Source organism: Flavobacteriales bacterium TMED191, assembly GCA_002171975.2.
Lineage (GTDB): Bacteria > Bacteroidota > Bacteroidia > Flavobacteriales > TMED113.
The window spans coordinates 1-45569 of the sequence record NHIO02000052.1 but is presented as its reverse complement, the minus strand read 5'-3'; the positions used below and the strand labels follow the sequence as shown (position 1 = coordinate 45569).

Here is a 45569-nt window from a genome sequence, read left to right as displayed (position 1 = left end):
TGATTTATATAAAAACTATTTTTAATTTTTTTTTGTAAATTTTTTGCAACTGAGTAATATGATTTTATATCTTCGGGCTTTACATTTGTTGGCGTTATAATAACCTCTACTCCTATAGCACGTAAAATATCGATTTTTTCTGAGGACATTTTGTCCGGCATAGTTACAATCATTTTATATCCCTTTCTAATTGCAGATAGTGCAAGACCCATTCCAGTATTACCAGATGTTGATTCTATTATTGTACCTCCAGGTTTTAATAGATTATTTTTTTCAGCATCCTCAATCATTTTTCCTCCAATTCTATCTTTTATTGAATGGCCAGGATTAAAAGATTCTAATTTTGCTAAAAATATGCCTTTAGTATTTTTTACAATTTTATTCAATTTAACTAGTGGTGTGTTACCTATTAATTCTGTAATATGTTCTACGTAATCCATTTAATTAATTTTTAAAATATTTGAAGGTGTGATTTTTTGAATTATAACATATGGAACAATGATACTCACTTGAATAATTATAAAAGTAATAATATTAATTAATATAATATGTGAAATATTTATATCAATTGGTACGTAATCAATAAAGTATGAAACCGGATCTAATTGAATTATTCTTGTATATTTTTGTATAAAACATAAGCTTAAACCAATTACGTTTCCGTATATAATACCCTTTATTGATATCTCAAAACTATTAAATAAAAATATTTTTAGGATTGATATGTTGCCACACCCGAATGACTTAAGTGTTCCAATCATTTTTATTCTTTCTAGCATTAGAATTAACAATGAATTTGTCATATTTATTATGCATATCATACACATTATTATTATTAAAATAAATATATTTTTATCAAATAAATTAATCCATGTAAAAAGATTTGAGAATCTATTTTCTAAGGAATTAGCTACCAAATTATATTTTAAATTTTTATTGATTTTTTTGGTTATTTTTTCAATTGGAGCGTCTTTTTTTAAGGATATTTCATATTTACTAAATTCCTTGCTTGACCATTTGTTTATTTTCTGTAATGTTTCATTGTTGGTAAAGCAGTAGTTGTCATTAAATACTTCATTTTGCATATCAAATATTCCAGTGATTATGAATAATCTTTTTTGAATATTATTATTCTTAGAAAGAAAATATAGTAAGCAGTTGTCGCCAATTTTTAGCTTTAAATTTTGTGCTTGATTTTGAGAGACTAATAATTCATTTTTAGCATTTTTATTTAAATATGACCCTTCTATAATATAATTTTTAATTATTTCATTTTTATATCTTGGAAAAATTCCTTTTACAATCACTCCTTTTAGATTGTCATCTTTATTAATTATTGCAGATTTGTTGATTATGGGGTTAATCTCTTCGATGCCATTAATATTTTGAATAACTGATAACTCTTCATCACTTATATTAATGTATTGTGTTTCATTTTTGTTATTAATATTTGCAATTACTATATCGGAGTCAGTATTTTTGATATTGTTAATAATAGTTAATTGTAGTCCTTTGCCAGTTGAAATGCTAATAATCATAATGATCACACTAATAGATATAGCGATTTGACAAATATTAATTATAGGTCCTGAGTAGTAGTATCTGTTAAGTTTAGACTTTGAAAGTCTTTTTGCAATAAATAATTCGAAATTCAATTTTTGAGATATAAAATTATTAAATTCAAATATATGAAATTAAAGAAATTCATTTTTTTTATCTACTCACTATGTTGCGTTTTTAATTTACTTTTAGCTCAAAAGCCTGGAATTTATGATATTGACAATTATATAAATAAATTAAAAAATAAAAATATAGGTCTTGTTGTTAATCATTCATCAGTTTTAAATAAAACACATTTAGTTGATACCTTGTTAAGTTTATCTATTGATATTAACTATATTTTTTCTCCCGAACATGGTTTTGGTGGTAATTTTAATGCAGGTGAGTATGTTGAAAATTCTGAATATAATGGTATTCCAACTATTTCTTTATATGGTAAGAATAAGGAAATTCAAGATATTTATTTACAAGATATTGATGTTATTTTATTTGATCTTCAAGACGTTGGAGTTCGTTTTTATACATATATATCTACATTACATTATGTGATGGAAGCTTGTGCTAAAAATGATGTTAACCTAATTGTTTTAGACCGACCTAATCCTCATGCCAATTATGTAGATGGTCCGCTTTTAGATAAAAACTTCGCTTCTTTTGTGGGTATGCATGAGGTTCCGGTTGTATATGGAATGACTATAGGTGAGTATTCTCTTATGATTAATGGAGAAGGATGGTTGCAGGGTAGTTTAGTTTGTTCTATGGAGGTTGTGGAAAACATTGATTATAATCGTTCTAGTAAAATAAAATATGAGATTCCACCGTCACCTAATTTAAGAAGTTTGTCTGCAATTTTACTATACCCATCATTATGTTTTTTTGAAGGCACAGTTGTTAGTGTTGGCAGAGGGACTAATCAGCCTTTTCAAATTTATGGAGCCCCTTTTTTTGACACAAACTATCAATTTATACCAAGATCTAATTTTGGTGCTAATAACCCAAAATATAATAATGAAAAATGTTTTGGATTCGATTTGCGAAATTATTATTTAGATAATGATGTGATATTAGATCAAATAAATTTAGATTTTTTAATTAATTCTTATAGACTAGCTCCTAAGAATATAAAATCAGAATTTTTCAATTCTTTTTTTAATACTCTAGCAGGAAATGATAAGTTGCAAATGCAATTGATTAATAATGTATCTATAATTGATATTCGTGAAAGTTGGGCTGAAGATATTAAAGAATTCAAGTTGATTAGGTCAAAATACTTATTATATAATTAGTCACTATATTCTTGTAGACCTTTTTTAATGATATTAGCAGCAATTCTGAGTTTTGCACTTTCCAAAACATATGCAATTCGCACTTGATTATAAATCAAATTCTTTTTATTATAAAAACCGTTTGCAGGAGCTAACATAACTGTCGTATTTTCAATATGAAAGCTTTCAAGAAGCCATTGACAAAATGTTTCTGCATTTTTTACAGGTAGCTCTACAATACAATAAAATGCACCCTTTGGTAATGGGCATGTGACACCAGGAATTTGTCTGATATCATTTACTAGTATGTTTCTACGTATGCTATACTCTTTAATTACTTTTTCAAAATAATCACTATCTGTATTTAAGGCTTCCATAGCAGCTAATTGTCCTAGTGTTGGTGGACTCAGTCGGGCCTGTGAAAACTTTAATGCAGTATTAATGATTTGATTATTTTTTGAGATTATAGCTCCTATTCTTGCTCCACACATACTGTATCTTTTAGAAACAGAGTCAATAATAATTGTGTTGTCTTTTATACTGTTTAGTTTTAATACAGAATAATGAGAGTGATTGTCATAGATAAATTCTCTGTAAACTTCATCAGCAATGAGAAAAATATCATATTTTTTGACAATCATTGCTAATGACTTTAATTCCTTTTTTGAATATAGTACTCCAGTGGGATTACCAGGATTACATATTAGTATTGCTTTAGTTTTTTTTGATATTTTTTCTTCAAATTGCTTAGTGTTGGGTAATTTAAAATTGTTATTAATATCACATAAGATTGGTACAATATTAACATTGCATGAGTTTGTGAATCCATTGTAATTTGCATAATAGGGGTCTGGAATTATAATTTCATCTTCAGGGTCACATATGCAGTTTATAATTGTATTAAGAGCTTCGGAGCCACCAGTTGTAATTAAAATATCATTATACGAAATTTTTGGTTCGATTTTCTGGTAATATCTTGCTAACTTTTTACGATAATCTTCTATTCCTGCTGAGTGGCTATATGTTAATGATTTAATATCAAAGTTATTGATTTTTTGCATCACATTTATTGGCGGTAATACATCTGGCTGTCCAATATTTAGGTGTAAGACTTCTTTACCTGATTTTTTTGCTTTTTCAGCAAACGGAACAAGTTTACGTATTGGAGATTCAGGCATTTGTTTGCCTTTTTGTGAAATCTTTGGCATAATATTACAAGTTATTTTGCTATTGGAGCTAAATTAGATTGTTTTTTTATAGGTTGGGTATTTTTCTTTTCTGTTGCTAAGATTTTTCCTTTGACTTTGATAATTTGCGGTGAGTTTTTTGCATTTGAAGTAATAGTAATACTTTTATTAAATGAACCAATTCTTTTTTCATCATAGTTTACTTGAATTACACCTGATTCTCCAGACATAATAGGTTCTTTTGGCCAGTTTGGAACTGTGCATCCACAAGACCCCTTAGCTTTTGATATAATCAAGGGCTCTTTACCAGTGTTTGTAAATACGAATTCACATTTTGAGCTTGGGTCATCATATTGCATGAATGTACCTAGGTCAATTAATTCAGTTTCAAATGAGATTATTGGTGCATTATAATTAATTGTTAGTTCTTCCTGAGCTGTAATTAGATTATAGGTAAATACAATTAGTAAAATAAAATATATTTTTTTCATGATTAAAATGTAAAGTTAAGGATTTAACAAAGCTATATTTTTATCTTAAATTTTACAAATTAAAAATCAACGAATTCAATACTAATCATATCTAGTAAAAAATATGTAAATTGTGTTTTTTTATTTAAAAATTTATGGAGTCTAAATATAATCCGAAAGACATAGAGTTAAAATGGTATAACTATTGGATGGAGAATAATCTTTTTCACTCAGAACCCAATAATAAAAAACCTTATACTATTTTGATTCCTCCACCAAATGTAACAGGTGTTTTACATATGGGACATATGCTAAATAATACTATCCAAGATGTTTTAATTAGAAGAGCTAGATTATTAGGTTTTAATGCTTGCTGGGTTCCAGGAACTGATCATGCATCAATTGCAACTGAAGCAAAGGTTTTAAATAAATTAAAAGATGATGGGGTTGATAAAAGTAATTTATCAAGAGAGTAATTCTTAAAACATGCTTGGCAATGGACAAATAAACATGGTGGGATTATTTTACAGCAGTTAAAACGGTTAGGTGTTTCTTGTGATTGGAGTAGACTGAAATTCACTATGGATGATGATATGTCAGAGTCTGTGATTAAAACATTTGTTAGACTATATAATAAGGGCTTAATTTATAGAGGAGACAAAATGATTAATTGGGATCCTAAGGCTAAAACAGCGATTTCAGATGAAGAGGTGATTTATAAAGAACAAAACTCTAATCTGTACTATGTGGATTATAAAATTCTTGATTCTAACTCTGTAATTACGGTAGCTACTACAAGGCCAGAAACCATTTTGGGAGACACTGCTATTTGTGTAAATCCTAGTGATAAAAGATATAAAAAAATTATAGGCAAAAAAGTTTTTGTTCCACTTATTAATAGGGAGATACCCATTATAACTGATGATTATATAGATTCGGAATTTGGGACCGGTGCTTTAAAGGTTACACCTGCTCATGATATTAATGATTATTTAATTGGTAAAAAAAATAATTTAGAAATTATTTCAGTTATTGACGAAGATGGGTTAATTCATAAAAATGGTCAATTATATATTGGAGAAGATAGATTTGTTGTAAGAAAAAAAATTATACAAGCAATTGATAAAGTTGGACAGTTAAATAAAGTTGAATCTATTAAGAATAAAGTTGGTTTTTCTGAAAGAACAGATGTTGTTATAGAGCCAAGAATTTCTACTCAATGGTTTATGAAGATGGGAAATTTAGCTAAACCTGCATTACAAAGTGTTTTGAATCAGTCTGTTAATTTTTATCCTAAAAAAACAATAAGTACTTACAAGTATTGGATGGAAAATATTAGAGATTGGTGTTTGTCAAGACAGCTTTGGTGGGGCCATCAAATACCGGTGTATTATTATAATGATTCTGATTATGTAGTTGCTGAAAATAAATCAATGGCACTATCAATTGCGCAAGAGAAATCAAATAATTATAATTTAAAATTATCTGATCTAAGACAGGATGAAGATGTATTAGATACTTGGTTTTCTTCTTGGCTTTGGCCTTTGAGTGTATTCGATGGCATTAGGAATCCAGATAATCCAGATTTTAAGTATTATTATGCTACTGATGATTTGGTAACAGGACCTGATATTTTGTTTTTTTGGGTTGCAAGAATGATTATGGCTGGATATGAATTCGAGAATATTGCACCTTTTAAAAATGTGTATTTTACGGGCATTGTGAGAGACAAAAAAAGAAGAAAAATGTCAAAATCTTTAGGAAATTCTCCTGATCCCATTCAACTAATTGACTTATATGGAGCGGACGGTGTTAGAACAGCTATGTTATTTGCGTCTCCTGCTGGAAATGATTTACTTTTTGACGAAAGTTTATGTGAGCAAGGCAGAAATTTCTCTAATAAGATTTGGAATGCATTTCGGCTAGTTGATTCATGGAGTGTTAGTGACTCTGATTGTAATGTAATTGAAAAATCAGCAATTAGATGGTTTAGTCACAAACTTAGATTAGAATTGAAAAAACTAGATAGGTTGTTTTTAGAATTCAGAATTTCAGACTGTCTTATGACATTATATAAGTTAATCTGGGACGATTTTTGCAGTAGTTATTTAGAACTTATTAAACCTTTTGATAAAAATATTTCTTCTTCTACAAAAGAACAAACAATTGAGTTTTTTAGTACTTTATTAACTTGTCTGCATCCCTTTATGCCTTTTGTGACTGAGGAAATTTGGCAAAGTTTACAACAAAGAAAAAAAGGTCAATCTATTTCTTTTGCTAGATGGCCTGAATTAAATTCAGATTCTATTGATGAAAACATGTTATTAGAATTTGATCATTTATTTAAAGTGGTAGCTGAAATTAGAAAAATCAGAAAAGAAAAAAACATTCCTTTTAAACAATCATTGGACCTTATTTATGAAGCATCAAATTCTGTTCCTTTGTCCGAAGTTTTAAAAAAGATGTGTAATTTAAATCAAGTAAAATTATTATCTAATAATTCGGACAATTTATTTCCTTTTTTAGTAGATGTTAATAAGTATTACATTCCTATTGTATTCAAAATTGATTCTAAAAATGAAATAATAAAGATTAATGAAAAAATCACTTATTTAAACGGATTTTTAAATTCTATTGATAAAAAACTTTCAAATGAAAATTTTGTTAAGAATGCTCCGAAAAAAGTTATTGAAATAGAGTTGAAAAAAAAGAATGACACTGTTAATAAGTTAAAATCACTACAAGAACAATTAAACTCATTTAATGAACCTACCTAAAAAATATACGCCAAAAAATAAAATAAGAATTATTACTGCAGCTTCTCTTTTTGATGGTCACGATGCTTCTATTAATATTATGCGAAGAATTTTACAATCAACTGGTTGTGAAGTGATTCATTTAGGGCATGATAGAAGTGTTGAAGAAGTTGTTAATTGTGCAATACAAGAGGATGCAAACTCTATTGCAATTACTTCTTATCAAGGCGGACATATGGAGTATTTTAAGTATATGTTTGATTTACTTAGTCTGAAAAAATCGAGTCATATTAAAATTTTTGGAGGCGGAGGGGGTACAATATTGCCTGAAGAAATTCAAGAACTGCATGATTATGGTATTGCGAGAATTTATCATCCTGATGATGGTAGAAAAATGGGCTTACAAGGTATGATTAATGATCTGGTTAAAAAGTCAGATTTCCCAATTAATAAAAATAATTTTCTGCCTAATAAAATTGATATTAGAAATCGCGATTCAAAATCTGTTGCTCGATCTATTTCATTATTTGAAAACTCTTTTAAATTAAAAAGTGATATTACTTCATTTTTTAAAAACGAATCCAACTCATCAAGTTCTTTTGTAGTTGGTGTTACAGGTACTGGAGGAGCAGGTAAGTCATCGTTTGTTGACGAAATAATTAGGAGAATGCTAAATGATTTTAATGATATTTCTATTGGGATAGTATGTGTAGATCCATCTAAGAAAAAAACAGGTGGAGCATTACTTGGTGATAGAATAAGAATGAATTCTGTCTATGATAATAGAGTTTATATGAGATCTATGGCAACAAGAAAGTCTAATTTATCACTATCAAAAAGTATATCTGATACATTGTCAGTGATGAAATCTGCAAATTTTGACTTAATTATTTTAGAAACTTCTGGTATTGGTCAGTCAGATATTGAAATTGTTGATTACTCAGACCTTTCATTATACGTTATGACTCCAGAATTTGGAGCACCTACTCAACTGGAGAAAATAGATATGTTAGATTTTGCAGATTTTGTTGTTCTAAATAAATTTGATAAGTTAGGAGCATTAGATGCATTAAAGGATGTTAAAAAACAATATCAAAGAAATCATCTTCTTTTTGAAAAATCTGTTGATTCAATGCCAGTTTATGGTACGGTTGCATCTGAATTTAATAACAATGGATTAAATCAATTTTATTATGATCTCTTGAAAAAACTTAAGAAAAAAGCTGATTATTTTAATAGTATATCTCCTAGTTTAATTATTTCTAATAATAAGGATCAGTTAATTCCTCCTAAAAGAATCAGGTACTTATCTGAAATATCAGATTCAATTAGAAATTATAATAATGAGGTAGATAATTCGTCAAAAATTGCTGACTTAATTCATTCTCTTTTGAAGAGTATTTCTATTTTGGATAACTCAAATACAAAAAAATACTTACAAGAAAAGATCTCTGAATTATCATCTGATTTTTCAAAAGATGATTTAAAACTTTTGAAAACATTTGATGAAAAAATAAAAAAATATAAAAAATCTGTTTTTAAATTTAGAGTAAGAGATAAAGAAATTGAAGTTCAAAATTATACTAAATCTTTGTCTGGATTGAAAATCCCCTTAGTTTCTGTCCCTAGAATATCTTCATGGAAGGATTTGTTAATCTGGATTAAACAGGAAAATTTTCCTGGAGAGTTTCCTTATACTGCAGGTATTTATCCTTTTAAAAGGGAAGGTGAAGATCCAACTCGAATGTTTGCTGGTGAAGGTTCACCCGAGAGAACTAATCATAGGTTTCATTATTTAAGTCAAGATATGTCAAGTATTCGATTGTCTACTGCATTTGACTCTGTTACTTTGTATGGAAGGGATCCGCATAAGCGACCTGATATTTATGGTAAAATTGGTAATGCTGGAGTTTCTGTTGCATCAATTGATGACGCAAAAAAACTTTACTCCGGTTTTAATTTATGTGCACCATCTACTTCAGTTTCTATGACAATTAATGGACCTGCTCCAATGGTATTAGCATTTTTTCTCAATGCCGCAATTGATCAGCAATGTGAATTATATATTAAAGAAAACAACCTTGAGTTAGATGTAGAAAAAAAAATTAATAAGATATATAAGGATAGAGTTCGCCCAAAATATAATAGTAATTTACCAAGAGGCCATAATGGTTTAGGCCTGTATCTATTAGGTGTTTCAGGTTTAGATGTGCTAGAAAAAAAAATATACGAAAATATCAAAAAGAAAACTCTCTCTCTTGTTAGAGGGACAGTTCAAGCTGATATTTTAAAAGAAGATCAAGCACAAAATACATGTATTTTTTCAACTCATTTTGCATTAAGAATGATGGCAGATATACAAGATTTTTTTATTAAAAATAAAGTTAGAAATTTTTACTCTGTTTCAATTTCAGGATATCACATAGCAGAAGCTGGTGCTAACCCAATTACTCAGCTTGCATTTACACTTGCTAATGGATTTACTTATGTTGAGTATTACTTAAGTCGTGGTATGTCTATTAATGATTTTGCACCTAATTTATCGTTTTTCTTTTCTAATGGTATTGATCCTGAATATGCTGTGATTGGTAGAGTTGCAAGAAGAATATGGTCAAAAGCAATGAAATTAAATTATGGTGCAAATGAAAGAGCTCAAAAATTGAAATATCATATTCAAACATCTGGTCGTTCATTGCATGCACAAGAAATTTCATTTAATGATATAAGGACAACTTTACAAGCATTATATGCAATTTATGACAATTGTAATTCTTTACACACTAACGCTTATGATGAAGCTATTACAACCCCCACTGAAGAATCTGTCAGAAGGGCAGTTGCAATTCAATTAATTATTAATAAGGAGCTTGGCTTAGCAAAAAATCAAAATCCATTACAAGGTTCTTTCATAATTGAAGAATTAACCAATTTGGTTGAAGAAGCAGTTTTAGTAGAGTTTGATAGACTAACTGAAAGAGGTTCTGTGCTTGGAGCAATGGAAAGAATGTATCAAAGAGGTAAGATACAGGAGGAGTCTATTTATTATGAAACAAAAAAACATACTGGTGATTATCCTATAATAGGTGTTAATACATTTTTAGGTTCAGATGGTTCTCCTACAATTAAGCCAAAACAAATTATAAGATCTACTTCTAAAGAAAAAAATAATCAAATTAAAGGAATTAAATTATTTAAAGCAAATCATAAAAAATCATTAAATGATTCAGTACGTCTATTAGAAGAATGTATTGAAAAAGATGGAAATATATTTGAAAGTATTATGGCAATTTCTCACACAAAATCATTAGGTCAAATTACAGAAAGATTATTTAAATTAGGGGGTGAGTATAGAAGGAATATGTAAATGATTAAATTGTTTTATATTTTTTTTCAAACATTTCTATCACTTCATTAGAATTTATCTTGTTTGTCATAAGCTGACTAATTTTTATCATTACTTTTTCAATAATAACGTCCGGGCAAGATGCACCACTTGTTAGTATAATGTTACATGTTTTTTTCGGAAGAAAATTTGTTGTAATAATTTCTTTTTTCGTGTAAATATCAAAATGTTTTATACTGTTATTTGAAAATATTTTTTCGGCAGAATTTATGAAAAATGTTTGAGTCTTTTCAGCAGCTAGTTCAGCCAAATGGGATGTGTTTGAGCTATTATATCCACCAACTATTACTGCAATATCTACATTATGTTTTAGTAATTCTATTGTGCTTTCTTGGTTTTCATTTGTAGCATAACATAATGTGTCTCTAGTATTTGCAATATATTCTTGTACGTCCTCTTTTTGATGAATTTTTTGAAATGTTTTTGTAATTAATTCAATAATGGTTTTTGTTTCTGATGCCAACATTGTTGTTTGATTTACAATTCCTACTTTTTTTAAATCCGTAGTAAAATTAAAATCAGCCGATGTTTTATTTTTAAATAACTTTTTTTTATTACTATCGTTATTTCGAATTACTTCACATAGAGTGTGCACGTCTTCCATTTTTTCAACAATTATGGCAGGTCCATATTTCTTTGCTCTTGAGAATGTGGATCGTGTTTCTTCATGGTTCGCTTTTCCATGTATTATAGTAGTAAAGCCTTGTTGAGCAATTTCTTTGGATCTATTCCAAACTTTTGAAACAAAAGGACATGTTGTATCAAATTTTTCTGTATTAATTTTTTTTTCTTCAAGAATTTGCAATATTTCTAAACTTGTTCCAAATGCAGGTATAATAACAATATCTTTATTAGATATTTTATTCCAATTAATTAATTGTTGTCCTTTGGTATCCATTATAAAAGAAATTCCATTTTCTTGTAAATCCTGATTTACTAATTGATTATGTATCATTTCACTCAATAAGTAAATTTTTTTATTTGGATGATTCTTAATTGCATTATAGCAAATTTCTATAGCATTTTTTACGCCATAACAAAAACCAAAATGTCTTCCAATGTAAAAGTTAATTTTGTCAAATTGAATAATACTAGGTGAAAGATCTTTTTTTCTAGGATCGTACTTTTCTCTTATTTTTCTTATAGCATCTATGATATTGGCAGAGTAGTTTAAAGGAATATCAAATTTTTTCATAAAAAGATTTAACGTTAGTCACTTTCAATAACTACCATAAAAATAATTGAAATAAAGCGAAATATAAAATTAAGTTCTTATATTTGCGAACCTGTTTTTTTAGATTAAAGGAAAGATGAAACAGGAAATTGTTAATAAAATAAATAATACTTTCATTTTTTTCTAAATCTTTCTAAATAAAATGAAATACAAAAAGTCACACGATGAGCCAATCAAATAATACTGATGAAAATCAAATAGAAGCATCAGAAAACACAAATACAAATAGTTCAAATAACATAGATGATTCAACAGTGAATAAAAGTTTGGATAAGTCACTAACTGATAATTCAGCAGCTGAAGAGCCAACAGTCGAAGAGCCAATTAAAGCTGAAGAGCCAATTAAATCTGAAGAGCCAACAGTCGAAGAGCCAACAGTCGAAGAGCCAATTAAATCTGAAGAGCCAACAGTCGAAGAGCCAATTAAATCTGAAGAGTTAAAAGTTGAAGAGTCAAAAAAAGCTGAAGAGTTAAAAGTTGAAGAGTCAACAGTTGAAGAGCCAACAAAATCTGAAGAGATTATTCATGAAGCACAAAGTTTAAGCGAGATTAAGGATGAAAAAACAGTTTCTTTAGAAAATTTTGATTGGTCTGAATATGAAGATGGTGCACAACATTATACTGATTCCGAGTACAAAGAGTTAGAATCTATGTATAATGAAACTTTAAGTATTTTAGATGAGAGTAAAGTTATTGAAGGCAAAATAGTTGCACAAACTGATAGAGATTTTATTATTGATATTGGTGCTAAGTCAGAGGGTGTTATTTCAGTAAATGAATTTAGATATAATTCAGATTATAAACTTGGTGATTTGGTTGAAGTTATTATCGACCAGAAAGAAAATAAAACAGGACAGTTGGTCTTGTCTCATAAAAAAGCAAGAGCTCTCCAGGCATGGGATAGAGTTCAAGTTGCTCATCAGGAACAGTCAGTAGTTCCTGGTTTTATTAAGTGTAGAACTAAGGGGGGGATGATAGTAGATGTTTTTGGTCTAGAATCTTTTTTACCAGGCTCTCAAATAGACGTAAAACCTATTAGAGATTATGACATGTATGTTGGGAAAAACATGGAATTTAAAGTTGTCAAGATTAATCATGAATTTAAAAATATAGTAGTTTCTCATAAAGCTCTTATAGAAGAAGATATTGAACAGCAGAAGAAAGAAATTATTTCTAAATTAGATAAAGGTCAGATATTAGAAGGGGTAGTAAAAAACATTACTTCCTATGGAGTTTTTGTTGATTTAGGTGGAGTAGACGGCTTAATTCATATTACTGATTTATCTTGGAGTCGTATTCAACATCCTAATGAAGTTGTTGAATTAGATCAACAAATTAAAGTTGTAACTCTAGACTTTGATGAGAATAAAACCAGAATCCAACTAGGACTAAAACAGTTAACAGAACATCCTTGGGAGTCTTTGGATGAAAAACTACAAGTAGGAGATAAGGTGACTGCTAATGTGGTTGTTTTAGCTGACTATGGTGCGTTTGTTGAAATTATGCCTGGTGTTGAAGCTTTAATTCATGTCTCAGAAATGTCATGGTCAACCCATTTAAGATCTGCTCAAGATTTTCTTAAGCTTGGTCAGGAGGTTGAAGCTCAGGTTTTAACATTGGATAGGGAAGAGAGAAAAATGTCTTTAGGAATTAAGCAACTTTATCCTGATCCTTGGGTGAAAATTGTTGAAAAGTATCCTATAGAATCTAAACATAAGGGTATTGTTAAGAACTTTACTAATTTTGGTATTTTTATTGAATTAGAAGAGGGTGTTGATGGTTTAATACATATTTCAGATTTATCGTGGACTCAAAAAATTAAACATCCTGCTGATTTTACAAAGATTGGAGAAAAGTTGGATGTTCTAGTATTAGAATTGGATAGTGAAAATAGGCGATTAAGTTTAGGTCATAAACAATTAAAAGAAAACCCCTGGGATATATATGAAACAATTTTTACAGAAGATTCAATTCATGAAGGAGAAGTAGTTAGTGTGTTTGAAAAAGGTGCTACTGTTATATTTAAAAAAGAAGGTTTAGAGGGATATATACCAAAACGATATTGTGTTAAAAAAGATAAGACGAAATTAGATGTTGGTGAAATCTCTGAATTTAAGGTTCTTGAATTTTCTAAAGATAATAGGAGGATTATTGTCTGCCTAAAAGATAATATTGTTGATTTTGAGCACGAAGAAAAACAAAATAGGAAGCATGAAGAAGTCTCAAGAAAAAAAGTAATGAAGGATGTTCAGTCAAAAATCAGTAAATCTACTTTAGGTGATTTAGATGTATTATCTGATTTGAAAAATAAAATAGATGATCAACAATAAATGATTTTTGATATTGTAATAGTATATTTTAATAAATGTCTAAAACAAAAAAAGTAATTTTAAATTCACGTCAGTTAAATTTGACAGTTAAAAGATTATCTTTTGAAATCATTGAAAATCACATCACAAATATTGATAAGTGTGTTATAATTGGACTTCAACCGCGAGGTGTAGAATTGGCATGTGAAATACATAATATTTTAGAGCTAAATACAGGAAAAAAAATTAAAATAGGTCATTTAGATACAACTTTTTTTAGAGATGATTTTAGAAGAAGAGATGGAGTTATCCTTCCAAATGTTACTAGTATTGATTTTTCAATTGAAGACTTAAATATTGTTTTAGTTGATGATGTTTTATTTACTGGAAGGTCTGTTAGATCTGCTTTAGATGCACTAATTACTTTTGGTAGGCCCAATTCAGTTGAATTATTAGTCCTCATTGATAGAAGATTTAGTAGAGAGTTGCCAATACAACCTCAATATATTGGTAGATCAGTTGATGTTATTGACAATGAGCATGTTGTAGTTAATTTAAATGAAGTTAATAGTAATGTAATTTTATTAAATCAAAAATCATGACTTATTTGAGTGTTAATAATTTACTAGGCATTAAAAATTTAAGTCAAACTGATATAGAATTGATTTTTAAGTTTGCAGATAATTTTTGTGAGGTTTTAGAGAGACCAATTAAAAAGATTCCAACATTACGAGATATTACTATCGCTAATTTATTTTTTGAACCATCTACAAGAACAAGAGTTTCTTTTGAACTAGCTGAAAAAAGACTGTCAGCAGATATAGTTAATTTTTCTGCGTCATCATCATCCTTATCCAAAGGCGAAACTTTAATTGATACAACTAAGAATATATTAGCCATGAAGGTTGATATGATTGTATTAAGACATCCTTTTCCAGGTGCAGCAGAATTTCTTTCTCGACACGTTCCGTCTATTATTGTTAACGCTGGAGATGGTTCGCATGAACATCCTACTCAAGCTTTGTTAGATGCATATTCCATTAAGAAAAAATATGGAAAAATAAAAGACGTTAAAGTTTTAATTGTTGGTGACATTAAACACTCCAGAGTTGCTTTGTCCAATATTTTATGTCTTCAAAAATTAGGTGCAAAGGTTCGTGTTTGTGGTCCGTCTACATTGCTTCCTAAGTTTTTACAAACTTTGGGTGTTGAAGTGAGTCACAATATTAATGAATCCCTAGAATGGTGTGATGTAGCCAATATTTTAAGAATTCAACTTGAGAGGCAAAAACTTAAATTTTTTCCATCCAATAGAGAATATGCAATGCTTTTTGGTATAAATCAAAATATGTTAGATAATTTAAATCATAATATCTTATTAATGCATCCTGGCCCAATTAATAGAGGTGTTGAAGTTAGTAGTCAGGTAATTGACTCAAGTCAGTCAATTGTACTAAATCAAGTTCAAAACGGCGTTGCTATTAGGATGGCTGTTTTATATCTTTTAGCTACTAAATTGAAAAATAAATAGTAATGATAATTAGTAAAAAATCTAATTATTATTTATGTGAAGTAAATAATAATAATGACTTTTCAGATCTAATCACTTTTTTAAAATCTTTAGAAGGAGATTTAAGTGTTATTATTAACCTTTTGGGTTTTGATTATAATTCTTTAGATGTTTATAAATCTTTACTTCCTTTTCATTTTATTTGGCAAAAAACAAATAAATCATTTATCTTAGTCTCCAATATGATAGAAAAAGATTCTCAAGAACTTATATTCATCAAAACCTTGGAGGAAGCTATTGATTACTTTTATATGGAAGAACTAACTAGAAATATTTAATTTAAAATTATTATTATGATAAAAAATATACTATTCTTGGCATGTACTTTTGCATGTACTTTTGTTTATGCTCAGTGTGTACCTGACACTGACTTTACTGGTTTATTGGGACTCTCTGATGGTGCTTATGAAGTAGAAACAGAGACAGATACTTCTACTACACTACCACATGCTATTTTAGGTGAATCTTATGAGACCTTTTTTTATATGAGGATTCCAACAGATACTGCAATTACTTATGATTTAGGTTCAGGTCCACAAGATTTTGATCCTGTATTTATTACCTCAATAGGTGTTAATGATATACTAGGATTACCTTCTGACTTTGCTTATGAGTGTGCTTCTCAAGATGCAAGCGGTACAATTACAGAAAATAATTGTGTTTTTGAAGGTGGTGGGTATGGTTGTTTAAAACTTTCTTCTGACGAGGTAACAACTTCAGTAGGCACATATCCTTTAACTGTTGCATTAGATATTGTTGCGACTTATGAAGTTTTTGGTTTACCAATTCCTGTTGAAGTTACTGATGATACATTTTTAAATTATTTAGTTCTTCTTGTAGAGGAGAATAATAATACTTCTACTGCAGAGATTGTTGATGCTAGAACTTTTAGACATTTAGGATTATATCCCAATCCAGCTGAAAATTATTTTACTTTAAAGTTTGGTAATAATCAATCTGGAATTGTTGATTTTAGACTATATGATTTATTAGGAAATTCTATTTATTCAAATAAATTGCAAGCAAATATTGGATACAATGAAATGTCATTTGACTGTTCTAATATAATTCCTGGAATTTACAGTTACACCTTATCTAATGGAGATCAAATTATTACAAAGCAAGTTATTATTAAATAACTATGCTATTTGAGGTTACTATTTTAGGCAGCTCATCTGCTACTCCAACTTCAACAAGATATCCTTCCGCCCAATTAGTTAATCTACTTGGGCGGTTTTTTTTGTTTGATTGTGGTGAAGGAACTCAAATTCAATTAAGAAAACTTAGTTTTAAAATTCAAAAAATTCAGTTTATATGTATATCTCATTTACACGGAGATCATTACTTAGGGCTAATAGGCCTATTGTCAACAATGAGCTTGTTAAATAGAAAAAAAGAAGTTACCATTTTTGCTCCAAAGGGAATAGCTAAAATTTTAGATTTGCATTTTAAACTATCTTATTCGGAGCTTTCTTTTAAATTAAATATTATCCCCTTGCAGGGTTCTTCTATGAAAAGAATATTTGAAGATGAATCTTGTGAGTTATTTAGTTTTGGTTTAAAGCATCGTATTCCTTGTTGGGGATTTAAACTGAAAGAAAAAAAACGTCCTAGAAGATTAATTAAGAGTGCCATAGAAAAATATAATATACCTTTTCATTTATTGAAATCTATAAAATCAGGTTCAGATTATATAACATCAGATAATGAAGTTATTAAAAATCAAATAATTACAAGCGATTCTAGCATTCCACGTTCATATGCTTATTGTTCAGATACAATTTATTTTGATGGTATTATTGAACATGTTTTTGAAGTTGATATGTTATATCATGAAGCTACATTTCATTCAAATATGAGCAAAAGAGCTCGCTCTACTTTTCATAGTACTTCATTAGATGCTGCAATGGTCGCCAAAAATGCAAATGTTAAGTCTCTACTTTTAGGTCATTTTTCTTCACGATACAAAGATTTAAGTATTTTATTAGATGAAGCAAAAACTATTTTCCCTAATGTTAATCTTGCCATTGAGGGGTCAAAATGGAAAATAAATAAAAAATAATATGATAAAGTTAATTGTAGATAATGGAGGAACTAGTTCAGATTGGGCAATAGTGTCAGAAAAAAAAATATTTTCCTCGGATGGTGTCAATATGTTTGATTCTGAAAATGAATTATTTATAAAATTTCAAAATATTTTTTCAAAATTTAATTTACAAGAAAAAAATATATCATTAGACCTCTATACTGCTGGAGCAACTAATGATGTTAAAATAAAAATCCAAAATATTTTTAATACTCGTTTTCCGAATATTGAAGTGTCTATTTTTAGTGATATATTATGCGCTAGTCGTGCACTTTTTTTTGACGAAAAGGGTATTTCCTGTATCCTTGGGACGGGTTCTAATTGTACTTATTATGATGGTTATAAAAATCATTCTATCACTCCATCTTTAGGTTATTTATTTTCAGATGAAGGTAGTGGTTTTGATTTGGGGCGAAGATTATTAATTAATTATTTTAACAATAAATTATTTTATGAAATAAATCAAGCTATTTATGAAATAACAAAAATGAACAAAGATGATTTAATATCATTTATATATTCTTCTAAAGACCCTAAGAGATATATTGCTTCTTTTTCTATTTTAATAAAAAAATTTGAACACAATCTTCTTATTAAAGATATTATTAATCAATCTATTGTATCATTTTTAGATGCTCATCCATTTAATTATCCTAATTATAAAAATCTTAAATTTGGTTTTGTTGGTAGTGTTGCTTTTAATTTTAGAACTTATATAATAAGCTTGTTAGAAAAGAAAAATATTGAATGTGTATTTTTGAAAAAACCTATTGAAAATTTATTATTATACTATAATAAGTAATTTCTAATCAGTTTTTTTATATCTTCTTTTTGATTAATGTTATACTGGTTATATTTTTCTTTTTTAAACCATGTTATTTGCCTTTTTGCATATCTTCTACTATTCTTTTTAATTTCATCAATAGCCTTGTCAAGTGAATATATATTTTCTAAATTTTTAAAGATTTCTTGGTAACCAATAGTTTGTAGAGCTGGAAAATCTTTGTATTTATATAAATTTTCAGCTTCTTTAAATAAACCATCGTTTATCATTTTTTGCGTACGATTATTTATTTTTTCATAAAGTATCTCTCTTTTTTCGTTTAATGCTATATATAATGTTTGAAAGTTTCTTTTCTCTTTTTTTAATTTTTTATAGTAAGAAAAGGGTTTTTCGCCTACCTCGCTTATTTCTAATGCTCTTATAAGTCTTTGTGGATTATTCTTATCAATTGACATATAAGATTCTAAGTCAATTTTTTTAAGTCTTTTTTGAAGTTTTTGAATTCCTTTTTCTTCATATTCTTGTTTAAGTCTATTTCTGATTGCATTACTAACTTTAGGGAATGGACTCAGTCCTTCACATATTGCATCTACATATAGTCCAGATCCACCACATAAGAAAAGTATATCATGTTTATTGAATAAGTTATTTATTAACTGTAAGCTATCTGCTTCATAATTGCCAATTGAGTAATTTTTTTGTACAGATATATGTCCTATAAAGTGATGTTTTATTTGTTTGAGTTGTGCTTCACTAGGTTTTGCTACACCAATATTTAACTCTTTATAAAACTGTCGGCTATCTGCAGAAATTATTTCAGTTTTAAATTCTTTTGCTAATTCAATTGCAAGACTTGTCTTGCCTATTGCAGTAGGACCTGCTAAAACAATTAGTATTTTTTTTTTCAATGTTTTATACTTAAATCTTTTGCAATCTTATACATAAATTTTTCTGCTTCATTATAATTGTTTTTAATTTTTCCATCTAATATTGCTTCTCGAATTTGTGTTTTAATAATGCCTATTATTTTAGACGGTTTTAGTTGTAGTTTTTTCATTATTACATCACCATCGATAGGTGGTTGCCAATTTCTAATTTTGTCTCTGGCTTCCACTTCTTTTAATTGTTGATATACTAATTTTAAATTGTTTTTGTATTTGTGAACTTTATATTCATTTTTTGAAGTTATATCAGCAGTACATAATAACATTAAGTCTTCTATTGTTTCTTGTGCATCAAATAACAGTCTCCTTATACCAGATTCTGTTACGTTTTCTTTAGATAATGCAATTGGTCTTAAATGTAATAATACTAATTTTTGAACATATTGCATTTTTTCATTCATAGGAAGTTTTAATCTTTTAAATATTGTAGGAACCATTTTAGATCCAAGATGTTCATGTCCATGAAATGTCCAGCCATTTTTTTTATCAAATCTTTTTGTTGCTGGTTTTGCTATATCATGTAAAATAGCGGACCATCTTAACCATAGATTATCACTTTTTTTACTGATATTGTCTAATACCTCTAGTGAGTGATAGAAGTTATCTTTATGTTTAATTCCCCCAATATTATCCACGCCGTGTAGTAATTGAAATTCAGGAAAAAAAAGTTGGAGCAAGCCAGTTTCTGATAAAATTTTAAAACCCCTTGAAGGTTTTTTTGACAAAATAATTTTGTTTAATTCTTCTGTAATTCGTTCTTGTTTTACAATTTTTAACCTTGCTTTGTTTTGTTTAATTGCATTTAGAGAAGCATCATCTATATTGAAATGTAAAGTACTAGCAAACCTAATCGCTCTCATCATTCTAAGAGGATCATCGCTATATGTCTGATTTGGCTCTAAGGGTGTTTTGATAATTTTATTTTTAATATCTCCTATCCCATCAAATGGATCTATGAATTCACCAAAATTATCTTTATTTAAACTTACTGCCATTGCATTTATAGTAAAGTCTCTTCTTTTTTGATCATCTTCAATAGAACCTTTAATTACTTTAGGATTTCTACTTGAGGGATTGTAAGATTCCTTTCTTGCACCATTAAATTCTATTTTAATATCCTTATATTGAATTGCAGCAGTACCAAAAGTTTTGTATATACTAATTTTATCTAATTTTAATTTATTGGCAACTTTTTTTGCCAATTTAATTCCATCTTCATCAGATACAATATCAAATTCTGTAATTAAATTTTTTCTTTTTAAAATAGAATCCCTTACCCAGCCGCCAATAACAAATGCTTTCATTCCTAATTGATCACTACATTCTCCAATAATTTTAAATAATGAATGTTTTATTATGTCTTTTCTTATTTTCATATTAATTCCTGATAATTTCTATTCTAGATTTGCCAATTATTTTTATCAGCTTAGATGCTTTGTTATATGCATCATTCTTTACAAATGCCTCTGGAATAATGTAGTCAACTGAATTTTTTATTGTATCATCAATATTATCTAATTTATCTGGAGTCTTATTGCCAGAAATATTTGCAGAAGTTGATGTGATAGGTTTTTTAAAACTATTTAATAATTCATTTAAATTTGATTTTTTTATTATTCTAATAGCAATTGTATCTTGATAAATCAAGGTTTTGGGTAAGTTAATGGGATTATTGTAAATAATAGTTGTAGGTCTAGATGATTTATTTATTATTTGATTAACAATTTTTGGTACAGAATTAATATAATTGTTCAATAAATCTTTGTTATGCATAAGTAGTATTAAAGGTTTTTTTGTAGATCTCTTTTTAATTTCATATACTTTTGCAATTGCTTCAGCATTTGTGGCATCACAACCAATTCCCCACACAGTATCGGTTGGATATAATATAGTTCCTCCGGCGTTTAAAACTGCAATGCTTTTTTTTATAATACTATTTTTAATATCAATATTCATTATGTTAAATTATGATAAAGATCGCTTAATTTTTTGGCTTGACTATGTTCATTAAATTTTTTAACGTAGTTTAAGTTTTTTTCAATTCTAATTCTTCTTTCATCTGATTCGATTGTTATTTTTTTTATTTGTTGAATTAAGGATTCAAGTTGATTTTGTTTGAAGTAATAGGCATGTTCTCCGCCTATCTCTTTAAAAATTTGATTATCGGAAATTACCACTGGGACAGAGCAGTACATCGCTTCAATTATTGGTATACCAAAACCCTCATCAATAGATGGATATATCAAACCTTGACTTCTTTTGTATATTTCGGCTAATATTTTTGTGCAATTTATTGTTAAGAAAGTGACTCTGTGTTCTAAATTATTTTGTTTAATAAAATTTTTTATTTTTTTATTTAGTTTTCCAACACATATTAATTTTATGTCGTCAATTTTTTTCACTGCTTTTAGTAAAAATTGTAGATTTTTTCTTTTTTCAGCACCACCTACAAATAAAATATATGGTTTTGAAATTTGATTTTTTAATTGTGAGTCAATTTGAACTTTTTTATTTAAATTAATATAATCCCTATGGCACGATTGATATATAACATCGATTTTTTTGGGATTTATATTATAATAATTTATAATATCTTCTTTTGTTTGTTTACTAATTGCAATAATTTTAATAGCCTTTTCACAAGCATATTTACTTTTAAAATTATATATATTTCTGTCAATTATATTGTAGAATTGCGGATATTTTAGGAAGAGTAAATCATGAATAGTAACTATACTTTTTATACTAATTCCATATGGTAGTTCATTACTTAAACCATGAAATAAGTCAATATTGAGTTTATTTATATCATTATTAATAGATTTAAACCTCCAGTAGTTTTTATTAGTTCCTTTTGTAGGTTTTATAATATGTGTATTAGGTCGATTAATATTAAATATATTATCATTAGTATTGGTTGTAAAAAGGTGAAACTGATCTTTTTGATTGTGTTCTGTAACAGAATCAATAACAGATCTACTATAATTCCCTAGTCCTGTGGAATTATTAAAAGCTCTTTTTGCATCAAATCCTATTTTCAAAATTCATATTGTTAGGTTGAAATTTCAAAATCTCTAAGAACAGCGTTTAAGCTAGTTTTTTTATTAGTACTTTCTTTTCTTTTTCCTATGATTAATGCACATGGTACAGAGAATTCACCTGCTTTAAAATCTTTCTTGTAAGTACCTGGAATTACTACTGATCTTTCTGGTATTTCAGCATGATAATATACTTTTTTTGATCCTGACACATCAATGATTTTGGTGGAACTTGTTAATATTACACCTGCCCCAATAACAGCTTCTTTGTTTATTTTTACACCCTCAACAATAATACATCTTGAACCAATAAAACAATTGTCTTCAATAATTACTGGACTAGACTGTATGGGCTCTAAAACTCCACCAATTCCAACTCCACCACTGATGTGAACATTTTTTCCAATTTGCGCACATGATCCTATTGTTGCCCATGTGTCAATCATAGTTCCCGAATCAATATATGCACCGATATTAACATAAGAAGGCATGAGCACTACATTTTTGTTTACAAACGATCCATATCTAACAATTGCATGTGGGACAACTCTAATATGTTTGTTTTTAAAGTCTTTTTTTAAAGGTATTTTGTCATGAAATTCAAAAGGTCCTATTTCGATGGTTTGTATTTCTTGTATTTTAAAATATAATAGGATGGCTTTTTTGACCCATTCATTAATAATCCATTTATTATTTTGTTTTTTTGCAACTCTAATTTTTCCATTTTCTATTAATGTAATTGTTTTTTGGATCCATTTATGATGCTTTAGGTCAATTTTTTCCTGACTATAAACAAGATTTACAGTTTCTTGACAAGTTTTTAATACGTCCTGATTTTTAATTTTATCCATACTATATCAAATATATATAAAAAAACAGTTAAGATATGTTTAGTATGATGTTGAATTTCTATTAATTTTGTCTATTAATTATAATTATTAATGGGAAGGATATTAGCTATAGATTATGGATTAAAACGAATTGGTTTAGCTCAAACTGATGAAATGAAATTGATTGCGTCTCCACTAGATACTGTATCTTCAAAAGATATTTTTAAATATTTACATAGTTATTTTCAAAATGAAAATATAGAATCTATTGTAATAGGTGACCCTAAAACACTAGATAATAAACCAGCAATTATCACAAAAAAAATTTTAGTATTTAAAGATAAATTAAAAAAAATGTGTGATAAACCTATTTATTTCATTGATGAACGATTTACATCTAGAATAGCTTTAAAATCTTTAGTTGATATGAATACTACAAAAAGACAAAGAAGAGACAAATCATTAGTAGATAAAATTAGTGCAACATTAATACTACAGTCTTATCTATACAGAGAAAAAAATATTTTATGATTTTACCTATATATATATATGGTCATCCCGTTTTGAGAAAAAAATGTATGTTAATTGATGCCGATTATGTTGGTTTAAGTGAATTAATTAATAATATGTTTGAAACTATGGAAAATGCAAGCGGGATTGGTCTTTCAGCTCCTCAAGTAGGTTTATCTATACAATTATTTGTAATTGATTTGGTTCCATATTCTCTAGAAGACTCTTCTGTTCCTGCAATTCGAGAGGTATTTATTAATCCTACAATTATTGAAGAATTTGGGGTTTTATCTACTCACAATGAAGGTTGTTTAAGTATTCCAGATATTAGAAGTGATGTTGAAAGAAAAAGTAGTATCAAGGTCAAATATTTTGATCAAAACTTTAATAAGAAAAATATGACACTTGATGGTTTATTTGCTAGAGTTTTTCAGCATGAATATGATCATTTAAATAAAAAATTATTTATTGATTATTTGGATCCTATGAGAAAAAATAGAATAAATAGAAAATTAAGTTCTATACTAAAGGGTAAGTTTGCTAAAAATTATCCAGTTATATTAAAAAAATAATTCTATGGAAGATGTTACAAAAGCATTTGAGGCCCTTATAAATGTTATGCATGAATTAAGAGAAAAATGTCCTTGGGATAAAAAACAAACTAAGGATACATTAAGGTATTTAACTATCGAAGAATGTTATGAACTATCGGATGCAATTATTGCTAATAGCTATGATGGAATGAAAGAGGAACTCGGTGATATGTTATTACATATTATTTTCTATTCAGTTATTGCTAATGAAAAAAATAAGTTTACTTTAACTGATGTGATCAATAGTCAAAGGATTAAGCTTATTGAAAGACATCCTCATATTTATGGAGATGTAAAAGTAAATGATGTAAAGGATGTGAAAAGAAATTGGGAATTATTAAAATTAAAGGAAAAAAATAAAAAATCTATTCTTTCAGGTGTTCCTAAATCTCTTCCTACTATGTTAAAGAGTTATAGAATTCTAGAAAAAGTAAAAGGTATAGGATTTGATTTTGAAAATTCAAATGAGTCCCTTAATAAGGTTATTGAAGAAATAAATGAATTTAACTTAGAATTAAATAATAATGATGATAAAGCAAGTGATGAGTTTGGAGATATCTTATTTGCTTTAATAAGTTATGCTCAAAATCTAGGTATAAATGCAGTGAATGCATTAGAAAAAACAAACAAAAAATTTATTAAAAGATTTCATAAAATGGAAGAATTCATTGCAAAAGATAATAAACATATTTCAGATTATTCTAAGAAGGAATTAAATTCCATTTGGAATAACAAGGATTAGTTTATGATATTAAAATAAGAATTGTTAAAATTATGCTCATGTAAATTATAGTTGGTATAATTTTAAAATTAAATTTTTTATATGACGTGTATTCTTTTCTGTAGCCCCATAAACAATATAAAATATAAATACCGCTGCCAATTAATGCAAATAACCAATGACCTAATGTAATACTATCCATTTACTTAAATGTTAATGGATTTAGCGTAATTGTAAATTCATCATTAATAAAGTGATCGCCTAAATCAGGAAAAATACTTTTAGATTTATACTTTATATCATATAATGTTCGATCTATATTGATTACAGCTTCATATGATAAATTCTCAATTTCGTTATATTTAAAACTAATTTCGTGAGAAATTCCTTTAATAGTAAGTGTGCCTTTCATTAATTCTTTAGTTACTTCTTCAATGATAAAGGTAGCAGTAGGATGCTTTTCTACATCAAAGAAATCAGGGTCTTTTAAATGGCCTTCTATCGAAGCTTTCTTTTTCCCCTCTAAATCTGTGCAAGTAATACTGTTCATGTCAAGCATAAATTTACCAGATTGAATGTTGCCATTTTTATCAATTGTTATTGCACCCCTTCTAACTTTAACATTACCGTTGTGTGATCCTGTGGGTTTTGTACCTATCCACTCAATATTACTTTTTTCTTGATCAATAGAGAATGTTCCTGATGATATTTGTTTTGAATCATTATTTTTTTGTTGAATACTTTGAGTGTTTGTATTATTTTGGTTATTTGTACATCCATGAAAAATAAATATGAATGTTAATAAAAATGCGTTAAAAAAAAGTAGTTTTTTCATAGGTTTTATTTTAATTTGATTCCAAATTTAACAATTATTAATAAATGAAAAAACAAATTGAGCAAGTAAGAAGATTTCATGATGCTTTTGGCATTAAAAATAACTATTCGCCTCATGCGGTATTAGAAAGTGATGTTATTGATTTAAGACATCGATTAATGCATGAGGAAAATGAAGAGTATTTAGAAGCTTGTAAAAATGGTGATTTAGTTGAAATTGCAGATGCTTTAGGTGATATGATGTATATTTTATGCGGAACTATTTTGTCGCATGGCTTACAAGATAAGATGGAGGATATATTTGAGGAGATTCAAAGAAGCAATATGTCAAAATTAGGTGATGATGGGAAACCAATATATCGGGAAGATGGAAAAATATTAAAAGGCCCTAATTATTTTAAGCCTGATATCAAGAAAAATTTAGATTAGTAATTATTTTAGATATCTAAAGTCATGGTTATTTTTGATATTCAGTAGGCTACTGTATATTAATTTAATCACATTTTCTACATCTTTTTTAGCAACTGTTTCAACAGTTGTATGCATGTACCTTAGCGGTAACGATATTAATGCAGAAGCAACTCCTCCGGTATTAAAAGCAAAAGCATCTGTATCAGTACCAGTAGCTCTTGATGCAGCAGCTCTTTGAATATCTATTTTATTCTTTTCTGCAGTTTTTATAATCAGTTTCAATAGGTTATTTTGAACGGCAGGTCCAAATGTTACTACTGGGCCTTTTTCCATTTTACAGTCACCTTCTTTAATTTTATTAATCATTGGTGTGTGTGTATCATGAGTTACATCTGTTACAATAGCTACATTAGGTCGGATTGTTTCAGTAATCATCTGAGCACCTCTAAGTCCAACTTCCTCTTGCACGGAATTAGTAATATATAAGCCAAATGGTAATTTTTTCTTATTCTCTTTTAATAATCTAGCTACTTCTGCAATCATAAACCCACCCATTCTATTATCTAATGCGCGACCAACAAAAAAACGTTTATTCATAGTCATAAATGTATCTTTATAAGTCACTACATTACCAACCTCAATACCCATTTCTTTAACTTCTTTTGCTGATCTAGCACCGCAGTCTAAAAAAATATTTTCTAGTTTTGGTACTTCTTCTTTGCCTCCTCTTCTGGTGTGTATAGCAGGCCACCCAAAAACTGCATCAACAGTCCCTTTGTCAGTGTGTATATTAACTCTTTTAGATGGGGCAATTTGATGGTCAGAACCTCCATTTCTAACTAGATAAATAAACCCATCTTTTGTAATATAGTGTACAAACCAGGATATTTCATCAGCATGTGCTTCTATTACTACTTTATATTTGTGTTCAGGGTTAATAATACCTACTACAGTCCCATAAGTATCTACTATATGTGTATCAATGTATGGTTTAATATAATTTAACCACATTTTTTGTCCTTCAGATTCGAAACCAGTTGGGGAAGGGTTATTGATGTATTTTTCTAGAAAATCAAATGATTTTTTATTTAGGATACTTTTTTTCGACATGATTAAAATAATTTAATTTTTAACGGGGTTCATACTCATTATATCTCTGTCAAATAAATATAGTCCACCTTTATCATCACCAATTAATTTTAGTTTATCTAATATGTGTCTAGCTAATGCTTCTTCTTCAATTTGTTCTGCTACATACCATTGCATAAAATTATGAGTAGTGTAGTCTTTATCCTTTAAGCATATGTCAACAACTGTATTAATTTCTTGACTTACCATTACTTCATGATCAAGAAGGTCTTGAAATACATGACTTAAACAGTCAAATACCTTTGGTGGTTTAGGAAGTGATGGTACGATTGCATGACCTCCTCTTTCATTAATATATTTGATGAGTTTTAGCATATGTTCTCTTTCTTCATCTGAGTGTCTATAAAAGAAGCTTGATACTCCTTCTAAACCTTTTGTTTCTGCCCATGATGCCATAGCAAGATAGAATTGAGAAGCATTAGCTTCTAGTTCAACTTGTTTATTTAGTGCTTTTTCTACTTTTTTTGTTAACATAATGATTTTTTTTATGAATTTACAAAAAAGAATATATTATTCAGCCAAGGTTTGTTGGATAATTTGGCATGATTTTATTATGTCTTTTTTACTGATTGTCAGAGGAGGGGAAATACGCATATTTTTTTTGTCAAATAAAAAGTAAAATGTGATAACACCGTTATGTAAAACTTTTTTTACAATTTCTTGACAAGTTTCTTCATTTTCAAATTCTATAGCTATCATTAAGCCTATACCATGTATTTTTTTAATTTTTGGATGTGTTAGGTGTTTTTTAAATAAGTCTCTTTTTTTATTAACTAATTTAATAATATTAGAATTTTTTAATTCTTGTAAAGTGGCTAGTGCAGCTGCACAAGAGGTTGGATGACCTCCAAATGTTGTAATGTGTCCTAATGAAGGATTAGTACTGAGATAGTCCATATTTTTTTTTGAACTAATAAAAGCACCAATAGGCATTCCGCCTCCCATCCCTTTAGCCAAGCATAAAATATCAGGTAAGACATTAAACAACTCAAAACCAAACATTTTTCCTGTTCTACCAAAGCCTGTTTGAATTTCATCAAAAATGAGTTCAATAGAATGTTTAGTACATCTTTTCCTTATTTCCTCTAACCAATCTTGATTAGCTACAATAAAATTTGTTCCTCCTTGAACTGGTTCTATAATAATTGATGAAACATCGTTTTTTAGAATATCTAAATCTTCAAAATTATTATATCGTATGTGTTCATGGTGAGGAATAAGAGGTCTGTATTTTGTTTTCATAATCTCAGTGCCCATCGCACTAAGAGAGCCCTGTGTACTACCGTGATAGGAATTAAAACATGAAATAACTTTTTTTCTTCTATTTTTTCTCTTAGCCAATTTGATTGCACCTTCTATAGCTTCTGTTCCAGAATTTACCAAATAAGTACAGTTGAGTTTTTTCGGTAAATACTCTGCTAACGATTTTGCTAATTCTAACGGCTTTTTTTGAATAAATTCACCATATACCATGACGTGTGTATGTAGGTCTAATTGGTTTTTTACAGCATTAATTATTGCTGGGTGACTATGACCCAGTGTGCAACTTGAAACACCCGCTACTAGATCGATATATTTTTTTTTGTCAGTAGTGTAGATATAGCTGCCTTTTGCTTTTTCAATATCTAATAAAAAAGGATGTTTTGTAATTTGTGCTTGATACTTTAAGAAAGCTTCTTTTCTATTCATGGTGGAATAATTAACCTTTCTTTTTTATTACTTGCATAGCAGCTTTAAAAATACTATCTCGATCAATTTTGTATTTTTTCATTAAATCCATTGGTTTCCCACTTTCTCCAAAAGAATCATTTACCCCTACGAATTCTAGAGGGACTGGTAAATTTTTAGAGGTTAATTGTGCTATGCTTCCTCCAAGCCCACCCAGTATTTGATGTTCTTCAGTTGTAACTGCACATTTTGTTTTATTAATTGATTTTAAAACGGCTTCTTCGTCTAGTGGTTTGATAGTTGTGATATTAATAATGTCACAGTTGATATTGTGTTTTTTTAATTCTCTACTAGCTTCTAGAGCTTCCCAAACAGTGTGTCCAGTAGAAAAAATTGAAACATCATCACCGTCTTTTAATTTTATTGCTTTACCTATTTTAAATGGTTCATTTGAAGTAAAATTAGGTACTTTAGGTCTTCCAAATCTTAAATATACTGGTCCTTTATATTGAGCAATTGCAATTGTTGCTTGTTTAGTTTGATTATAATCACATGTATTGATTACAGTCATTCCTGGTAACATTTTCATTAGTCCAATATCTTCAAGTATTTGATGGGTGGCACCATCCTCTCCAAGAGTAATTCCAGCATGAGATGCACAGATTTTTACATTTTTTCCAGAATATGCAATCGATTGTCTTATTTGATCATACACTCTCCCAGTAGAAAAATTTGCAAATGTTCCGGTGAAGGGTATTTTTCCACCAATTGTCATTCCAGCTGCTATACCCATCATATTTGCTTCAGCAATGCCAATTTGGAAGAAACGCTCAGGGAATTCTTTTTCAAATGCATCCATTTTTAGTGAACCCGTTAGGTCAGCACATAATCCCACTACATTAGGGTTAGATCGTCCAAGTTCTAATAAACCTGCTCCAAATCCGGATCTTGTATCTTTTAATTCAAATTCCATAATAGTTTAATAATCACCAAGGGTTTCTTCTAATTGGTTTAATGCTTTTTCTAATTGTTCATCGTTCGGTGCAATTCCATGCCATTTATGCGAGCCCATCATATAATCAACTCCACACCCCATTTCAGTATTTAATAGTATGCAAATTGGCTGATTGTTAGATGTTAATTGTTTTGCTTGGTGCAATAGATTTAATACACTTTCGAGATTATTACCATCTTCTACTTCAAGTACTTTCCAATTAAATGCTGAAAACTTTTCTTTTAAATCACCAAGAGCTAGTATTTCATCTGTTGACCCACATATTTGTTGTCTGTTAACATCAATTGATAGTATTAAATTATCTACTTTTTTTGCACCTGCATACATAACAGCTTCCCATATTTGACCCTCTTGTAGTTCTCCATCGCCACAAAGGCAATAGACTGTATGTTTATCAGAATTTAGTTTTTTACTTAATGCACTTCCAATAGCAACTGACAAACCCTGGCCAAGAGAACCAGATGCTATTCTAACACCAGGTAATTTTTCATGTGTAGTTGGGTGTCCTTGTAGTCTACTATTTATTTGTCTAAATGTTTTTAGTTCATCAATTGGGAAATAACCAGACCTTGCTAAAACACTATAGTAAACAGGAGATATATGACCGTTAGATAAAAAGAAAAGATCTTCTTGCTTACCATCCATCTCAAAATTTGTTTTGTGATTCATGACATCAAAATATAGGGAAACAAGAAACTCAACGCATCCTAATGATCCTCCTGGATGTCCTGATTGACATCCATGTACCATACGCACAATATCACGTCTAACTTGTGAGCATATATTTTGTAATTCTGTTGTCTGGGCCATCATTTAATAAGTTGATTTAAAAATAGATTATTTATTCATAAGAAATTAGAATTGTTGAAAAGTATTAATAATTTTGTTTTTAGTTATGTCAAAATTTTGTTTTTCAATCGCTTTTTTTCTGTCTCTAATTATGTTTTCACAAAGTGATAAATATAATGTTAAGAATACGGGGGTAAACATGACGGTTGCTATTTTAGCTGTTGATGATTTAATTTTATCAGGTGATACCATTGTAGCTCTTTATAAGGCAGAGGGTTTGAGTAAAAAAGATGTAAATCCATTTACTCATCCAAATGATTTTTTAATTGCAGGATTAACTATTTGGAAAGGAATTAGGTTAGCAATTGCTCTTTGGGGTAATGACAGCACGTCAGAAGTAAAAGACGGTTTTTTTAATGAAGAAACTATTTACTGGGCTATTGTTAAAAATAATCAATATTTGCCCATCCAATTGTTTTATAGAGCAGGTCAAAATACTTGGGAGCCTAATGGAATCCATATTGTTGATTCTTTACAATTAGCTATTTAGATAATTATTTTTTTATAACGAATATGAATAAATTTTTAAGTCGGTTCTCGACATTATTTGGTATTATATATTTTATTTACTAAACATAGTATCATATTTCTTATAATCAATCTAATTTAGTACTAACAGCAAATTATATAGGTGTTTTTTTATTATTGATTGCTGGAATAGTGAACTTAAAATCAAAACAAGGAATAGGTTTATTATGTGGTGCTATGGGATATAAATCTTGTCTAATGTGTAGGGTGTTTATCTGGAGAATAGAAGCAATATGTGCAGATGAACTTCTAAATTATGAAAACTTACAAGTAAAAGTTTTGATTCTAGAATTACTTGTGTCATTTTCAGCATTTATAATTTCTTTTGTAAAATATTTTTCAAAAAAAAACAACTAAATTTTATGTTAAAATGTGCCCAGAGCGGGAGTCGAACCCGCACGCCCATAAGGACACATGGCCCTCAACCATGCCTGTCTACCAGTTCCAGCACCTGGGCGATTTGGTTATGTGACCTGGCTGGGGCTCGAACCCAGGACCCTCTCCTTAAAAGGGAGATGCTCTACCAACTGAGCTACCAGGTCATTAAATGAATTGTGCAAATATATAATTTATTTAATTATTGGATGCCTATTAAATTCAGCTTTTTTATCAAAAATATAACGATAGGTTGTTAATTTCTGATAAATATCACTTCCCAGGAAACTTTCACAGACTTTTATCATCTTTGGATTAAAGTCACCAATCCAGCTTTGAATAACATATTGATATCCATCTGCAAGCATTTTTTCACTAGTATGGTTCGCTAAAGCAGATTCTAAGCCTAGTTTTTGAAATTTTGGTATTACCCCAAAAACAAGAGCAGCTACAGTATCAGTTTGATTGAATGTTTTATGGTAAAGAAATTTTAGTTTACCTATTGTATTTAAATTGCCATTTACGTATTTCAAGTACTTATTAGCATCTGGAATTGCAATAAAAAAACATATTGGTGTATCCTTATAATAGCCAAACCATATCAATCTTTGATCAATAATAGATTTCATTTTTCGAAACATCTTTTCAGCTTGCTCTAATTTAAGGGGTTTAAAAGTGTGATGTGTTCCCCAGGCTGCATTATACACTTCAATAAATTGTTGAGCATATTTTTTATAATCATGATTTTTCATATGATCAAGTGAAAAGTGTGGTCTAGATTTAATTCTTTCTGCACGCTCATAAAATTTTTTAGGATATGGTTTCTTTAAGTCTTTACAATATACATGTTGATGATAGTAAACTTGAAATCCAAAATTTTCAAATAAGTCTTTATAATAGTTAAGATGATAGTTTTGCCCATAGACAGTGTGTCGGTCAAAACCTTCAACCATAAGTCCCCAATATTTTTCTTTCTCACCAAAATTAATGGGTCCATCCATGGCTTCAATGTTTTTGTGTTTGAGCCATGAAATTGAGGTTTCAAATAATAAGTTTGCAGCTTTTTGATCATTTATGCATTCAAAAAAACCAATTCCTCCTATTTTTAGTGAATCTTTTGAGTTTTGTTTTTTACTATAAAAAACAGCTATTCTACCAACTATAAGATTATTTTTTTGTAGAATAAATCTTTCTACTTCACCATGTTTATGGTATGAGTTTTTTTTTGGATTGAACACAGTTTCCACATCTTGTTCAATATGCGGGATCCAGTTTTTTTGCTCCTTATATAGCGTGTAAACTAATTTATGAAATTCAGATATTTCAAATTTGTTTCTTACTTTTATAATATTCATAGTGATTAAAACAGAAGTTATTGATTGTGAAATTAATAATTATTAACTTGAAAACATATAATCATTTTAAATGAATTTGAATTTGTGAAAAATAAAGTTGTCATAATAACAGGAGCATCTTCCGGAATTGGTAAAGCTTTATCTTTATCATTTTTTAAACGAGGTGCTCGTTTGGTTCTTGTTGCTAGAACAGAGTCTAAATTAATTGAATTGACAAATTCTATAAATAACTTAGGAGGGGATGCAATATATGTAATAGCAGATGTTAGTAAAAAGTTAGATTGTTCTAAAGTTGTAAATCATGCAGTAGATAAATTTGGAGGAATAGATATTTTAGTTAATAATGCAGGTATTTCGATGCGTGCTTTATTTACGGACTTAAATTTTTCAGATTTTGAAAAGGTTATGGATATTAATTTTTATGGGACCATTTATATGACAAAATATGCGCTAGAGCATATTTTAGTAAAAAAAGGATCCATTGTGGGTATATCATCTATTGCAGGTCATAAAGGCTTACCTGCTCGTACTGCTTATTCAGCTTCTAAGTTTGCTATGACGGGTTTTTTAGAAGCTCTTAGAATAGAAAATTTGAAAAGAAACTTACACGTTTTAATTGCTTCTCCTGGTTTTACTGCTTCAAATATTAGACAAAATGCTCTTAATTCTAGTGGAAAAAATCAAAAAGAAAGTCCTCGTGATGAGGAAAAAATGATGTCAGCAGAAGAAGTTGCTGAATGTATTGTTTTTGCTGTAATAAAAAGAAGAAATACTCTTGTTCTTACTTTTCAAGGCAGATTGTTAGTTTTTTTAAATAAATTTTTCCCCAATCTAGTTGATCGTTTGGTTTTTAACAATCTATCTAAAGAAAAAAATTCACCTTTTTAAATATGCCAATATTTTTAATTGGATATATGGGTTGTGGAAAATCAACGATTGGTAATAATTTATCACAAATCATGAAAACTCAGTTTACAGATTTAGATAATTTAATTGAGCAAGAGATTGGCTTGGATGTTTGTAATATCTTTCATCAAAAAGGAGAACATTTTTTTAGAAAAAAAGAACATTATTATTTAACTAGTATTAATTATTCTCAAAATATGATAGTCGCAGTAGGGGGTGGAACTCCTTGTTTTTTTGATAATATGCATTTCATGAACAATATTGGGGTTACAATATATTTAAAAGTAAGTTTTGAAGAATTAGTTAGTAGATTACAATTTAATAATTCAAGACCAAAGTTATTTAATAAAAAAGTAAATTTACAAGACTTGGTTAAGAAGCAATTAATTGAAAGGGAAAAGTATTATCTTAAAAGTCATTATGTTATTGAATCTGATAGTATTTCTACTGAACAAGTTTACCAGATATTAAAATAATACTATGAATAATTTAAAAATTGATTTAAGAAGCGACACAGTAACAATACCAACAAAATATATGCTTGAATATATGTTTAGTGCTAAAGTTGGTGATGATGTCTGGGAAGAAGATGAAACTGTCAAGGATCTTGAGTGTTATTTAGCTCATTTATTTAATAAAGAGTCTGCTTTATTTTGTCCTTCAGGAACAATGACTAATCAAATAGCTATCCGGGTCCACACGAAAATGGGAGATGAATTAATATGTGATAGACTTTCACATATATATAATTATGAGGGTGGTGGTATTGCTTCTAATTCAGGTGTTTCTGTAAGGTTAGTAAATGGTGATTTTGGTCGGATTTCTTTAAATCAGATTAAACATAATGTTAATCCTGATGATGTCCATTTTCCTCGAACCAGTTTAGTATGTCTAGAAAACACTGTAAATAAAGGTGGGGGAGTCTGTTATGATTATAGTTCTATGTTGGAAATTTCGGATTTTTGCAAAAAAAATAAATTAATTCTCCATCTTGATGGTGCTCGCATATTCAATGCATTAGTGGCAAAATCTCAATCTTCTGTAGATTACGGTAAATTGTTTGATAGCATTTCAGTATGCTTATCTAAAGGTTTGGGAGCTCCAATTGGATCAGTTCTTATTGGCGATTCTAAATTTATTAAAGAAGCTAAGAGAGTTAGAAAGTCGTTTGGAGGAGGTATGAGACAGGTTGGTTATTTGGCAGCTGCTGGAAAATATGCATTAGAAAATCATATTAATCGTTTGTCAGAAGATCATCATCGAGCGCAATTAATTGCAGGCACTTTAAAAAAGTTACACTATGTAGAAAATTTAAGACCTGTTGAAACAAATATTATTTTATTTGATGTTAAACATTCTAGCATTAATTCGTTTAAAAAGTTATTAGATTCGCAAAGTATAAAGGTCTCTTTTATGGGAGATAGGACTGTAAGATTTGTGACGCACTTGGGTTTTTGTGATAATCAGTTAGAAGTTCTTTTAACAACATTGCTTTCATTACGTTAAATAGGCAATTTCTTCACCTTCTTCCATTATAACTGTAATATGATCTTTCAATGTTGTCGATAGATTAAGACCAACATAATCGACTCCAATCGGAAATCGATTATGGTTCCTATTTACAAGAATGATGGTTTTTAAGTTAATAATATCATTTTTTAAGATTTCTTTGATTCCATATATTATTGTGCGACCTGATTTTAATACGTCATCCACTAAAAATACATTTTTCAAATTATCGGATGATAATTGTGGTGTTATTGTGAAATGATTTTTTTTATCTTTCTTTATTCGATGAATAATTGTTGAGATATTATTTGATTCTGTTATTTTTTTTATTTTTTTGGCTATGATATAACCGTTTTTATCAAAGCCAATTAATGTTATTGATTTTTCTTCATGATAATCTTCAATAATAGAGAAGGCAATTCTATTAATTGTATTTGCAATTCTTTCTTTGTTGAGAATAATTTGTTTTTTTGTCATATTTAATGCAAAGATACATTATCTGTTGATTTAACTAAAATAAATATTGTTTCTATGTGATGAGTATGTGGAAATTGATCAGCTATAGAGAATTTTTTTATTACGTAACCATATTTCATTAATATCTCTATATCTCTAGCTTGTGTACTTGGATTACATGATACGTATATTATTTCTTGACTGTTTAATTCTATTATTTTTTTTATACTTTTTTTTGCAATTCCAGGTCTTGGAGGGTCTACAATAATTGTATTTATTTTGTTTTTTAAATTTGGATTATGTGTTAAAAAATCACCAATATCAAGATTATAGAACTCAACATTTTTAATTTTGTTTTTTGTGGCGCTTTTTATTGCATTTTGGATAGAACTTGATGCTATATCTACACCAATGACATGCGCATTTTTATTTTTACTTGCAATCATTTGTGCTATAGTTCCCGTACCACAAAAAAGATCTAAAATAATCGGTTTACTATTGTGTTTATTTTCAGAGGAGTATTCGATCACTTTTTTATATAATTTTTGCGCACATAATGGATTTGTTTGAAAAAAACTGCTCATATAAATTTCAAATTCTAAATTTAACATTGCTTCAGTTATTTTGTTAGTTCCCACAATTGTTTGTGATAATACATCATTATAATTAATCCTGTCTGAAATATTATCATTAATTGTATGAATAATTCCCTCAATTCTATTAGGATGAAGTTTAAGTATTTTATTCTTAAATAATGTTATATTAAACTTTTTGACATCATTAGAACTAGTTACTAATTCTACAAGAAGTTTGTCGTGTTTATAACTTTTTCTAACATTGAGATTTCGAAAGAATCCTTTTTTTTGAGGAATGTTCCATGCAGGTAAACCGGTTTCTTTACAAAATTTTCGGATTTTATGTAAACTATTTTCCCATTGTTTGTCAAACAGCCCAGAATCTTTTTCCAAGTTTTCAACCATCCACCAGGTGTTTGCTCTTTTGAATCCAAGACCAAATTCATCAATATCTCTTTTTTTTTTAAAATCATATATTATTGATGAAAATGCATATTCCATTTTATTTCTATAATGCCAAGTTTTAGGAGAATGAATAAAACCATCATAATATTTTTCAATATCATTAATTTTTCCAATTTTTTGAAAAACTTCGAACACTAAAGCCTTCTTTTTTAATCTCTGGTACTTAATGTCAAGTTCGTAATATGGCGCACCAGAAATTTTTTGATAATTACGTTTTTTTTGTAATTCACTTTTTGTTATTACTTCAAAAATTTTAGCTTCTGCGTAATTAGATTTTAATTTTGTGATTTCTGCTAGTACTGTTTGACCAGTAATGGCATTTTTGACAAATATTACAAAATCTTTTCTATTCTCTTGTGGTTGTTTGCTAATACCATTTCCACCATAAACAATATCATCAATGTAAATTTTTATTCTTTCTTTTTTTTTCATTACTTGCATACTACAAAAATAATTATCTTTGAGTACAATGAGTTCAAAAAACATTATAGATCTTGAATTAAAATATGGTGCCCATAATTACCATCCCTTACCAGTGGTTTTAGAAAAAGGTGATGGTGTATTTGTTTGGGATGTCGAAGGTAACAGATATTATGACTTTCTTTCTGCATACTCAGCAGTTAATCAAGGACATTGTCATCCTGATATAATATCTGCTCTAAATCAACAAGCTAGTAAATTAACTTTGACATCTAGAGCTTTTCATAATGATATTTTAGGTAGGTATGAACGTTATATAACTCAACTTTTTGGTTATGATAAGGTTTTGCCAATGAATACGGGCGTTGAAGGAGGTGAAACAGCTAATAAGTTAGCAAGAAAGTGGGGATATTTAAAAAAGAATATTCCTGAAAATAAGGCACGTATTATTTTTGCAAAGGGGAATTTTTGGGGTCGTACTTTAGCTGCTATTTCAAGTTCTGATGATCCTTCCTCATATAAAGGTTTTGGTCCATATATGCCTGGATATGATTTAATTCCATATAATGATTTAAATGCCTTAGAAAGTGAATTAAAAGACTCAAATGTTTGTGCATTTATGGTGGAACCCATTCAAGGAGAAGCAGGTGTTGTTGTTCCGGATGATGGTTATTTAGCGGGTGTAAGACAATTATGCAATAAATACAATGTTTTATTTATTGCAGATGAAGTGCAGACTGGAATTGCAAGAACAGGCAAAATGTTGGCTTGTGATTATGAACTTGCTCGGCCAGATATTCTTATTTTAGGTAAGGCTCTTTCTGGTGGAGTTTTTCCTGTATCAGCAGTTTTAGCTGATGATGAAATCATGTTATGTATTAAACCTGGAGAACACGGCTCTACTTATGGAGGTAATCCTCTTGCTTGTCAAGTTGCAATGGCGGCACTAAAAGTTGTTGAAGATGAAAAACTTGCTGATAACTCTTTTAAATTAGGCAATTTATTTAGAGATGAATTAAATGAGTTTATTAAAACTAATAAATTAGTTAAATCTATTAGAGGAAAAGGGTTATTAAATGCCATTTTAATTAATGATTCACCTAATAGCAGTACTGCATGGGATATTTGCATGAAAATGAAAGAAAATGGATTATTAGCAAAACCTACTCATGGTAATATTATAAGGTTAGCACCTCCATTAGTAATTAATAAAATTCAGCTATTAGAATGTATCAGTATTATAAAGGATACTATTAGTAATTTTTAAGACCATCTTTATATTTTGTAACTTAGTGTTATGAAGTATCATGTTTTAATATTATTATCTGCAATTTTTCTTTCATCTTTTGCACAAATACAAAGATGTTCTACAGACGAATATGTTGACTTTTTAAAATCCAAAGGTTCATATAACTATCATACTCATAGAATTAATACTAATACTAATGATAATTATAATTATAATGGAAATTATAATATTCCTGTAGTTGTTCATGTCTTATATAATACTAATGATCAAAATATTTCTGATGAAAGAATTTTTTCACAAATTGAAACATTAAATAATGATTATAATGCATCCAATATTGAACTAGCTGATGTTCCTGAAGAGTTTCAGGATGTTATTGGTAATGTTGGTTTTAATTTTTTTTTAGCACAAGAAGATATAAATGGTTCCCCTTTTTCTGGTATTAATAGAGTTTATACAGAGGTAGATTCTTTTTTAGGTTTTAGTGATGATATGAAAAAAAGTAATCAAGGAGGTGTTGATCCATGGAGTACAGACTGTTTTTTGAACATTTGGGTCTGTAATTTGAGTGGTAATACCTTAGGTTTTGCTACTATGCCAGATGTAGTTTCGGATGATTTAGATGGTGTAGTTATTGATTATGAATTTTTCGGTATTGATTTATCTTCATCATCAGCTTATAATTTGGGTAAAACTGGAACTCATGAAATTGGACATTACTTTGACTTAGAACACCCCTTCAATGGTGGATGTTCAGATTGGGATGGTTGTAGTGATACTCCATCAATTTCATCTCCCACTTATGGTTGTCCATCTTACCCGCAATCTTCTTGTCAAACAAATAATATGAGCATGAATTTTATGGATTATACTGACGATGCATGTATGTCTATGTTTACTATATGTCAAGCCGAGAAAATGCAAAGTGCATTATTAAATTATCGCTCAGGTTTAATTGATTGTGGGGTGTCATTAGATGGATACGTAAATCCACTAAATTTAATTTATCCAAATCCTGTTGAGGATTTGTTATGTGTTGCGAAAAACAAAAATAGCTTGATTGTTATTTATGATTTATATGGTAGAGATTTATTGAGTATGCATATGTATGATAATAATTGTCTTGATGTATCGTATTTGGCTTCTGGCTCTTATTTGTTGTCAATTGATAATAAAATAATTCAATTTATTAAAAATTAGAATTTAAGATTTAGTTTAAGATTAAGTAATCTTCCTGTTAGATAGTTAGGAACTGCATAATACCTTTGTGAAGAATCACTTACCCATATATAAGAAGAAGTGTTTTGTATGCCTATTAAGTTAAATATCTCTAAACTTGCCCAAATAGACTGAAAGTTGTTTAGAAAATCTATTTTTTTATTTTCATTTTCTCTTTTAATTGATCTTGAAAACCCAATGTCTAATCTCTTATATGATGGAATTCTTAAAACTTGTTCATGTCTTTCAGAATTAGGAGCTCCAAATGGAAGTCCTGAACCATAAATCAAACTTAGTTGCATTTTATAATTTGGATTTTTAGGAAAATAATCCTGAAAAAAAATTGATGCATTTAATCTTCTATCTGTTGGTCTTGGAATGTGCCCATGTCCATCTCCCTCAATATCCTCTCTTGTTGTTAGTAAAGATAAACTTAGCCATGAATCAACATCGGGAACAAATTCTCCAAATAATTTAAAGTCTAAACCTGTCGAATAACCATCTGCATTATTATCATTTAAGTATATAATTCTAAGATTATCTATTTCGAATGGGATAATATCCCAAAGTTTTTTATAAAAAATAGCACTAGTAAATTTAAAATTTCTACCAAGATACTTGAATTGATAATCTGAATTAATTACATAATGAATTGATTTTTGTGATTTTATATTATTATTCAATAATCCCTCCGGAGTTCTATACTCTTTGTAAAAAGGTGACTGATTATAAGATCCACATGAAAAATTAAAAACAAAATCTTTATTCCAATTAGGTTTTGCGCTAAGCATCATTCTTGGACTTATGAACCATTCATTATTAAAGTCCCAAAAATTTGTTCTTGCGCCTAGAATCCAGCTAAAATCAGAATTCTTTATCTGAAATTCATTTGCAATTTGCATGTAGGAAGATAATCGATTTGATGTGAGTGAAGAATTTCCTTTATAGAATTCATAAAGGTGCAAGTCATTACTTATTGGAGAAATAGAATATCCAGCAGAATCAATCATAACCCATTCCCTAATCTGGTCATTAATATTTTCTATTTGATATTTAAGTCCCCAATCAAAAGTAAAATTATAATTATCAATTTTAAATTGATAATTGCCATCATGATATAAATTCCAAACATTTGCATTGAACACATTTCTTGCGTGATTCATATATGCTCCTACCCCTCTGTTAAATATAACTTCTCCTAACTGATCAGAACCTAGGTTATTGTCTAATTCACCAAGCCAGTATTCTCCAAGAATATCATAAAATTCTTGTTCTTTTGTTGTATAATAAGAAGATGTTAATTTTAAATTTAACTTTTGATTAGGAGAGTATAATGATGATATTGCAGTAAGATTTGTTTCATAATTATCTACTTCCTGTCCTTCGAAATAAATAGTTAGTTGTAAGGCTTCGGTAACTGTCCCAAACTTTGCTTGCCGAGTAGTTGGAATCATTTCATATTTATTTTGTGCATAATAGTTTAAAAAACTTAACTGAAGATCTGGATGTATTTGATATGTGAAATAAGCTTGAATATCTTGAAATAGTGGTTTGTAATTTCCTTTTGTGTCTAATGATGTAAGTAATAATTCATTTGATTTAATTCTAGCACCAATTAAATAAGATAAAAGATAGTTTTTACTACTTCCCTCGAAATTGCAATCTATGCCTAAAGCACTAATTGATAGTAGTGTACTTCTCTTTTTCGGTTTTTTATATTCAATGTTTAAGACAGATGATAATTTATCACCGTATTTTGCTTCAAATCCTCCAGCAGAAAATTCAATTGAAGAGACCATTTGAGGATTTATTACACTTAAGCCTTCTTGTTCCCCATTTCTTACTAAAAAAGGTTTATATATTTCGATTCCATTAACATAGATTAAGTTTTCGTCAAAACTTCCACCTCTAACAGAGTATTGACTACTAAGTTCATTGTTTGATGAAATGCCAGGAAGAAGTTTGATTATACTTTCGATTCCACCGGTAGGATTTGGTATTCTTTGTAAATTTTTGGGGTCAATTTTTGTAACTCCTTTTAATCTATACTTATCAGAAATTAACGTTACGTCAGTTAAAAATGTATCATTTTTTTTTAAAAAAATATTTTGTTCAATAAATTTTGTATCAACTTTTTGTGTAATAATTATTGTGTCAGTTTTGTAGCTAACGTGTGATACAATTATGTTTATTGGATATTTATCTATTAGTTGTATTTCGAAATTTCCATTTATATCGGTAATCGCTCCATTATTATTATGTTTTAGATTTACATTTAGAATAGGCTTGTTTGAAGTATCATAAACAGTTCCTTTTATTATCAAAATATCACTATTTACATCTTGGCTATATAGATTTAAACTTAAGATTAATATGATATATTTAATTATTATTCTCATTGTTTCTATAAATTCATATCGATTTCATTTTTGTTACCAACTAAATCAGTTACTTGAATTTTGATATTTTTATTTTCATATTTTTTTGTACTATCTAGATGATAAGTCAGAAGATTTGTTTTAAAATCATATTCCATCAATACCCATTTATTATTTATATAACCATTATATTGTTTAATACCTGATAATGTATCTTCAATTTTAAATTGTATCATGTGTTCTGTTTTCATATAGTGTGCTAATTGAGGTTTTACCGTATCAATTATAATACGGAAGTCACCAAACTTACTAGACTTACCAATTATTTTTCCTTCTTTCCATTGGCTTTTGATACAATATATATTTCCTCCATCAATTCTACTAATTAATGCTTTGGATCTTAGTTCTTTTTCGACAGATTCATCTTTAATTGATATGATAAATGGTTTGTGAGTTGGTGTAGATTTATCCATTATACTATGGGTTGGATATTTGCTATCAGAACTTTTAGTTTGTTTATATGAAAATTGATAGTTGTCATAAAGACTATTGCCAGGTATATATAGTTCTATATTATTATTATTGAACTCAAATACTTGCTTATAATTTATATAATTTTCTTTTTCTTTTGTGTTCATTTGCAACACATCTTTTGTGAAGTTAATATTAAACGTTAAAAATATAGTATTCATATAACTATCTTTAACAATTATTTTAATATTGTTAATTCCCTCTTTTAAATTGTATCCAAGATTAGGTTTTGATTTTTTCATATTTGTGCTTAGTGAATTATTTGGATCAATAAAGCATTTTATAAATTTATTTCCTGTTTTCACATAGTATTTGTAGTCAATATGAGAGTTAATATACCTTGTTTCACTAAAATTAAATTTTTCCATTTGATTATGATAAAATATGGAGTCATTAACCATTAACTCTATAGAGTAGACTCCACATTTATTAGGAGCGGCATCTAAATAATCAATCGTTTGTAAACCAATATTTAGGTAATTGTGTCCATCGATTATTGTAGGTATGTGATATGTTTTATTATCAATTTTTCCTACTTGAACTAATTCTTTTTGATGTTTATCGTGATATATTAATATTGCTTTAATAATTGGATGAGTTCTATCTAAAATTGGTAATCCAAATAACATGGGATTTAAAATTTGTTGTGTTTTTGAATCTCTAATTTCAAAATGTAGATGAGGTCCCGTTGAGCTTCCAGTATTTCCACTATAACCAATAAGTTCACCTTTTTTGACAAATAATTCGTCCTTGTTTAATGCAAAATCGATTTCGTAATTTTCTTTTTTGTAGTGCTCTTCAATTGCAAATTCTTTAATTTTTTTATTAAATTCATTAAGATGAGCATATACAGTAGTAAAACCCTTTTTATGATTTATGTAGATTGCTTTTCCAAAGCCATATGTGGAAACTTTTATTCTAGAAACATATCCATCTTGACTGGCATAAATAGGAATATTTTTTTTTTGTTTGGTTTTTATATCAATACCAGAGTGAAAATGATTGTTTCTTAGTTCACCAAATGTCCCTGCAATGGCAATTTTAATATCAACTGGAGAGATGAAAAAATCTTTCGGGTAATTATTTTGAGAATAATTCACATAAGTAAATAGTAACCAAACAAAAAGGATTGAAAACACATTTTTCATTAAAGTAAATTTATGTAAAAAAAAATCTATTTAGATTATTTGCATAATCATTTTCTTTATTGAATCTATAATTTAAATACTTATATTTGATTGTAAATAAAACGATTTTAACTGTGAATACTTTAATGTCGCACGTTCTAGATTTGAAAAAAAAAATTACTTCCTTAGTTGCTAATTATCAAAATACAAAGAATGAGAATTTACAATTAAGAAATGACAAGAAGGAAATGACGAAAGTAATTAATAGACTTGAAGGAGAAGTTAAGATCTTAACAAAACGAGTTGAGGTAGTTGATTTAGTGCAAGGGGTTGACTTAAAAGATAAGGATGCGATGATATTCGCAAGAAAGCGTGTTAATAATTTAATTAGAGATATTGACAAATGTATCTCACTTTTAAATGAATAAAATTTATGGAAAAATTAAATATTAAAATATCATTAGCAAATAGGTTGTATCCCATGAATATTTCAAATTCAGAAGAAAAAATTATAAGACAGTCTGCTTTTAAGATTGAGAAGATGTTAAAGTTGTTAAAAGATAAATATTCTGTTAAGGATGATCAGGATTTATTAGCTATGTGCGCACTGCAGCTTTGTGTGAGATTAGAAAAGTCTGATACACAGAAAAGAGATGTTGAAGCACAAATTATTGATCATATATTAGATGTTAATGAAGAAATTTCAAACATAGTATAATTTTACAACTCGTTTAGTGTGTAATGATTAATTTAAATTTCATAAAAAAAGAATTAGTTGAATCAATTAGGTTTTACCTGCTTGAATATGAAATGACAGTTTCTGCTGCAGAAAGCTGCACCGGTGGTTTTGTGTCTCATTGCTTAACTTCAAAAAAAAGAGCTTCTAATTATTTTAAGGGTGCTGTCATTGCTTATGATAATGAGATTAAAAAAAAATTTTTAAAAATCTCTCAATGTGAAATAAATAAGTATGGAGTTGTAAGTAAATATGTTGCAGAATTAATGGCTAAAGCTATTCGAGAACAATTTAATACTGACTTTGGATTTGCTACTACGGGATATGTAGATGTTTATTACAAAGGAAATAAGAAGTACTCAAATTTATACGCCTGGATATCAATTTCGTCCAATACTTTTGTGAATTCTAAATTGGTTAATTTAACTGGTAAAAGAACAGAAAATATATCAATTGTTACTAATGAACTTTTTAAGTTGTTTCGAAAAGAAATTATTTAATTTTTTATTCTAATTTAAAAGTCTTAAATTCGCTTTTCATTTTTATAACAATATT

General features: G+C 28.5%; 44 protein-coding genes, 2 tRNA genes and 1 pseudogene. 24 read left to right on the top strand and 23 right to left on the bottom strand.

The features are described from left to right. Both CBD51_006440 and CBD51_006435 read right to left on the bottom strand, forming a co-directional pair. Positions 1–440, bottom strand: a 440-nt coding sequence (locus CBD51_006440; GenBank protein RPG57964.1) for a pyridoxal-phosphate dependent enzyme, incomplete at its 3' end; no start/stop codon positions are given. Beyond that, a complete protein-coding gene (locus CBD51_006435; protein RPG57963.1) occupies positions 441–1655 on the bottom strand; it encodes an FtsX-like permease family protein in 1215 nt (404 codons plus the stop codon). Between the two features lie 33 nt (positions 1656–1688). Here CBD51_006435 and CBD51_006430 point away from each other — a divergent pair, with 33 nt between their 5' ends. After that, positions 1689–2846: a DUF1343 domain-containing protein gene (locus CBD51_006430; GenBank protein ID RPG57962.1), complete on the top strand. Its 1158-nt coding sequence runs from the start codon at positions 1689–1691 to the stop codon at positions 2844–2846. Here the strand turns inward: CBD51_006430 and CBD51_006425 are convergent. Continuing rightward, positions 2843–4033 carry a pyridoxal phosphate-dependent aminotransferase gene (locus CBD51_006425; GenBank protein ID RPG57961.1) on the bottom strand — a complete coding sequence of 397 codons (1191 nt, stop codon included), beginning with the start codon at positions 4031–4033 and terminating at the stop codon, positions 2843–2845. The genes CBD51_006430 and CBD51_006425 overlap by 4 nt on opposite strands. A gap of 11 nt (positions 4034–4044) precedes the next feature. Then, positions 4045–4503 carry a DUF1573 domain-containing protein gene (locus CBD51_006420; GenBank protein RPG57960.1) on the bottom strand — a complete coding sequence of 153 codons (459 nt, stop codon included), beginning with the start codon at positions 4501–4503 and terminating at the stop codon, positions 4045–4047. Positions 4504–4637: 134 nt separating this feature from the next. On the opposite strand from CBD51_006420, the pseudogene CBD51_006415 reads away from it, so the two are divergent. Then, positions 4638–7259: pseudogene (locus CBD51_006415) on the top strand (valine--tRNA ligase). Then, the gene (locus CBD51_006410; protein ID RPG57959.1) at positions 7246–10602 is read left to right on the top strand and encodes a methylmalonyl-CoA mutase; all 3357 of its coding nucleotides are present in this window, start codon (positions 7246–7248) and stop codon (positions 10600–10602) included. Before CBD51_006415 ends, CBD51_006410 begins: the two are co-directional and overlap by 14 nt. A gap of 4 nt (positions 10603–10606) precedes the next feature. Here the strand turns inward: CBD51_006410 and ispH are convergent, their stop codons facing one another. Then, the gene (gene ispH, locus CBD51_006405; GenBank protein ID RPG57958.1) at positions 10607–11836 is read right to left on the bottom strand and encodes a 4-hydroxy-3-methylbut-2-enyl diphosphate reductase; all 1230 of its coding nucleotides are present in this window, start codon (positions 11834–11836) and stop codon (positions 10607–10609) included. A gap of 203 nt (positions 11837–12039) precedes the next feature. Here ispH and CBD51_006400 point away from each other — a divergent pair, with 203 nt between their 5' ends. The 7 genes from CBD51_006400 to CBD51_006370 are packed head-to-tail and all read left to right on the top strand — an operon-like array spanning position 12040 to position 18642. Continuing rightward, the gene (locus CBD51_006400) at positions 12040–14205 is read left to right on the top strand and encodes a 30S ribosomal protein S1 (GenBank protein ID RPG57957.1); all 2166 of its coding nucleotides are present in this window, start codon (positions 12040–12042) and stop codon (positions 14203–14205) included. Positions 14206–14240: 35 nt separating this feature from the next. Continuing rightward, positions 14241–14786, top strand: a complete 546-nt coding sequence (gene pyrR / locus CBD51_006395; GenBank protein ID RPG57956.1) for a bifunctional pyr operon transcriptional regulator/uracil phosphoribosyltransferase PyrR — start codon at positions 14241–14243, stop codon at positions 14784–14786. Next, the gene (locus tag CBD51_006390; protein RPG57955.1) at positions 14783–15715 is read left to right on the top strand and encodes an aspartate carbamoyltransferase catalytic subunit; all 933 of its coding nucleotides are present in this window, start codon (positions 14783–14785) and stop codon (positions 15713–15715) included. Before pyrR ends, CBD51_006390 begins: the two co-directional genes overlap by 4 nt. A 2-nt stretch (positions 15716–15717) precedes the next feature. Then, positions 15718–16032: a hypothetical protein gene (locus CBD51_006385; GenBank protein ID RPG57954.1), complete on the top strand. Its 315-nt coding sequence runs from the start codon at positions 15718–15720 to the stop codon at positions 16030–16032. A gap of 15 nt (positions 16033–16047) precedes the next feature. After that, positions 16048–16893: a T9SS C-terminal target domain-containing protein gene (locus CBD51_006380; GenBank protein ID RPG57953.1), complete on the top strand. Its 846-nt coding sequence runs from the start codon at positions 16048–16050 to the stop codon at positions 16891–16893. Positions 16894–16895: 2 nt separating this feature from the next. After that, on the top strand, positions 16896–17816 hold the full coding sequence (locus tag CBD51_006375) for a ribonuclease Z (GenBank protein ID RPG57952.1): 921 nt from the start codon (positions 16896–16898) through the stop codon (positions 17814–17816). Position 17817: 1 nt separating this feature from the next. Then, a complete protein-coding gene (locus CBD51_006370; protein ID RPG57951.1) occupies positions 17818–18642 on the top strand; it encodes a hypothetical protein in 825 nt (274 codons plus the stop codon). On the opposite strand, the gene miaA is transcribed toward CBD51_006370, so the two are convergent. From miaA to CBD51_006345, 5 genes are read right to left on the bottom strand one after another with little or no spacing between them, the layout of a single operon-like run. After that, on the bottom strand, positions 18630–19532 hold the full coding sequence (miaA, locus tag CBD51_006365; GenBank protein ID RPG57950.1) for a tRNA (adenosine(37)-N6)-dimethylallyltransferase MiaA: 903 nt from the start codon (positions 19530–19532) through the stop codon (positions 18630–18632). The genes CBD51_006370 and miaA overlap by 13 nt on opposite strands. Continuing rightward, complete coding sequence (locus tag CBD51_006360) at positions 19529–20944, bottom strand: HD domain-containing protein (protein RPG57949.1); 1416 nt, start codon at positions 20942–20944, stop codon at positions 19529–19531. The genes miaA and CBD51_006360 overlap by 4 nt, the downstream gene beginning before the upstream one ends. Position 20945: 1 nt before the next feature. Beyond that, on the bottom strand, positions 20946–21524 hold the full coding sequence (locus CBD51_006355; GenBank protein ID RPG57948.1) for a threonylcarbamoyl-AMP synthase: 579 nt from the start codon (positions 21522–21524) through the stop codon (positions 20946–20948). Continuing rightward, on the bottom strand, positions 21524–22609 hold the full coding sequence (locus tag CBD51_006350) for a glycosyltransferase family 1 protein (GenBank protein RPG57947.1): 1086 nt from the start codon (positions 22607–22609) through the stop codon (positions 21524–21526). The genes CBD51_006355 and CBD51_006350 overlap by 1 nt, the downstream gene beginning before the upstream one ends. Positions 22610–22620: 11 nt before the next feature. Beyond that, entirely contained in the window at positions 22621–23457 is an 837-nt protein-coding gene (locus CBD51_006345) for a 2,3,4,5-tetrahydropyridine-2,6-dicarboxylate N-succinyltransferase (protein RPG57946.1), read from the bottom strand. Positions 23458–23547: 90 nt separating this feature from the next. On the opposite strand from CBD51_006345, the gene ruvX reads away from it, so the two are divergent. From ruvX to CBD51_006330, 3 genes are read left to right on the top strand one after another with little or no spacing between them, the layout of a single operon-like run. Further along, the gene (gene ruvX / locus CBD51_006340; GenBank protein ID RPG57945.1) at positions 23548–23967 is read left to right on the top strand and encodes a Holliday junction resolvase RuvX; all 420 of its coding nucleotides are present in this window, start codon (positions 23548–23550) and stop codon (positions 23965–23967) included. Then, the gene (gene def / locus CBD51_006335; protein ID RPG57944.1) at positions 23964–24518 is read left to right on the top strand and encodes a peptide deformylase; all 555 of its coding nucleotides are present in this window, start codon (positions 23964–23966) and stop codon (positions 24516–24518) included. The genes ruvX and def overlap by 4 nt, the downstream gene beginning before the upstream one ends. A gap of 4 nt (positions 24519–24522) precedes the next feature. Continuing rightward, on the top strand, positions 24523–25281 hold the full coding sequence (locus CBD51_006330; protein ID RPG57943.1) for a nucleoside triphosphate pyrophosphohydrolase: 759 nt from the start codon (positions 24523–24525) through the stop codon (positions 25279–25281). 181 nt (positions 25282–25462) lie between these two features. On the opposite strand, the gene CBD51_006325 is transcribed toward CBD51_006330, so the two are convergent. Continuing rightward, a complete protein-coding gene (locus CBD51_006325; GenBank protein RPG57942.1) occupies positions 25463–26095 on the bottom strand; it encodes a YceI family protein in 633 nt (210 codons plus the stop codon). Positions 26096–26139: 44 nt separating this feature from the next. On the opposite strand from CBD51_006325, the gene CBD51_006320 reads away from it, so the two are divergent. Next, positions 26140–26523 carry a hypothetical protein gene (locus CBD51_006320; protein RPG57941.1) on the top strand — a complete coding sequence of 128 codons (384 nt, stop codon included), beginning with the start codon at positions 26140–26142 and terminating at the stop codon, positions 26521–26523. 3 nt (positions 26524–26526) lie between these two features. Here CBD51_006320 and CBD51_006315 read toward each other — a convergent pair whose 3' ends face one another. The 5 genes from CBD51_006315 to CBD51_006295 are packed head-to-tail and all read right to left on the bottom strand — an operon-like array spanning position 26527 to position 31147. Beyond that, complete coding sequence (locus CBD51_006315) at positions 26527–27615, bottom strand: M42 family peptidase (GenBank protein RPG57940.1); 1089 nt, start codon at positions 27613–27615, stop codon at positions 26527–26529. A gap of 12 nt (positions 27616–27627) precedes the next feature. Next, positions 27628–28128 carry a ferritin gene (locus CBD51_006310; GenBank protein ID RPG57939.1) on the bottom strand — a complete coding sequence of 167 codons (501 nt, stop codon included), beginning with the start codon at positions 28126–28128 and terminating at the stop codon, positions 27628–27630. A 36-nt stretch (positions 28129–28164) separates the two neighbouring features. Then, positions 28165–29343, bottom strand: a complete 1179-nt coding sequence (locus CBD51_006305) for an aspartate aminotransferase family protein (GenBank protein RPG57938.1) — start codon at positions 29341–29343, stop codon at positions 28165–28167. A 10-nt stretch (positions 29344–29353) separates the two neighbouring features. Continuing rightward, entirely contained in the window at positions 29354–30295 is a 942-nt protein-coding gene (locus CBD51_006300; protein ID RPG57937.1) for a transketolase family protein, read from the bottom strand. 6 nt (positions 30296–30301) lie between these two features. Continuing rightward, complete coding sequence (locus tag CBD51_006295; protein RPG57965.1) at positions 30302–31147, bottom strand: transketolase; 846 nt, start codon at positions 31145–31147, stop codon at positions 30302–30304. A gap of 130 nt (positions 31148–31277) precedes the next feature. On the opposite strand from CBD51_006295, the gene CBD51_006290 reads away from it, so the two are divergent. Together CBD51_006290 and CBD51_006285 are read left to right on the top strand one after the other, a co-directional pair. Continuing rightward, positions 31278–31676, top strand: a complete 399-nt coding sequence (locus CBD51_006290; GenBank protein ID RPG57936.1) for a hypothetical protein — start codon at positions 31278–31280, stop codon at positions 31674–31676. A gap of 170 nt (positions 31677–31846) precedes the next feature. After that, positions 31847–32071, top strand: a complete 225-nt coding sequence (locus CBD51_006285; protein RPG57935.1) for a hypothetical protein — start codon at positions 31847–31849, stop codon at positions 32069–32071. A 16-nt stretch (positions 32072–32087) separates the two neighbouring features. On the opposite strand, the gene CBD51_006280 is transcribed toward CBD51_006285, so the two are convergent. From CBD51_006280 to CBD51_006270, 3 genes are all read right to left on the bottom strand, one after another. Then, positions 32088–32171 (bottom strand) — tRNA-Leu (locus tag CBD51_006280). A gap of 12 nt (positions 32172–32183) precedes the next feature. Then, positions 32184–32256, bottom strand: a tRNA-Lys gene (locus tag CBD51_006275). A gap of 27 nt (positions 32257–32283) precedes the next feature. Next, a complete protein-coding gene (locus CBD51_006270; protein ID RPG57934.1) occupies positions 32284–33444 on the bottom strand; it encodes a hypothetical protein in 1161 nt (386 codons plus the stop codon). Between the two features lie 84 nt (positions 33445–33528). Between CBD51_006270 and CBD51_006265 the strand changes: the two genes are divergently transcribed. From CBD51_006265 to CBD51_006255, 3 genes are read left to right on the top strand one after another with little or no spacing between them, the layout of a single operon-like run. Beyond that, a complete protein-coding gene (locus CBD51_006265) occupies positions 33529–34332 on the top strand; it encodes an SDR family oxidoreductase (protein RPG57933.1) in 804 nt (267 codons plus the stop codon). Positions 34333–34334: 2 nt separating this feature from the next. Further along, positions 34335–34826 (top strand): shikimate kinase, encoded by a 492-nt coding sequence (locus CBD51_006260; GenBank protein ID RPG57932.1) that lies wholly within the window; start codon positions 34335–34337, stop codon positions 34824–34826. Positions 34827–34830: 4 nt separating this feature from the next. Beyond that, entirely contained in the window at positions 34831–35856 is a 1026-nt protein-coding gene (locus CBD51_006255; protein ID RPG57931.1) for an aminotransferase class I/II-fold pyridoxal phosphate-dependent enzyme, read from the top strand. Here the strand turns inward: CBD51_006255 and CBD51_006250 are convergent. Further along, positions 35848–36336, bottom strand: a complete 489-nt coding sequence (locus tag CBD51_006250; GenBank protein ID RPG57930.1) for a phosphoribosyltransferase — start codon at positions 36334–36336, stop codon at positions 35848–35850. The two genes, CBD51_006255 and CBD51_006250, sit on opposite strands and share 9 nt — an antisense overlap. A 2-nt stretch (positions 36337–36338) precedes the next feature. Next, positions 36339–37796 (bottom strand): 23S rRNA (uracil(1939)-C(5))-methyltransferase RlmD, encoded by a 1458-nt coding sequence (rlmD, locus tag CBD51_006245; protein RPG57929.1) that lies wholly within the window; start codon positions 37794–37796, stop codon positions 36339–36341. Positions 37797–37824: 28 nt separating this feature from the next. Here rlmD and rocD point away from each other — a divergent pair, with 28 nt between their 5' ends. Then, entirely contained in the window at positions 37825–39042 is a 1218-nt protein-coding gene (gene rocD / locus CBD51_006240; protein ID RPG57928.1) for an ornithine--oxo-acid transaminase, read from the top strand. A gap of 30 nt (positions 39043–39072) precedes the next feature. After that, complete coding sequence (locus CBD51_006235; GenBank protein RPG57927.1) at positions 39073–40224, top strand: T9SS C-terminal target domain-containing protein; 1152 nt, start codon at positions 39073–39075, stop codon at positions 40222–40224. Here the strand turns inward: CBD51_006235 and CBD51_006230 are convergent. Together CBD51_006230 and CBD51_006225 are read right to left on the bottom strand one after the other, a co-directional pair. Further along, positions 40221–42641, bottom strand: coding sequence for a TonB-dependent receptor (locus tag CBD51_006230; protein ID RPG57926.1), 2421 nt, complete (start codon positions 42639–42641; stop codon positions 40221–40223). The genes CBD51_006235 and CBD51_006230 overlap by 4 nt on opposite strands. Before the next feature lie 5 nt (positions 42642–42646). Continuing rightward, positions 42647–44299: a M23 family metallopeptidase gene (locus tag CBD51_006225; protein RPG57925.1), complete on the bottom strand. Its 1653-nt coding sequence runs from the start codon at positions 44297–44299 to the stop codon at positions 42647–42649. 125 nt (positions 44300–44424) lie between these two features. On the opposite strand from CBD51_006225, the gene CBD51_006220 reads away from it, so the two are divergent. The 3 genes from CBD51_006220 to CBD51_006210 are packed head-to-tail and all read left to right on the top strand — an operon-like array spanning position 44425 to position 45514. Then, positions 44425–44706 carry a hypothetical protein gene (locus CBD51_006220; GenBank protein RPG57924.1) on the top strand — a complete coding sequence of 94 codons (282 nt, stop codon included), beginning with the start codon at positions 44425–44427 and terminating at the stop codon, positions 44704–44706. 5 nt (positions 44707–44711) lie between these two features. Further along, positions 44712–44996, top strand: coding sequence for a cell division protein ZapA (locus tag CBD51_006215; GenBank protein RPG57923.1), 285 nt, complete (start codon positions 44712–44714; stop codon positions 44994–44996). A 23-nt stretch (positions 44997–45019) separates the two neighbouring features. Next, a complete protein-coding gene (locus CBD51_006210) occupies positions 45020–45514 on the top strand; it encodes a nicotinamide-nucleotide amidohydrolase family protein (GenBank protein ID RPG57922.1) in 495 nt (164 codons plus the stop codon). Positions 45515–45569: the final 55 nt, after the last annotated feature.

Excerpts from the sequence above, each read along its gene's own strand:
- CBD51_006235 (RPG57927.1), top strand. The coding sequence starts at position 39,073 with ATGAAGTATCATGTTTTAATATTATTATCTGCAATTTTTCTTTCATCT.
- CBD51_006315 (RPG57940.1), bottom strand. The coding sequence starts at position 27,615 with ATGTCGAAAAAAAGTATCCTAAATAAAAAATCATTTGATTTTCTAGAA.
- CBD51_006380 (RPG57953.1), top strand. The coding sequence starts at position 16,048 with ATGATAAAAAATATACTATTCTTGGCATGTACTTTTGCATGTACTTTT.
- rocD (RPG57928.1), top strand. The coding sequence starts at position 37,825 with ATGAGTTCAAAAAACATTATAGATCTTGAATTAAAATATGGTGCCCAT.
- pyrR (RPG57956.1), top strand. The coding sequence starts at position 14,241 with ATGTCTAAAACAAAAAAAGTAATTTTAAATTCACGTCAGTTAAATTTG.
- CBD51_006370 (RPG57951.1), top strand. The coding sequence starts at position 17,818 with ATGATAAAGTTAATTGTAGATAATGGAGGAACTAGTTCAGATTGGGCA.
- rlmD (RPG57929.1), bottom strand. The coding sequence starts at position 37,796 with ATGCAAGTAATGAAAAAAAAAGAAAGAATAAAAATTTACATTGATGAT.
- CBD51_006310 (RPG57939.1), bottom strand. The coding sequence starts at position 28,128 with ATGTTAACAAAAAAAGTAGAAAAAGCACTAAATAAACAAGTTGAACTA.
- CBD51_006290 (RPG57936.1), top strand. The coding sequence starts at position 31,278 with ATGTTTTCACAAAGTGATAAATATAATGTTAAGAATACGGGGGTAAAC.
- CBD51_006230 (RPG57926.1), bottom strand. The coding sequence starts at position 42,641 with ATGAGAATAATAATTAAATATATCATATTAATCTTAAGTTTAAATCTA.
- CBD51_006375 (RPG57952.1), top strand. The coding sequence starts at position 16,896 with ATGCTATTTGAGGTTACTATTTTAGGCAGCTCATCTGCTACTCCAACT.
- CBD51_006320 (RPG57941.1), top strand. The coding sequence starts at position 26,140 with ATGAAAAAACAAATTGAGCAAGTAAGAAGATTTCATGATGCTTTTGGC.
- CBD51_006300 (RPG57937.1), bottom strand. The coding sequence starts at position 30,295 with ATGGAATTTGAATTAAAAGATACAAGATCCGGATTTGGAGCAGGTTTA.
- CBD51_006270 (RPG57934.1), bottom strand. The coding sequence starts at position 33,444 with ATGAATATTATAAAAGTAAGAAACAAATTTGAAATATCTGAATTTCAT.
- CBD51_006410 (RPG57959.1), top strand. The coding sequence starts at position 7,246 with ATGAACCTACCTAAAAAATATACGCCAAAAAATAAAATAAGAATTATT.
- ispH (RPG57958.1), bottom strand. The coding sequence starts at position 11,836 with ATGAAAAAATTTGATATTCCTTTAAACTACTCTGCCAATATCATAGAT.
- CBD51_006260 (RPG57932.1), top strand. The coding sequence starts at position 34,335 with ATGCCAATATTTTTAATTGGATATATGGGTTGTGGAAAATCAACGATT.
- CBD51_006330 (RPG57943.1), top strand. The coding sequence starts at position 24,523 with ATGGAAGATGTTACAAAAGCATTTGAGGCCCTTATAAATGTTATGCAT.
- CBD51_006250 (RPG57930.1), bottom strand. The coding sequence starts at position 36,336 with ATGACAAAAAAACAAATTATTCTCAACAAAGAAAGAATTGCAAATACA.
- CBD51_006425 (RPG57961.1), bottom strand. The coding sequence starts at position 4,033 with ATGCCAAAGATTTCACAAAAAGGCAAACAAATGCCTGAATCTCCAATA.
- CBD51_006420 (RPG57960.1), bottom strand. The coding sequence starts at position 4,503 with ATGAAAAAAATATATTTTATTTTACTAATTGTATTTACCTATAATCTA.
- CBD51_006215 (RPG57923.1), top strand. The coding sequence starts at position 44,712 with ATGGAAAAATTAAATATTAAAATATCATTAGCAAATAGGTTGTATCCC.
- CBD51_006295 (RPG57965.1), bottom strand. The coding sequence starts at position 31,147 with ATGGCCCAGACAACAGAATTACAAAATATATGCTCACAAGTTAGACGT.
- CBD51_006355 (RPG57948.1), bottom strand. The coding sequence starts at position 21,524 with ATGAATATTGATATTAAAAATAGTATTATAAAAAAAAGCATTGCAGTT.
- CBD51_006400 (RPG57957.1), top strand. The coding sequence starts at position 12,040 with ATGAGCCAATCAAATAATACTGATGAAAATCAAATAGAAGCATCAGAA.
- CBD51_006390 (RPG57955.1), top strand. The coding sequence starts at position 14,783 with ATGACTTATTTGAGTGTTAATAATTTACTAGGCATTAAAAATTTAAGT.
- CBD51_006325 (RPG57942.1), bottom strand. The coding sequence starts at position 26,095 with ATGAAAAAACTACTTTTTTTTAACGCATTTTTATTAACATTCATATTT.
- CBD51_006255 (RPG57931.1), top strand. The coding sequence starts at position 34,831 with ATGAATAATTTAAAAATTGATTTAAGAAGCGACACAGTAACAATACCA.
- CBD51_006360 (RPG57949.1), bottom strand. The coding sequence starts at position 20,944 with ATGAAAATAAGAAAAGACATAATAAAACATTCATTATTTAAAATTATT.
- CBD51_006345 (RPG57946.1), bottom strand. The coding sequence starts at position 23,457 with ATGGATAAAATTAAAAATCAGGACGTATTAAAAACTTGTCAAGAAACT.
- CBD51_006220 (RPG57924.1), top strand. The coding sequence starts at position 44,425 with ATGTCGCACGTTCTAGATTTGAAAAAAAAAATTACTTCCTTAGTTGCT.
- CBD51_006305 (RPG57938.1), bottom strand. The coding sequence starts at position 29,343 with ATGAATAGAAAAGAAGCTTTCTTAAAGTATCAAGCACAAATTACAAAA.
- CBD51_006225 (RPG57925.1), bottom strand. The coding sequence starts at position 44,299 with ATGAAAAATGTGTTTTCAATCCTTTTTGTTTGGTTACTATTTACTTAT.
- ruvX (RPG57945.1), top strand. The coding sequence starts at position 23,548 with ATGGGAAGGATATTAGCTATAGATTATGGATTAAAACGAATTGGTTTA.
- CBD51_006430 (RPG57962.1), top strand. The coding sequence starts at position 1,689 with ATGAAATTAAAGAAATTCATTTTTTTTATCTACTCACTATGTTGCGTT.
- CBD51_006385 (RPG57954.1), top strand. The coding sequence starts at position 15,718 with ATGATAATTAGTAAAAAATCTAATTATTATTTATGTGAAGTAAATAAT.
- def (RPG57944.1), top strand. The coding sequence starts at position 23,964 with ATGATTTTACCTATATATATATATGGTCATCCCGTTTTGAGAAAAAAA.
- CBD51_006210 (RPG57922.1), top strand. The coding sequence starts at position 45,020 with ATGATTAATTTAAATTTCATAAAAAAAGAATTAGTTGAATCAATTAGG.